Below are 57671 nucleotides of genomic sequence, written 5' to 3'. Positions count from 1 at the left end.
GACCTGCTCAATGCCTTCGCCGCAAAAATCCACACTCCCTACATGGTGATTGCCGGTGTGCTGCTGCTGGTTGCAGTCGGCGTGCTGTTCTCGCCGCTGCCGGAAGTGCAGCCGGACCAGGCCAATGCCGTGGCCAACGACGGCAAGGCCGCCAAGCGCAGCATCTTCCAGTTCCCGCACCTGTGGCTGGGCGTGATGTGTCTGTTCGTCTACGTCGGCGTGGAAGTGATGGCCGGCGACGCCATCGGTACCTACGGCAATGCCTTCGGCCTGCCGCTGGACCAGACCAAGCTGTTCACCTCCTACACCCTGTTCGCGATGCTGGTGGGCTATGTGATCGGCCTGTTGGTGATCCCGCGCTTCATCTCGCAGGAAAAATACCTGGCGGTGTCAGCGGTGCTGGGCGTGGTGTTCACCCTGGGCGCGTACTTCACCCACGGCTATGTGTCGGTCGGCTTCGTTGCCGCGCTGGGCTTTGCCAACGCCATGATGTGGCCGGCGATCTTCCCGCTGGCGATCCGCGGCCTGGGTCGCTTTACCCAGATCGGCTCCGCGCTGCTGGTGATGGGTATTGCCGGCGGCGCGATCATCCCGCAGGCCTTCGCCCTGCTCAAGCATGCGTACCCGGAGCACTTCCAGCTGGTGTTCGCCGCACTGATGATCCCCTGCTACCTGTACATCCTGTACTTCGGCACCGTAGGTCACAACGCGGGCAAGGCACGTGGCGCCTGAATCAAGCATCATGGCGGCAATCGAGCCAACGCGGGAACCGGTAATGCGTAGACCCACCATCAAGGATGTCGCCGAGCGCGCCAAGGTCTCATTGAAGACCGTCTCGCGGGTGATCAACAACGAGCCTTCGGTGATGCAGGCCACCCGCGCGCGCGTATTGCGCGCGGTCGCCGAGCTGGACTATGAGCCCGATCCATCCGCGCGCAACCTGCGCAGCAACACCACCTTCGTGATCGGGCTGGTGTACGACAACCCTAATCCGTACCACATCATCGGGGTACAGAATGGCGTGTTGTCGGCCTGCCGCGAGACCGGCTTTGGCCTGCAGATCCATCCCTGCGATTCAACCTCGCCGATGCTGGCCGAGGAGCTTGCCGACTGGGTGCAGCGTTCGCGCCTGGCTGGACTGGTGTTGACCGCGCCGATGTCCGAGCGGCCGGAACTGGTATCCGCGCTCAATGCGCGCGGCATCAAGACCGTGCGCATCATCGCTGCCACCGAAGACCCGGGCGATGGCCCCTGCGTGTTCGTTGACGACCGCGATGCTGCCTACGAAATCACCGAGCACCTGATCCAGCTTGGCCATCAGCGCATCGGCTTCCTGTGGGGCGGCACCTCGCACCGTAGCAGTGGCGAGCGTTATGCCGGCTACGAAGCGGCGCTGAAGGACTACGGCATTCCGCTGGACAAGCACCTGGTGATTCCCGGCGATTACACCTTTGATGATGGCTTCCGTGGTGCGCGCCGCCTGCTGGCGCTGCGTGAACCGCCTACCGCCATCTTCGGCTCCAACGACGAAATCGCTGCCGGCGTATTGGCTGCGGCCAATTCGGCCGGCTTGAACGTGCCTTATGACCTGTCCATCGCTGGTTTCGAGGACAGCCCGTTCTCGCGGCAGTCGTGGCCGGCACTGACCACCGCCAAGCAGGCCACCGGCGACATCGCTCGCCATGCCGCGCGTTTGTTGATCAGCCAGCTGCGCACCGATGCCTACGAAGACAGCCCGGCACAGCTGCAGAACCAGGGCTTCGTACCGCAGCTGGTGGTACGTGGTTCCACCGCACCGCTGCGCCAGCAGCCGTCGCGACCTCCTTCATCTCCCCCCGACCTATCCGAGTAACGATCCATGGCACTGCCGAGTGAAACCGAAACCCTGATGTTCAACGAGGCTGCGGAAAGCGCCTCTGTCATCGCCGCCCAGTTCGCACGTAACCGCGACGTGGTGCAGGCCCTGGCCGCCGACCTGCGCCAGAACCCGCCACCGTTCGTTGTCACCTGTGCCCGTGGCAGTTCCGATCACGCGGCAACCTATGCCAAGTATCTGTTCGAGACCCAGCTTGGCCTGGTCACCGCCTCGGCGTCGCCGTCGGTGGGTTCGGTGTATGAAGCGCCGCTGCAGCTGCGTGGCGCGCTGTACATCGTGATCTCGCAGTCGGGCAAGAGCCCCGATCTGCTGCGCAATGCCGAGGCCGCCAAGGCCGCCGGCGCGCGCGTGGTGGCGCTGGTCAATGTCGAGGATTCACCACTGGCACTGCTGGCCGAAACCGTCATTCCGCTCGGCGCTGGCGTCGAGCGTAGTGTTGCCGCGACCAAGAGCTATCTCGCCTCGCTGGCGGCGATCCTGCAGCTGGGTGCGTACTGGAAGAACGATCCGGCGCTGATCGCCGCACTGGACGCATTGCCGGCCGCGATGTCCGAGGCTTGGGCTTGCGATTGGACGGCGGTGACCGACGGTCTGGTCGATGCGCACAACCTGTTCGTGCTCGGCCGTGGCCCCGGCCTGGCTGCCGCACAGGAAGCCGCATTGAAATTCAAGGAAACCTGCGGCCTGCACGCAGAAGGCTATAGCTCGGCCGAAGTGAAGCATGGCCCGATGGCGCTGGTGGGTAGCGACTTCCCGGTGCTTGCCTTTGCCCAGCCCGACGAAACCGGTGCCGGCACCCGTGCCGTGGCCGAAGAGTTCGCCGCACGCGGCGCGCAGGTATGGCTGACCGGCGAGGGCGGCAATCTGCCGACCGCCAGCGCGCCGCACCCGCTGTGCGCACCGCTGCTGACCATCCAGAGCTTCTACCGCGCGATCAACGCGCTGGCGCTGCGCCGTGGCAACAACCCGGACCTGCCGCCGCACCTCAACAAGGTGACGGAAACCGTCTGATGAAAACCGCGCTGCGCAATGGCCGGGTACTTGCCGGTGAGAACTTCCGTGACGATGTCGCGGTATTGATCGAAGACGGCCGCATCACTGCGGTTGTCGCCAGCGATGACCCGGCGGTTGCCGCGGCCGATGCGCAGGTGGACCTGGGCGGCGGCTGGCTGCTGCCCGGCTTCATCGACGCCCAGGTCAATGGCGGCGGCGGTGCATTGTTCAACAACCAGACCGACGTCGATGCACTGCGCACGATGGTGGCTGGGCATCGCCGCTACGGCACCACCGGCATGCTGCCGACCCTGATCAGTGACGACGCCGAGGTGATGGCGCGTGCAGTGCAGGCGACCCGCGAGGCAATCGCCAGCAAGGTGCCGGGTGTGCTCGGCATCCATCTGGAAGGCCCGTATATCGCACCGGCACGCAAGGGCACGCACGATGCAGGCAAGTTCCGCGTGCCGGATGCCGATGAAGTACGCATGGCGACGGCGCTGGATAACGGCGTCACCCTGATTACGCTGGCACCCGAGCGCGTGCCGCTGGCGACGATCCAGCAGATGGTTGCCAATGGTGCCATCGTTGCTGCAGGTCACACCGCCGGTAGCTATGACGAGATCCGCGCCGGTCTGGACGCTGGCATCACCGGTTTCACCCATCTGTACAACGCGATGTCACCGCTGCAGGGGCGCGATCCCGGCGCGGTCGGCGCGGCGTTGGAAGATGCTGACAGCTGGTGCGGCGTGATCGTTGATGGCGTGCACGTGCACCCGGCCAGCCTGCGCGTGGCGCTGGCGGCCAAGCCGCGTGGCAAGGTGTTCCTGGTCACCGATGCGATGCCGATGGTGGGCTCGGACAACCCGGCGTTCGAGCTGTATGGCGAAACCATCACCGCCGTTGATGGCGTGGTCCGCAATGCCGCTGGTGCCTTGGCTGGTTCGGCCCTGGACATGATCACTGCCGTGCGCAATACGGTTGGACTGCTGGGTTTGTCGCTGGCCGAAGCTGCGCGCATGGCATCGACGTATCCGGCACAGTTCCTGGGCCTGGATGATCACTACGGGCAGATCGCGGTCGGCTACCAGGCTGATTTCGTATTGCTGGATGCCGACCTGCAGGTGCAGGCCACCTGGATTGCTGGTCAGCGCGACTGAGTTTCAGACCATGAACAAAGCCATCCGTTATGCCTCGGTAGATGCCCTGCGTGGCATCACCGTGGCGGCCATGCTGCTGGTCAACAACCCCGGCAGCTGGAGCTATGTCTACGCGCCATTGCGGCATTCGGAATGGAACGGCTGCACACCGACCGATCTGGTGTTTCCGTTCTTTCTGGTGATCGTCGGCGTGTCCATCGCGCTGGGCGTGGTGCCGCGGGTGGAGCAGGGTGCTGATCGCGGTGCGTTGACGAAGACGGTGCTGATCCGTGCTGCACGCATTCTGGGTTTGGGCCTGGTGCTGCACTTTCTTGCCTGGTGGTGGCTGGATCTGCCGCACTACCGGCCGTGGGGCGTGCTGCAACGCATTGGCCTGTGCTTCGCGCTTGCGGGCATGGCGGCTATCTGGTTGAAACCGCGGCTGCAGTGGCTGTGCATCGGCGTGTTGTTGTCTGGCTACGCTGCGCTATTGGTGGCAGGTGGCTCGTTGGAGCCGTGGCTCAATCTCAGCAGTCGCGTGGATACGGCATTGTTCGGAACGCTGCTGTATCAATACGATCCGGTCACGGCGCATGGTCACGATCCAGAGGGCATGGTGTCCACCTTGGGTGCACTGGCTTCGACCTTGCTGGGTCTGCGTGCCGGTGCGTTGCTGCGACAACGCCCGTGGCGACTGCTGCCTGCTGCCGTGTTGCTGTTGGTTGCCGGTGGCCTGTGGGCGCAGTGGCTGCCCTTGAACAAGAACCTGTGGACCTCGTCGTACGTGTTGTGGACCGGTGGCTGGGCGTTCGCAGGCCTGTGGCTGGCGCACATCCTGATTGATTGCCGACAATGGCCGCCACTGGGCCGCCGCTTCGGCGTCAACGCGATCACTGCCTATGCCGGTTCTTCGGCGATGGTGTTGGCGATGATGGCCACCGGCAGCTGGAACTGGCTGTGGGAACACCTGTTCAATCGCTGGCTGACCCCAATGGGCGGCGCACAGTTTGCCTCGCTGGCGATGGCGTTGAGTTTCGTGGCGATCTGGTGGTTGCCGATGGCGTGGATGGACCGACGCAGGATCTACCTGAAGATCTGAGGTTGCCGTTTGTGGGTTTGTGGGTTTGTGGGAGCGGCGTAAGCCGCGAAGCTGGAAATCCGAAAGCGCGCGGCAGATCGTGCAATTGCATGCTGCGAAGCTGCTGTTGGATTGTCAGCTTCGCGGCTTACGCCGCTCCCACAAGATCCTTCGGCCGAACAGTGGCCGACGTTCAGCGCGCTGCGCCGATCGCCTTGATGCGTGCCTTCTTCAAGGCTTCACCGATAGCTGGACCTTGCAGGCCTTCAGTGGCGATATCACGCGCATTGATCGCCAGCGCGGCCGCGTGCATACGCTGCAGGGTTGCCCGTTGCGGGTATTCGCTGTCTTCGAAACCGAGCCGGCCACGTTTGTCGCATTCGCAGACCAGTGCCATCTGCGCGATACGCTCGGGGCGACGGAAGCCGTCGCAGCGTTGGATCAGCTCCAGCACGGTGGCATCGCGCAGTTCGTCGATGCGGTGCACGTTGAGGTGCTCGCGGCAGACCGCTTCGGCCAGCTGGCGATGATCGAGCGGAATCTTCAGGCGCTCGCAGAGTTGGGCCAGCGGCTTCAGGCCGCGCTGCTCATGCATGATGTGGCGCGGCAGTTCGTCGGCCGGGGTCAAGGCCTTGCCCAGATCATGGGTGAGCGCGGCGAAACCGATCAGGTCATCGCCCGGCGCCAGCTGTGCGGCCATGTCGCTGACCATCTCCTGGTGCACGCCGGTATCCACTTCTGGATGGAATTCGGCACGTTGCGGTACGCCGTACAGCGCGTCTACTTCCGGCAAGATCACCGCCAGTGCGCCGGTATCGTGCAGGCAACGGAGGAAGGAGGAAGGTTGTTTCATGGTGAGGCTGCGCCGCAGTTCCTGCCAGATACGCTCCGGCACCAAGGCATCGAGTTCGCCGCTGGCGGCCATCTCGCGCATCAACGCCGCGGTTTCTGGGGCCAAAGTGAAACCCAAGGGCGCGAAGCGGGCCATGAAGCGCGCCGCACGCAGCACCCGCAGCGGATCCTCGACGAAGGCCGGGCCGACATGGCGCAGCACCCTTTGCTCGATATCGCGCACACCGCCCCAGGGGTCAACCAGCTCGCCGGTTTCTTCGTCACGGGCAATGGCATTGATGGTGAAGTCGCGACGCTGCAGATCCTCTTCCAGCGACACCGAAGGATCGGCATCGACCACGAAGCCGCGGTAGCCGCGGCCGGATTTGCGTTCGGTGCGTGCCAGCGCATGTTCCTCACCAGTAAGCGGATGCAGGAATACAGGGAAGTCCTTGCCCACGGCCTTGAAACCGTCCGCCTCCATCTGCGCTTGAGTGGCGCCGACCACCACCCAGTCACGGTCACCGGCCTGCAGGCCGAGCAGGGAATCGCGGACAGCGCCGCCGACGAGATAAGTCTTCATGCGGTCATGATAAGTCGGATGAGGCGTCACACATGTAGTGCCGAGCCATGCTCGGCAGCAATGCATCGTTTTGTAGGAGCGGCGTAAGCCGCGAAGCTGGCAATGCTGGAAGGCCTCAAAAGCCAACCCCTCCCTAACCCTCCCCTTCGCTGCGCGAAAGGGAGGGGGCTGTAGTGCCGAGCCATGCTCGGCAGGGGCGTTACCAGCAATGCATCGTTTTGTAGGAGCGGCGTAGGCCGCGAAGCCGGCAATGCTGGAAGGCCTCAAAAGCCAACCCCTCCCCAACCATCCGCTTCGCGAAGGGGAGGGGGCTGTAGTGCCGAGCCATGCTCGGCAGGAGGCGTTACCGGTAAAACCCCTGCCGAGCATGGCTCGGCACTACAGATATCGCGGTTGCTACTGGCAGCTGAAGGCTTTGCGCGCGCCCTGGGTCTTGCCGACCATGCGGTCGCTCAGGGTCAGGGCGTCGTTGTTGAGGCGCCAGTCGTAGATCACGCTGAAGGCAAGCACGCGCGCCACATACTCGCGGGTTTCCTTGTAGCTGATGGTCTCGATCCAGAAGTCCGGGTCGTAGTTCGGGCGCTGGCTCTGCCAGCGTGCGGTCGGGGTGGGGCCAGCGTTATAGGCGGCGATGGTGACGTAGGGCAGGCCGTTGTACTTGTCCATCAACTGGCGCAGATACGCGGTGCCGATGGCGATGTTGGTGTCCGAGTCGTACAGGCTGTCCGCACCGCCATAACCGCTCAAACCAATACTCTTGGCCACGCTGGCGCCGGTGGCCGGCAATACCTGCATCAGGCCCATGGCATTGGCAGGCGAGCGTGCATTCGGATTGAAGATGCTCTCGGCGCGGATTTCGGCCGCAATCCAGGCCGGGTCCAGCGCATTGCGGGCAGCTTCACGGCGGATCGTGTCGTCGTGGTGCAGCGGGAAGCGCAGGTTGTACAGGCGCATTTCCTGTGGGCCTTTCAGCGCGAATACCGCGCGATCGAACCAACCGTTGTTGCTGGCCACTTCCACGGCAAGGCGGCGCTGGCTGTCGTCGAAACGCGACAAGGCTTCGGCCCATTCGCGTGCAGCCCAGCTCGGGCGTTCGATCTTGAACAACTCGATTGCGCGCACCAGTGCCGGGTCGCGGGCGACGGCGGTCTTCGCCGCTGCACTGTCGCCAGGATTCCAGGGGCACAGGTTGTAGGGCTGCTTGAGCTTGTCGGCGGCCAGGAAGCCGTGGAAGGTTGGCTCGCTGGCGGCGGCGCGATACAGCGCGGTGGCGTCGGCGGGCTTGCCGGTCTTTTCCAGCAGGCGGCCCTCGAACCAGCGCCAGCGCGAATCGTTGCGCTGGCTGGCCGGCATCTTGCGGATGGCGGTCAGTGCCGCCGGCCAATCACCACGTGCCATCGCCTCGCGGGTGCGCCATTCGTGCAGGCGTTCGTCATAGGCCGATTCCGGCACGGCGGCCAGGCGTCGCGCCGAGTCCGGCAGATAGGAAGCCACCGTCCACAGTGCGATCTCGTACAACACCTGGCCTTGCTGCTCGGCGCTCAGGGCCAGCGCCTGCGCGTATTGCGGCAGCTGCAGCTCGGCGGCGCCGGGGTCGGCCTTGGCCAGCTTCTGCAGGCCATCGACGGCGATGCGGCGGCTGCGTTCGTTCTTCGGCCAGTTCAGGGCGCGCGCGTCGGGTTTGTCGACGAAGGCGGCGTAGTCATTGGCCTGGGCAAGCTCGGTGACGGGCAGGCCGCGTGCGGCGGCGCGCATCACCGCTGGCTGCTGTGCGTCGGCAGCAGCGTCGATGCGTTCCCAGCGCAGCGCTGGGGTCAGGCCGCCGCGGCTGGCGAGGACTGCAAACACCGGATCACAGCCATCGGGCAACGACTTGCCGGCGCTGCGCCACAAAGACTGGGCGTCGCTGGTCCATTGTGCATCGGCCTTGCCGGTGGCTTGCCGTGCATTGAGCTCGGCACAGCGCAGGCCGGGGTCGGTGCTGGTTTTCCAGTTGGCCAGCAAGGTCGGCCAGTCCTGGCGGCGGGCCAGCGCCGGCAACCATGCAGAGCGGAAGCTCTCGGCCACGGCCTGGCCCTGGTAGCGCTTCAGGAAGTCCTGTGCCTGCGTAGTCGGCAGCGTGTCGATGTTGCGGCGCAGGGCGCTGAACTCCAGCCAGCCGTACAGCGGGTGACTGCGCAGCGGCGCGGTCGCGTTGGCATCGAACTGCCCGCGCTCGGCGTTGTCGATGGCGGTGCGCATCGCGGTGCGTTGTGCATCCAGGTTCTGGGCTTGGACGCAGGCGCTGAGCAGCGCGGCGAGGGTAGCCAGAGGCAGCAGGAGGATTTTATTCATGGCAGAAGGATAACGGCCGCAGCGTCAACGGCAGAGCAGCAGCCCGACCCGGACATGAACAAGCGCGTCGCTCACGCGCAAAATGGAAGCTGAACGGAAACCGGCGCATTGCCGGAAACCCTTGGAAGCAGGCGTAGCTTCGGTGACGAGGCAGCCGGCCTCGCCCTGGGGGAACTGGAATGGCATTCAGTGCAGCAGGCAATAGCGGGCGTCCATTGGCCGATATCAACGTGACCCCGCTGGTCGACGTGATGTTGGTGTTGTTGATCATCTTCATCGTGACCGCGCCGATGGTGTCGGTGCCGATCCCTGTCGATCTGCCACAACACAGCAACAAGATCGTGCAACGAGTCGAGCCGCCACCGCCGATCGAGCTGCGGGTGGACGCGGCCGATCAGCTGTACTGGAACGGTGAAGTGCTGGCGATGAATGACTTGCAGGCGCGGCTGCAGGCGCAGGCCGATCTGCATGTCGGCAACCTGCCGGAGCTGCGTATCTATGCCTCGCCGGATGCGCAGTACCAGGTGATGGCAAAAATTCTTGCGGCGGCCAACAATGCCAAGATGCAACGCATCGCCTTCATCCAGTAAGTAACGCGCTGTGACGGGCATCAGCCACCCCACGCGGTGGCTGATGCTTCAGCTGGCGTCGGTTGTCATCGTGTTGCCCCGTGGTGTCGTAGCGTCAGCTGATCAGTCACAGTGTTCCATCCGGTCGCGGCGTTCGTGCCGTGGGCCGAATACACTAGCGCCATGCAAAATTCCCGATTCGCATCGCTGTTGCCGGTGCTGGCGGTACTCGGCTCGGTGACCTCGTTGTCGATCGGCACGTCCTACGCCAAAAACCTGTTTCCCAATATTGGTGCGCAAGGCACCAGCGCGTTGCGCGTGGGCTTTTCGGCGCTGTTCCTGTTGCTGCTGTGGCGGCCGTGGCGCTGGCATACCAGTCGCGCCGATGGCGCGGCGATCCTGCGCTATGGCTTGACGCTGGGGCTGATGAACCTGTTGTTCTACATGGCGCTGCGCACGATCCCGTTCGGGATTGCCGTTGCCATCGAGTTCACCGGTCCGTTGGCGGTGGCGATGTTCTCCTCGCGGCGGCCGATTGATTTTGTCTGGGTCGGCTGTGCGCTGGTCGGGCTGGTGTTGCTGTTGCCACTGGATGGCGGCCAGGCGCTGGACCCGGTCGGGGTCATGTATGCCTTGGGCGCTGCATTCTGCTGGGCGCTATACATCATCTACGGTAAGCGCACCGGCCATCTGCATGCCGGCCACAGCGTGTCATTGGGCTTGCTGGCGGCATCGCTGGTGGTGGTGCCGGTAGGCGTGGCACATGCCGGCATGGCGCTGCTGGAGCCGAAGATCCTGTTGGCCGGTTTCGTGGTGGCGGTGGTGTCCAGTGCCATCCCGATGTCGCTGGAAATGATGGCGCTCAAGCGCCTGCCCAAGGAAACCTTCGGCATCCTGATCAGCATGGAGCCGGCAGTGGCGGCACTGTGGGCGTTGCTGTTGTTGCACGAGCACCTGACCGGCCTGCAATGGCTGGCGATTGGCTGCACGGTGGTGGCGTCGGTAGGTAGTACCTTGACCGCGCGGCGGCGGCCACCGCCTGCAGCGGTTGCAGGCTGAGCCTGAGCTCAGCGCAGGCTGTCGGCGGGTACTTCGACTTCCATTTCAACGGCCAGATGATCCGAGTGCGCGGCGGGAACGGCGCGGGTGTCGAGCATCTTCAGGTTGTCGGAAATCAGAATGTGGTCGATGGCGCGGTCCGGCCCCCAGCTGGGGAAGGTCGGTACCAGGCAGCTCGGCGGCTGCAGCCGGGTCTTGTGGTACAGCACGCGCATTTCCGGGCGGTCGGCCATGCAGTTGAAGTCGCCCATCAGTACCGCGTTGGGATGGTCGGCCAGCAGGTCGGAAATGAAGTCCAGCTGTGACAGGCGCGAGCCGGTGCCCAGTGACAGATGCGCCACCGCCACGGTCAGGCCTTCCTTGCCATCGCCATAACGCGCCAGCAGCACGCCGCGGCCACCGATGCGGCCGGGCAGGGCGTGGTCTTGTACTTCGACTGGTTCCAGCCGGCTCAGCAGGCCATTGGCGCTGGAGGCCACGCCGCCCATGCGGCGGTTGGGCTGGTGTGCCCAATAGTTGAAGCCTGCCCGTTCGGCCAGGTAATGGGTCTGGTTGGTGAAGCCCGAGCGCAGGCTGCCCGGATCGGCTTCCTGCAGGCCGACGATGTCGCGGCCGCTGGCCAGTTTGGCAATCGCGTCCAGGCTGGAGCGCTTCTGCCCTGCGGGCAAGGCGTGCGACCAGCTACGGGTCACGTAGTCGCTGTAGCGGCGGGTGCTGGAGCCGGCCTGGATATTGGCGGTCAGCAATCGCAATGTCTGGGTAGGGGATTTCACGGCGGGTCGAACTCAAGGGCCTCGTTGCCGAGGCCCTTGATACCTCACTTGGCGTTGGCGGCGCGTTCGCGCGCGATCAGGTGGTCGGCAATGCGGAGCATGTCTTCATAGCCCTTGCCCTTGACCAGGTACTTGCCGTTGATGATCAGCGACGGGGTACCGGCGATCTTGCTGCGCTGGGCGAACTGCTTGCCGCGGTTGACCTTGGCGGCAACGCCGAAGCTGCCCATGGTGTCAGCGAAGGTCTTGGGATCAACGCCGTACTTGCCGTAGAAGTTGGCGATGTCCTGGACCGAGTCACTGCCGCGCTCGCCCTTCAGGGTCTGCTCGATGTGGATGGCCGAGTACAGCGCGTCGTGGGTCTTTTCCTGCACGCCCAGGGTTTCGGCGGCGTAGAAGGCGCGCGCGTAGTTGTCCCAGGTACCGCCAAAGGCGGCCGGCACGTAGACGAAGCTCACGTCCGAGGGCAGGCCGGCCTTCCACGAGCTGATCAGCGGCTGGAAGCGGGCGCAGGCCGGGCAGACATAGCCGAAGATCTCAGCCACTTCGACCTTGCCGGTAGCCGGCTGGAACGGCTGGCCACCTTCGATGGCGACATAGTCGGTGCCGGCAACCGGCTCCGGGCCAACCAGGCGCGCCTGTGCCGGGACCGGGGTTGCCGGAGCGGCGTTGGTGGCAGCCGGTGCGGCGGCAGCACCTTCAGCGGCGGCACCTTCAGCGGCCGGGGCCGGGGTGGTAGCCGGAGCGGCTTCGGTAGCAGCCGGGGTTGCCGGAGCAGCGGTGTCAGCAGTGCCATCCTGGGCTTTGCAGGCAACCATCAGCGGCAACAGGGCGGTCAGGGCCAGGGCGAAGCGGATCTTCATCGGGAGGGATCTCCAGCAGGGTGTGTTTGGGGCACCGGGCAGTGGGACTGCAACCGGCGCGCGCAGGGACGCATTATGTGCGTATTCGGCTGAACAGGTGACCCGGCTCAGCCGGGCTTCAGCGGAGGTTTCAGCGACGGCTTGCGCCGCTGCGTTCGCGTGCTACCAGGGCACCGGCAATGCGCAGGGTGTCATCAAAGGTCTTGCCCTTGACCAGGTATTTGCCGTTGACGATCAGCATCGGCGTGCCGGTGACCTTGACCCGCATGGCGAAGGCGCGGGCGTTCTTGACCTTGTCATCCACCTGCTGGCTGCGCAGGGCTTCGACATAACGCTGCGGCTGCACGCCGTACTGGGAATAGAAGGTCGCCAGCTCATCGGGCGAGACGTTCTGCGCCGGCAGGCTGCCCTGCTCATGCAGGGCTTTGAATACGTCGGCATGGCTGCGCTTGAGCACGCCGACCTGTTCGGCGGCATAGAAGGCACGCGCGTAGGAATCCCAGTAGCCGCCAAATGCTGCCGGAACCAAGGTGAAGCGCACATCGGCCGGCTGCTTGGCGACCCAGGCTTCCAGCAATGGTTCAAAGCGAGCGCAGTGCGGGCAGGTGTAACCAAACACCTCGACAACCTCGATCTTGCCGGCCAGCGGCGCGAACGGGCCCGGCTCAGCGACGAGCTCGTAGTCGTCGCCTTCGACCAGTGCGGTAGGGGAGGCGGCACAGGCCGACAGTGGGGCTATTGCCAGCAGCATCAGCAACAGTCGGGGGAACAGCTTCATCGTGGGGAGTCTCCGTTGGAAAAACAGACGCCGACCTTACGGCCGGCGTGTCTGCATGGTGCAGTTGCCGGGTCGCCGGAGCGACCGGCGGGTATCAGGGTTGCGCGGCGGCGGTGGCTACCGTTGCATCGTTGGCTCGATCATGCAGACCTTGGACGTAACTGGCCAGCGCCTGGATCTCCTGCCCGGTCAGCGCGTGGCTGATCTGGGCCATGATCTTGAATTGCGCGGCGTCGGCCTCGCCGGTCTGACCAGATTGGTAGCGCTGCAGACGTTGCGCGACATAGCCGGCATGTTGGCCGCCGATATGTGGATAGGCGGGGCCCGGGTTACCTGCACCGGTCGGGCCATGGCAGGCGATGCAGGCGGGGATGTTGCGGCTGGCGTCGCCACCGCGATAGAGCTTCTGGCCGATTTCGAAGAACTTCATGTCCTTGTACGGGCCTTCGCTGACCACGGCGTCATCGGCCACACCGGCACCCGATTTCTGGGTAGCGAAGAAGGCGCCGATATCGCGCATGTCCTGCGGGGTAAGCCCTTCCAAGAACGGCAGCATCGCGGCGACTGCACCCTCGTTGCGCTGGCCGCTGGCGATCAGGGCCATTTCCTTGGCGATGTAGCGCTCGCTCTGCCCGGCCAGGCGCGGATAGATTTCCACGGCCGAGTTGCCGTCGGCACCGTGGCAGGCCGCACAGGTAGACGCTTTGGCCTCGCCGGCCTTGGCATCACCGGGTTTGGTCTTGCTGAAGTCGATCTCCAGCGAAGCGGTTTGTACAGGCGCATTGTCCGGCACGGGGGTAACCGAGCTTTGGGCAAAGGCGACGGCGGCAATTACGGGGACTACCAGTGCTGCAACGGCAAGAACACGAGCATGGCGCATGCTGAAGCTCCGTGTGGACCGGGCCGGGCGGGGCTTTCCGCCGGCATCGCCCGGATTATCAACGGCGTTTTGCGGCACGGTCAACGCAGCAGTGCAGCAAAATCGGCCGGATCGGTGGTCCCGGGACAGCGGCCAAGCCGACGCGCGGCGTCGCAACATGCGATCCTATGCATATGTCATTGCTCATCGAACGCGCCCGTTACCACCTTTCCGCCCACAATTCCCGGCAATTGCCGCCGGATCTGGGGGCCGAAGTGGCATTTGCCGGTCGCTCCAACGCCGGCAAGTCCAGCGCGCTCAACGCGCTGACCCGCCAAAATTCCCTGGCCCGCGTCTCCAAGACCCCCGGCCGCACCCAGCAGCTGGTGTTCTTCGAGGTAACCCCCGAGGCGCACCTGGTCGATCTGCCCGGTTATGGTTACGCCAAGGTGCCGCTGGACCTGCAGGCCCACTGGCAAGCGTTCATCGACCAGTACTTCCGCACCCGCAATGCCCTCAAGGGCCTGGTGGTGGTGATGGATATCCGTCATCCACTGAAGGACTACGACCGGCAGATGCTCGGTTATGCGGTACAGCGCGGCCTGCCGGCGCATGCGCTGCTGACCAAGGCCGATAAGCTTGGCCGTGGTCAGCAGATGCAGACGCTGAAGAAAGTACGCAGCGACCTGCACTCGATTTTCGGCGAGACGGTCAGCGTGCAGACCTTCTCCGGCGAATCGCGCCAGGGCGTGGACGAAGCCCGCGGCATCATCGGCGGCTGGCTGGGCTTGAATCCGCCGGTAGCGGAAGGCGCAGCGCCTGTAGGAGCGGCGTAAGCCGCGAAGCTGATGGTCTATCAGACCTGAGTGCATGGAAAACGCCGCCTTGATCAGGGCGGCGTTTTTGTTTTTGTGGGTTTTGCTTGTTACTGGATCCGAAGCCAAAGCCAAAGCCGAAGCCAAAGCCAAAGCCGAAGCCAAAGCCGAAGCCAAAGCCAAAGCCAAAGCTGCCCTCACCCCTACCCCTCTCCCGTAAACGGGAGAGGGGACAGCCACAGCCACGGCAACAGCCACAGCAACAGCCACAGCCACAGCCACAGCCACAGCGTTACTTCAACGGCGAAAACTCCGCCGGTACCCACGCAAACGCCTCACCCTCACGGCGCACATGCCCCAGACCCGGGAACGGCAGGTGCGCACCGGCCACCCACCAGCCCTTGTCGGATGCTTCCGCCATCAGCCGGCGACGGCTGGCAATGGCAGCGCTACGGTCGCTGTCGGCTTCAAATGCGGCGTCCGGCTGGGCGAATTGCACTGCATGGAAGTGCACGATGTCGCCCCACACCAACAACTGCTGGCCGTTGCCACCCTCAAGCAGATAGGAGACATGGCCGGGGGTATGGCCGTGACTGTCCACTGCCGTGATGCCTGCCGGCAGGCGCTCGCCGGGAGCGAACTCGTGCAAGGTGCCGGCGGCCACATAAGGCGCCACCGCGGTGCGCGCCAAGCCAAACGCAAACCGCAGCGGTTGCGGGGCGGTGGCCTCGCTGGCCGGGTCCAACCAGTAGGCCGCGTCGGCTTTTGACAGCCACACCGTCGCCTTCGGGAAGGCCGCTTTGCCCTGCGCATCGAGCAGGCCACACATATGATCCGGGTGGGCGTGGGTCAGCAGCACGTCATCCACTTCGGCCGGGTCGTAACCGGCGGCACGCAGGTTGCTCAGCACTTGACCCAGGCCGATACCTGCGCCGAAGCATTGCGCGGTGCCGGTGTCGATCAAGCTCAGATGATCGCCGCGTTGCACCAGATACGCGTTGACCGCGGTCTGCAAGCCTTTGCCATCTTCCGGTACATAGCCATGCTCAAGCAGGCGGGTGACCGCGCCGGGATCAACGCCGACCAGCTGCTGACGGCCCAGTGCCACTGCGCCGTCAAACAAGGCGGTTACCTGCAGTTCGCCGATCTGCTGGTGATAGACACCTGCAACCTGCTGCTGCACGACATGCGTGCTGCGCGCCTGGGCCGTGCAACTGACGGCCAGGATCAACAAGGCGGCAAAACGGTAGTGGGGGCGGATACGCATGGGGGTTCCTGCAAGGACGGCTATGCCGTGGGACCTTCATGCTGCGCCGGGGCGCGGCTGCGTTTCGCTCACAATGGCGCGCGAAACGCTCGCGCCGTGATCAGCTGTTGCCGATTGCCGCAGGCTCCAAGCCATAGCGCGCGGCAAAGCGTTTGTTGAAGCTGCCCAGAGAGCGATAACCGGCGCGCGCTGCCACGGTCTTCAACGGTAGTCGCGTGGTGTAGAGCAGCTGCATGGCATGCGCCAGCCTTGCATCGACCACCAGCTCGCGCACGCTGAGTTGTTCGTTGGCCAAGCGCCGGCGCAGGGTGGCACCACTGAGGCCCAGGTGCGATTCGAAATCACGTGATTGCCAATCACGCTCTGGCTGTGCAGCAACCAGGTCGCGGATACGATCGCCCAGGCCGGGTTCGGGCGCGGCCAGCAGGCTGCCATGGCCGCGCCGGCAGAACGCCACCACCAGCGCGGCCAGGGCCAGTCGTGCTTCGGTGTACTGGCCGTGCTGCAATGCCTGCCGCCATTGCAGCAGGGCGCCGCTATGTTCGGCCAAAGACAAACGTGCCAGCGCGTGGCCTGCATCGGGCAGGGCGTCAGTCCACAAGGCGCGCGCCGCGGCCAGCACTTCCGGGCATAGCGGCACGATGGCACTGAGATACAAACCACTGTGCGGATCGGGAATATTGACCACGTCAATGCGGCTGCGGCGGGTGATCAGGAACAGATCGCCAGGGCCGAATTCCAGCGATTGCTGCGCGGTGCGGGCCTGCTTGCGTCCCTGTAGCAGGATGGCGAACTGTGGTTGCGGGATGTCCACCGAACTGGCGCCGTGTTCGCGGCGCGCGGTGATGCAGGCATAACCTTCGGCACGCTGGCAGTCGACCAGCGAGGCCAGCTGGGCCAACAAGTTGCTGGTTGTATCGGCTTGGGCGTTCATCGCTTACACCGTGATCTGGAACAGATGGCCGATGGCGGCGGCTGCGCCCATCGCCAATGCGCCCCAGAACACTACCCGCAGCGCGCCGCGCAAGGCTGGCGCGCCGCCAGCCCGTGCCGCCAATGCGCCGGTGATGCCCAGCCCGACCAGAGTGGCGGCAGTGGTTACCTCCGCCACCAGTGCGTGTGGAGCCAGCAGCGCGGTCAGTACCGGCAGCGCCGCACCGACGATGAAAGCGCTGGCCGAGGCTGCCGCCGCCTGCAGCGGCCGGGCCCGCAGTTCCTCGGTGATGCCCAGCTCATCGCGCGCATGGGCGGCGAGGGCGTCGTGGGCGGTGAGCTGCTCGGCAACCTGCTGGGCCAGCTCAGGGCTGAGCCCGCGGCGACGATAGATGCCGGCCAGTTCCTGCAGCTCGCTGTGCGGGTCTTCGTGCAGCTCGCGCCGCTCCATGCTCAGGTCGGCATGTTCGGCATCGGCCTGTGACATCACCGAGACATATTCGCCGGCCGCCATCGACATGGCACCGGCCACGGTGCCGGCAATGCCGGTGGCCAGGATGGTCGAGGCGCTGGCGCCGCCAGCTGCCACGCCAACCACCAGGCCGGCGACCGAGACGATGCCGTCGTTCGCACCCAGCACGGCGGCGCGCAGCCAGCCGACGCGGTTTGAACGATGGGTTTCACTATGGTGGGCGCGACTCATGCCTACAGTGTAGGACCAGTGCCCAGTCAGCCGCGGAATGACTCGCAAGTGCAGCTCCGGCAGCGGTCAAGTCTGCTTTTTTAGGACGCTGAAAACCGCTGCCGTGACACGATGGCAATGTGTGCCGATATATAGTGCGCCCTTGCGATGGCGGGGGCTGGCCCCCACCTTCCCGCCCTGACCAGAATTCTGCGAGCCTGCCCTTGTCGAGCCCGAGCCACGTCGCTGATACACCCATCACCCACCGCGACCAGTTGGTCCAGAGCATCGCGTCGGGCGAAAAACCCAAGTCGCAATGGCGGATCGGCACCGAGCACGAGAAGTTCGGGTTCCGCCTGGATGACCTGCGTCCGCCCACCTTTGAAGGCGAACGCGGCATCAATGCGGTGCTCGATGGGCTGACCCGCTTCGGCTGGGAGCCGGTGCTGGAGAACGGCAATACCATCGCGCTGCTGCGTGATGGTGCCTCGGTGAGCTTGGAGCCGGCCGGGCAGCTGGAGCTTTCCGGCGCTGCGTTGGAAACCCTGCACGAAACCTGCGTGGAGACCGGCAGCCATCTCAACGAGGTGGCGCAGGTGGCCGGTGAGTTGCAGCTGGGCTTCCTCGGCATGGGCTTCCAGCCCAAGTGGGCACGTGCGGACATGCCGTGGATGCCCAAGGGCCGCTACCAGATCATGAAAAGTTACATGCCCAAGGTCGGCTCACTGGGCCTGGACATGATGACCCGCACCTGCACCACCCAGGTCAACCTGGATTACGCCAGCGAAGCGGACATGGTGAAGAAGTTCCGCGTGTCCTTGGCCTTGCAGCCGATTGCCACCGCGCTGTTCGCCGACTCGCCGTTCACCGAAGGCAAGCCCAACGGTTATCTGAGCTACCGCTCGCATATCTGGACCGACACCGATCCTGACCGCACTGGCATGCTCGACTTCGTGTTCGAGGATGGCTTCGGTTACGAGCGCTATGTCGACTATCTGTTGGACGTGCCGATGTACTTCTCTTACCGCGACGGTATCTATCACGATGCCAGCGGGCAGAGCTTCCGTGATTTCCTGGAGGGCAAGCTGCCGGTATTGCCGGGCGCGTTGCCGACCCTGCGCGACTGGTCGGACCACACCACGACGGCGTTCCCGGAAGTACGGCTGAAGAAATATCTGGAAATGCGCGGCGCCGACAGCGGCCCGTGGAGCCGCATCTGCGCGCTGCCAGCATTCTGGGTTGGCCTGTTGTATGACGAGACCGCGTTGAATGCAGCGTGGGACCTGGTCAAGGACTTCAGTCTGGCCGAACGCAACGTGTTGCGCGATGGCGTGCCCAGGCATGCGATGAACCTGCCGTTCCGCAACGGCACGGTGCGTGACCTGGCCCGTGAGGCCTTGGCGATTTCGTACGATGGCCTGCGCCGTCGTGCCGCGCTCAACGCCGATGGTCAGGATGAAACGCGCTTCCTGGATGTGCTGCAGGAGATCGTGGATTCGGGCAAGACCGCGGCCGAGCGCAAGCTGGAACTATTCCATGGCCGTTGGAATGGCAGCGTGGATCCGTTGTTCGGCGAGTTTGCGTACTGATTGAGGCGGGCAATCGAGCTGAGGTTGGAAGTTCAGCCTTCTCCTTCGCTCTTTTGCTGTCATTCCCGCCAACGCGGGAATGACAGTACTGGCGCAATTGCTAGACTGCGGCCTCATCCTCCGGAGGCAGGCACATGAGCAGCACGGCAGAAGAAATCGTCTTCTATACCAACCCGATGTCGCGCGGGCGCATCGTGCGCTGGATGCTGGAGGAGTTGGGCCAGCCGTATCGCACGGAAGTGCTGGAGTACGGCCAGAGCATGAAGGGCCCGGCTTTCCTGGCCATCAACCCGATGGGCAAGGTGCCGACCATCGTCCATCGAGGTGTGGTGGTGAGCGAGGCTGCGGCGATCTGCGCCTATCTGGCCGATGCATTTCCGGCAGCTGGGCTGGCCCCTGCGCTGGATGATCCTTTGCGTGGCAGCTACCTGCGTTGGCTGTTCTTTGCCGCAGGACCGGTGGAAGCCGCTGTCAGCGCCAAGGCCCTGGGCTTGCTGGCGCCGCTGGAGAAAGCAGGCACCGTGGGCTACGGCAGCTTCGAGCAGACCATTGATACCCTGGAGCAGGTTGCCGCGTCGGCATCGCCGTGGCTGCTAGGCGAACAATTCACCGCCGCCGATGTCTATGTCGGCAGCCAGATCCTGTGGGGGCAGATGTTCAAGAGCATGCCTGCACGTGATGCGTTTGCTGCTTATGGCGAGCGCCTGCGTGGTCGCGAAGCGTGGCAGCGCGCCTCGGCGCTGGACGATGCCTTGATTGCACCGCGCGGCTGAGCATGCGCTGGATGCGGCTCCCGCTGAGTGGGAAACGTGGGCCGATCTGCAGAATCGCGCGTCCTCTTTTCCTGTCGATGCTGCTGTTGGCCGCGATGCCAACTGCAGCGGAGGTGGAGCAGGGTGCGGACACACCGATAGCGGCGTTTCATTGGTTGCTCGGACAGTGGACGCGGGTTGATCTGCCGGCCGGCCGAAGCGGCGACGAACTGTGGCGGGCGCAGGACGCAGCACTCGTCGGTGTAGGCAGCAGTTATCGTGATGGCGTCCTGCGCTTCCGCGAACAGCTGCGGATCGTCGCCGAGGGCGACGATGTGTTTTACGTGGCCGATGTCCCGGGCAATCCCGCTCCGGTAAAATTCAGGATGGTCACGCGCGACGTTCAGTCTGCCGTGTTCGAGAATCTGCAGCATGACTACCCGCAGCGGATCGCCTATCGCCGTCATGGCTCACGTCTGATCGCAACGACCTCCGGCAACGGGCGTGAAGAAAATTTTTTGTTCGAGCGCGCGGACGCGCCCGCCAGATAGGGGCAGCGTCCATGCAGCTCGTACTCGGGCCGGTGGCTGACCAAGCCCGAGATCAGTGCGATGTGTTCAATAGCGCGCAGCAGTCAATGGAGCATCGGCCCACTGCCATGCAGCGGCTTGCTGGCGTTTGCTCTCGGCAGCGGCATCGGTCTGGCCCAAGGCCTGTTGCGCCTGCGCCAAGCCATACAGCGACCAACCATTGAGCGGATAGGTCTTCAGATCCTGATTGAAGGCTTCGGCGGCTGCCTTGGCATCGCCTGCCTCCAACAGCGCGGCGCCAAGATAGGTGCGCACGGATAGTGGCCAGTCGGCGGGCTCGTTGTAGGCCAAGGCATCTTCGGCGGTCGCGGCTTCTCGCAGGGCGCTGATCGCTTCGCTGTGCTTCCCCTGCGTGCGCAGCAGTTCGCCACGCAACAATGCATCGGCCACATGCAATACGTTGTCGGCATGATTGATGTCGAAGAAACTGACTTCTGCCATCGCCGTATCGGTTGCGATTGCATGCAGCGCTTCGGCTTCGCGGGCTGCTTGGTCCAATGCGCCCTTGCGTGCATGTGCCATGCCGCGGGCGAAGTGGCGGATCGCAGCGGAATAGGGAAGTTCGGCAGCAGTGCTGCTGTCGGCGAGGATGCCATCCCAATCGCCGAAGCGGACCTGGGTGAGTAGCGGCGTCACCACGAACTGCTGCATGAACTGCATCGGCGCCTCGCCCATGGCCGCGCGATCCGCCCGATCCGCGGTCTGCTTGGCAGCCTGCATGGCCAGCGTGCGCGAGCCGGTCAGGCCGGTGGTCATGGTGGCGAAATGCCAGTTGTGCGGCACATAGCCCAACGGATACACGCCATTGCTGCCGCGGCAGACAGCAAGGAAGTCCTTGTCGGCGGTGGTTGCGGCCAGGTTGGTCATGGTTGCATCGTGGTAGCGGCCAGTGCGGATGTAGATATGCGCGGGCATATGCACCAGATGACCGGAACCGGGAGCCAATGCGGCCAATGCATCTGCGTAAGGCTCGGCGCGTTTGGGCTCGGGCGAGGATTCCATTGCGTGGATGTAGTAGTGCATCGCACCTATGTGGCGCGGATTGCGTGCGAGTACCCGCTCCAGTTCGCCCACCAATGTCTGCGTGAACTCAGCGGGCTTGCCGCCCTGCCAGTAGGCCCACGGCGAGAGATCCATCAAGGCCTCTGCGTACATCGTGGCGGCATCATCGTCTTCAGGGAACTTCGCGACCACCGCAGCCATCGCATCGGCGTAGTTGCGGTCCAGCTGCTTGCGGTCTTCCGGTGCCGGATCGGCGTAGCGCTTCTGCAGTGCCTGGATCAAGGCCTGATCCACAGGTCGCGCGCTGGCTGCCAAGCTGGCCGCTCGCGCTGCGAAAGCGGTCGCATCTTTGGCGGCAGCCGGGTCCATCGGCAGGTTGATGTTCGGCCCAAGCACCAATGCCTGGCCCCAGATACACATGGCGCAGCTTGGATCCAGGTGCGCGGCCTCGGCGAACGCACGTCCGGCAGCCTCATGGTTGAAGCCATAGGCCAGACGCAGGCCTTGGTTGAAGTAGCGCTGTGCCAACGGCACCTTGCTGCCGATGTCGCGATGCAGGTCGCCGAAGGTTTCGAACAGCGGTAAGTCGCTGGCATTGGTTGCCGGTGCTTTTTCCGCGACTGTATTTGGCTTGTTGGAGGAATCGCAGGCGGATAGCGTTGCCATGGCAAGCAGGGGCGGAAGCAGCAAGGACAAGGATCGACGGATCATTGTGGCTTCTCGGGGCGGATGGACGCGAAGATACTGCTGGCCGCAAGTTGATGGCGATACGAAGTGGTGAAAACGCCGTAAAAATTGTCGACCGGAAAACTGCAATTACAGTGCGCTACGAACGTTGGCCGTCAATTGCCAGGTTGCTGGGTGCTTGGCACGTTTCGTGCCGAGCCAGGCGCAGTTGGGCGCCAAGACCCAGAAAAAACTCATGCCTCCGCCCAGTTCTACGCGTTTGTCGCATACGCCTGCGCAGCGCACAGTTCCTGCACATATCAGACAAGGTGCGCAGATGATGCAGAAGCAGGGGATTCGTTGGGGATTGCAGGTGGCGGCATTGCTGGTTTCCGGAGTGACGGCGGCGTCCGCGTTGGCAGGCCCGCCGGCGGACTGGTCGGTGCCGATCAAGCCGTTTCATATCGTCGACAACATCTATTACGTAGGCACGGAGGGACTTGCTGCGTACCTGATTGTGTCGGAGCAGGGTGCGATCCTGCTCGATGCGCCGTTCGCTGCCAATGCTGAGCAGATTGAACGCAACATCGAGAGCATCGGCGTTCCTCTTCATGATGTGCGGCTGCTGCTCAGCAGTCACGCCCACGCCGATCATGTTGGAGCGATGGCGGCACTCAAGCGGGACACCGGTGCGCGCTATCTCGCCAGTGCAGGTGATCGCTGGGCACTGGAGAATGGCAGGAACCAGGGTGACAACAACTACGGCGTCCATCCCTTCGATCCGATCAAGGTGGACCAGATCGTCAGTGAGGGGCAGAAGGTCCGCTTGGGTGATATCGAACTGACCGCGCACCTCACACCTGGGCACACCGCCGGTTGCACCAGCTGGAGCATGATGGTGAATGATCGCGGCACGCCGCGCGAGGTATTGTTCCTGTGCAGCATCACGGTTGCTGGCAATACCTTGGTCGGCAATCGCAGCTATCCGGGTATCGTCGAGGACTTCCGCGCGACCTTCGCCAAACTCGGCGCGATGCACGCGGACATCGTCTTGAGCGGCCATCCGGATACCGCTGGCATTCTTGAACGACAAGAACGACGCACGAGTGGTGACCAGGATGCATTTGTTGACCCGGGCCTGCTTGCACGCTTGGTGGACGAGCACAAAGCAGATTTCGAAGAGACGCTGAGCAAGGCTGGCTCACCAACAACGCGCCCTTGAGCGGAGGCTGGAGACTTCAGAGCCGACTTCACTCTGGTCGTAAAATTTCTGCAGGACCATGTAGCCCGGGTAAGCGCAGCGCACCCGGGATTCTCCGTTATCTCTACCGTAGATGCGAGCGCAGGCGCTCCATCGACGATCTGCACTGCCCCGGGTGCGCTGCGCTTGCCCGGGCTACGGAACTCGCTCCCATACCGTTGCGTGGTTCACTCAAGCGCAAGCGCCTGGCGCAAGCCGGCAACATGAGCACGCCCGACCGGCAACTCAGCACCACCGTTGAGCACCAACCAGTAGCGACTGCCACTACCCGAATGCAAGGTGCTGATGTGGCGCAGGTTGACCAGATAGGAACGGTGGCAGCGGATGAAGTCCGGTGGTAGTACCGCACTGAGTCCAGCCAGGGATTTGTCGTGCAGCTCGCTGCGCCCGTCGCGCATGCGTAGCTCGCTGTAGTCGCCATCGGCACGGATCCACTGCACATCGGCGAGTTCAACCAGCGCCGTTCCCTGCGCGCGCCAGATGCCGAGATAGCGTGCGCGGCCCGAGCTGTAGCGGCCTACATCCAGCAGCCGTTCCAGCGATTGGCCCAACCGTTCGCGCGAAAATGGCTTTGGTACAAAGTCGAGTACGCCGTGCTCGAAGGCCTGCAGGGCGCGTTCGCGATGGGCGGATACGACTACGCAGTGATAGCGGCCGGCGACCGCGCTGCGCAGCAGGTCGAATCCATCTTCGCCACCGAGGTTGAGGTCCAGCAGCAGGCCGTCGTAAACGCTGCGCTGCAATCTATCGCCGGCCGCGTCGAGGTCGGCTACCGCATCGAAGCGGGCGCGGGCGCCGGCCAGTTCAGCGCACAGGCGCAACAGGCGCTGGCGCACCAGCGGTTCATCTTCGACGATCAATATGCGCATGTAAGCTCGATCCGGCTGCACCAGTCGGCGCCATCGGCGCCTTGGCTGTAATGCCAGCGGTTGGGATGGGAGGCGGCCAGGCTGGCTTCGATGTAGCGGGTGCCGGTGCCTTGGCCGCGATGTGGTGCAGAGCCGCGCGCACTGCGCAGCTCCAGAATCCAGTGTTGGTTCTCGCGCTGCACGCGCAGGCGGAACGGGCGCTGTGCGCAGGCCACCGCGCCGGCATGGGTCAAGGCATTCTCGACCTGTGCATGCAGCACGCCGGGTGGCAGCGACAGCTGCAGGTCGTTGGCGTCGACTTCCAGGGTCATCGGCTGATCCAAGGCCTGGCCGACGATATCCAGATGGTTGCGACACAGGGCCAATTCTTCGCTGAGCGGAACGCTCTGGCGGCTGCTGCTTTCGCGCAGGCGGTCGAACTGCTCGGCCAGCGATTCGACCAAGCGGCTTGCCTTTGTCGGGGCTTGTTCGATCAATTCCTGCAAGCAGGTGAGGGTGTTCATCAGCCAGTGCGGCTGGATACCTCGTTGCAGCAACTGCAGTGACAGGCTTGCACGTTCTTCGCGCAGGCGTGCGTTGTGCAGGTCCAACGCACGCACCTGGGCAGCGTGGCAGAGCAGCAGGAAGCCCATCAGCACGGCGAGCAGCAGGAAGTAGGGGCCATCGAGGAATGCCCCGGGGGCAAACAGCAGGGCCAGCACGCCGGCCACCAGCAGGGCCAGGATCGGCCAGCGTTCTTCGCGTTCGCCACGGGCGCGCAGTAGCAGCGCAGCCGAGGCTAGCAGGCTCAGCAGCAAGGCCAGCGCCGAGCGGCTATCGAAGCTGGGCAGCAGCACGGCAGTCATCAGCAGTGCGGCTAGGTAAGCGATGCTCAGGCCCTTGGGCACGACAACGCTGTAGCGTCGGGCGAGGTAGGCGGGCAGCAACATCGCGGCGGCCACATGCAATACCAGCAGCGCATACAGGCGTAGGCCGTGCCATGGATAGAGGTAGCCGAGCAACGGGCGCCATCCTTCGACCACCGGCAGTGCAATCCCAACCGCGCACAGAGCGAGCAGCAGTCGCCCGCCAGGCATCTGCGGGCGGCCGCGCTGCAGCGCAAGGAAGTACAGGCAGGCCGCTGCGAGCGCGCCAGTAGCAAAGGCAGCGATCAGCCAGGGCAGGACGACGCGCTGGTACAGCACCGCGGCCGGCGCTATCGCGACCAGGGCGTCCGCGCTGTACAGGCCGAACGGCTGATGATGGCTGGATGCGAGCACCAGCAGTTCGTCGGTGCCAGTGGGTGAGGACGGTGGCAGTACGCGGGTGATGTCGACCTGGCCGGGTTGCTCCAGCGCGGCGGTGGTGCCTACGACGCCATTGCCAGCCAGCGGCTGGCCGTTCCAATAGAGTTGACTGGCACCACGCAAGGACAGGCGAAGTGCGCGGCCGCCGTCGTCCGACTGCGTGCTGGCTGGCGATTGCCAGCGCAGCCAATACGGGCCGCGCCAGCTGGCCAGCGTTTGTTGATCGATCGGTTGCCAGTTGATGTCTGCGGGCGGGGAGGTCGGCAAGCCGCCCGTCGTGCTCACGCTGGCCGGCGCCATCTCTCCGCTCAGCACTTGCACGGAGTTGACGTCACGCAGCAACACGGCCAGCCACGCGGCGACCGCGAAGACCAGCACGGCCAGTACGCTGAAAATTCGTAGGATCGGCATGTGCCTATCGTATCGGCTGCGCGGAGACGCTGGGCGGTGAGTTGGAGCTGTTCGGCGGACGCGCGCCCCGCAGGCGCCGTTGAGCGATGGATGCTGGCTCCGTGGCGAGGGCAACGGGAGGTTTCTCCGGGTTGCCGAGGCCACGGCAACACCCACCTTCCCACCTGGTCGGAGCCCACCATGTCCAGCAACTCTCTGTCTGTTTCCAATGCTAGCCGTCCTTGTCTGCAGTCCTTGGCGGCTCCTTCAAACGCATCGCTTGTCGCCGCGCATCAACACGACCCTGGCGCAGTGCCTGCGGTACATAAGGGGAAGCTGGGACGTGCCGGCCGCTTGTTGGTGCTGTGTATTGCGCTGGCCTGCGCCTCGCCGGTGCTGGCCAAGGACTCGGTTGCACCGCTGGTGTTTGCACCCTATGCAATGCAGACCAAGAACAACGGCACCATCGCCACCGAAGAGGCCTTTCTCGAAGTCCCGCGTCGCCACAGCGAGCCGAACGGACCGCGCATCCGCCTGCGTGTGGTGCGCCTGCCGGCGACCGGTGGCGATGGCCGCAATGCCCCGGTGGTCTATCTGGCCGGTGGCCCGGGTGGCTCTGGCTTTGGCACCGCGCTCGGCCCGCGCTGGCCGGTGTTCGACCGGGTCCGCCGCGAGACCGACGTGCTGCTGCTCGACCAACGTGGCACTGACTTCTCCGAGATGCCACCCGAATGCCCGCACGAGCAGAAGTTCGATGACGCCAAGCCGCTGCAGCGTGACGCGGCCCTGGTCGGAATAAAGGCCGCACTGGCCAGCTGCCTTGCTTTCTGGAAGGACGCCGGGGTTGATATGGGCGCCTACACCACCGCCGAGAGCGCCGACGACATCGAGTACCTGCGCAAGGCGATGGCGCTGCCCAAGTTGAGCTTGTGGGGCATGAGCTACGGCACACACCTGGCGCTGGCCACCGTGCGCCGGCATCCGGACAGTCTTGAGCGCGTTGTGTTGATGGGCAGCGAAGGCCCGGACGACACGCTCAAGCTACCGCTGGCTGGCGACGCCTTGTTGGCCGACTTGGCGGTCATCGCCAAGAAGGATGGCTTCGAGGATCTGCAGGGTTCGGCGCAGCGCGTGCTGGCCAAGCTGCGGCAGCAGCCGGGGCAGGGCAGCAGCCCGATGCATAAGGGCAGGAAGGTGACCATCGGCGAGTTCGATGCACAGATGGCGATCGCGATCGCACTTGGCCGCCGCTCCACCCAGCGCATGCTGCCGCTGGCGCTGCGCGAGGCCGAGGCAGGCAACTACGACCTGCTCGGTGGCATCGCCTTGATGGTGCGTGAAGGCCTGGGCGGCTGGCGCGCCATGCCGACGGCGATGGATGTGGCCTCCGGGCAGAGTCCGCAACGGCGCGCGCTGGCCGCAGCACAGGCACGCCAAAGCCTGCTCGGCGATGCCTTGAACTTCCCGTTCCCGGAGGCTGCTGATGGTCTGGGCATGCTGGATCTGGGTGAGGCCTTCCGTGCACCACTGCGTAGCGACGTGCCGGTGCTGTTCATCAGCGGCACGCTCGACGGCCGCACCCCGCATGCCAATGCCCAGGCGCTGCTGCCTGGCTTCAGCAAGGGCAAGGAACTGCTGGTGCGTAGCGCAAGCCATGACAACGAGATGTGGGTGGGCAACCCCGCCATCGCCGACAACATCGCCGGTTTCCTGGCCGGGCGTGGGCTGAGTGCGGAAGAGCTGGATGTGCCGCTGCCGGTGTTCATCACTGACCGGTCCGCGCTGTAGTTGAAGGGCCAAGCTGGGGTCAGGGTTGGGTTTCAAGGAAACCCGACGCTGGCCCCGGCTTTCGGATCTTTGTGGGAGCGGTGTAAACCGCGAAGCAAGCACATGATCAGATGCCATGGTGCAGATGTTCGAGCGACGTCGGCTTCGCGGCTTACGCCGCTCCCACAAATCCAATAGACCTGCTGCCGCATCTTTGGTTTCGCCAAGTTATTGATCGCGAAAGACTTCATAAATCTTCATACAGGCATCAGGTGTTTCATTCGCGGAAATGTTCGGCTGGGCGCTCTACCCATGGAGCACCCCGATGTCATTGCTGATCCGCTTTCCCTTGTTTGCCGCCCTGCTGCTGAGCACAGGCTCGGTCGTTGCCGCAGCGCCGCCCGTCAGCGATGACTGGATGCTCGCCGAACCTGCCACGCATGGCTTGGATGCCGCCCGCTTCAGCGCGCTGGATGCTGCCATCAACAGCGGCCAGGCGCCGGATACCACCAGCGTGCTGGTGGTGCACCGGGGCGCGCTGGTCCACGAGGCCTACTTCAACGGCGCCGAGCGCAGCACCCTGCACAACACCCGCTCGCTGACCAAAAGCGTGACTGCGATGCTGGTGGGCGCGGCCATCGACCGCGGCCTGATCAGCGGGGTCAACGCGCCAGTGCTGGGTTTCTTCCCGGAGCGGACGCCGGCCCATCCGGGCGCGTTCAAGAGTGCGATCACGGTCGAAGACCTGCTGACGATGAGCGCGCAGTGGGAATGCGACGACAACAATGAGTACTCCGCTGGTCACGAGGAGCGCATGTATGTCAGCGCCGACTGGACCGGCTTCGCCCTGGACCTGCCCGAGCGCGGCTATGCGTCGTGGAACAAGCGGCCGGCAGATAGTCCGTACGGGCGCGCCTTCGCCTACTGCACGGCCAACTCCTTCATGCTCGGTGCCATCGTCGAGCGGGTCAGCGGCATGCCATTGCAGCGCTTCGCCGCCGAGGTGCTGGAGCGGCCCTTGGGAATCGGGAAGTCGGTCTGGAACCGTTCGTCCGAAGGCGTCGGCATGGGCGGTGGCGGTACCGAGTACCGCAGCCGTGACCTGGCCAAGCTGGGCCAGCTGATCATCGATGGTGGGCGTTGGAAAGGTCAACAGGTGCTGCCTGCGGCCTGGACCCGGGCGATGACCGAGGTGCGCGCGCAGACCCCGTTCGATGCCGACTACGGCTACCAGATCTGGCGTTTTCCATTCACTGCGGGCGGCAAGCCGGTGCATGCCTGGGCGATGTCCGGCAATGGCGGCAATGCCGTGTTCGTGGTGCCGGAGAAGCAACTGGTGGTTGTGGTGACGCGCACCCGCTTCAACCAGCGCGGCATGCACCAGGAAACCCAGAAGCTGCTGCAGGACTACATTCTCAGCGCGCTACCGTAACCGCCTGGGCATCGGCTGGCAGCTGACCGGAGGCGATGATTCGTGCCCGGTCGGCGGCCACGGCTGCTTCCATCGACTGCAGCAGCGGGGTGAAACCGGAATCCTTGCGAAGCTCGGCAAACAACGGTGACACCCGCAGATAGCTGGCATTGCGGTAACCGGCGGTTACCGCCGCCTGCAATGCCATCAATGCGGCGTGCCGGTCGCCTGCCAGATCCGCCATCAAGCCGGCCTCGATCCCATCGAAGGGGTCGCTGCCTTGTGCAAGCCCGGCCTGCAAGGCGGCCGAACGCGCCAGCAGTTCCTCTGCAGCCGGCTTGGGCTCGGCGCCGGTGATCCAGGCGAGGGTGGTTGGCAGGCTGGCCTGTGGCCGCAGTGCCCGCGCACCTTGCACCGCAGTTTGCGCGGCAGCGATGTCGCCCCGCTGCAGTGCCAGCTCCGTGGCCAGCAGATGCAACGAGGCATGTTCGGTACGGCGGGCGAAGGCCTCATCCAGCGCTGCCTGCGCTTCGCCGGGGCGGCCGTGCTCGTAAAGGAAGGTAGGCCAGGCGATGTTGGAGAACACGTTGTCCGGATACAGCTGGAAGCTGCGCCGGTAACGCGCCTCCGCTGCTGCGGAATAGCCCAGCAGATCGAGATTGGACGCGACCTGCAGTTCCCAGAAGCGCACGCGCTCGGGTGCGCGTACGGCCAGATTTGCAGCCAATGCATCACTCAAGCGACCTTGGCGCGCGTACAGATAGGCCGCCGAGGCGCGGCTGGCATCAGCGCTCGGGTCCAGTTGCACTGCACGCTCATAGGCGGCCAACGCTGCTTCAACCTCGCCACGGCAATCGTGGGCATAGCCCAGCGCCGCATGCGCAGCCGCCAGCTTCGGCTGGCGCGCGATCACCGCCTGCGCCAAACCCAGTGCCTGCTCGGTGTCCTCGTTGCTGCCGTTGTACAGGCAGGCGCGCGCAGCCTGTGCTCGCGCAATGCCGAGCTGTGCCCGCACATCATCGGGAGCTTCCTGCAGACGTTGGCGATAAAGGGCGAGGGCGCGCTCGTTGTTATCGCGCTGGCCGATGCCTGCATAGTAGTCCGCGCGCTGCAGTAGCGGCGAGGTGGTTGCAGCATCCGGGGCTGGCCATTGCCAGTAGAGAACACCAACTGCGATCAGCAGCAGCGCAGTCGTTGCGAGAATGATCCAGCGGCGGTTGGGGCCTGGCAACGAAGCAACTGCAGCCGCCGCTTCCTCAATAACGGGCTCGCTGCACAGCTGGTAGCCCTTGCCGCGCACCGAGCGCAGATAACGCGCCTGCCGGCCGTCATCACCCAAGGCTTGGCGGAGTAGGCGCACGCGTTGGGTCACGGTTTCTTCATTGACGATTGCCGGTGCCCAGATGTTGGCGATCAATGCATCAAAGCCGACCACCTGGGTGCCCCGGGTCAACAGGTAATGCAGCAGGCGAAAGCTGAGCCCGGTGACATCCAGCACTTGGCCATCGTCACGTACTACACGCTGCCGCGCTACATCAATGCGCAGGTCATCCAGGCGGTAGTGTTGGGGCGCGTTGGCGGGTGAATCAGACATGGGGGAGCGGCAGGCTGTTGCCATGCTTGCCTGGGTGGCGTAGCCCGACAGTGGTACTGATGATCCGTCCTGTGCGGTGGAAACAGCTGGTTGGGCAGGCGATTTCTTTACGCCATAGGGAAAAGCGTACTCCCACAGCTGCCAAGGGTGACGGCAGGTGGGTGTTGAGCGCAGCGGGAAGCGGGGCGGTGGGGGCATCCATGACCGCCAAGGTTAGCAGGCGGAACCAGGCTGGGTTGACTCGCTGCTTGGGTTGAGGATCCGGAAGGAGTGCCTGCCTGTGTCGGCGCAAAGTTTGTGTGCTTGCACGCTGCAGGTTGGGGGCCCTGCGTGCCAGGCAAAGCGTGTTGATCCGAAGTTGCTATCGCCGATGTCGAACGCCAGGGTTTGCGCGAGGAGGACGCAGCTCGCTGCTAAAGCCGGAAACCTGGGGGGGTTTTTAGGACACAGGGCAATCAGCTTCTCAACTGCGTAACGCAGGGTAGATGGAATTCGTGATCTCGTGTTTCTGCTTTCAAGCATGAACTCTCTTGGGCAGAACGGCTCATGATCGTTCGCCTGCCGGTGGTCCCGGACCAAGGCACGCGGTCGATATGTGCGTGTCGTCAGATGACCGGTTCACTCTTTGAAAAGCGCTGTTTTCATGGGAGTGACGTGCAGGTTTTCATTGACGTGTGACATGTGGTGGGGTCGCCCTCAGCAATGAACGTAGTCAATGCATGGCGCCGGAATCGATCGTAGTTTCATTGGTGGAACTATCGAGTCGAGAGAATTTTTGTTACGGATTTATGCTGAATACGTTGCGCTAATCCCGGTGGCGCGATACGCCGCGTATTCACGCAATTGAATGTCAGCAAATTGACGTTGCCATCACTGCGCCCAATGCAACTCTCGCCGGGCATTCAGGCTCATCGATCTTGGGGACGAGGTGTGACTGTCAAATGACGGGCGCTTCGGGCTGTGGTTCGTTCATGACGTGTTGGCGCTGGCGCATCACCGCGATGTGCTGCGAATTCCTTCGTGTGGTGGAAGTTCTGGAGAGATGCGATGTCGCAGTTGCTTGTGGCAGGTGCTGCGCGACAGCCAGATGGCGCTGCTCGCCGTTGGGTCAGGCACTTTCTCGGTCCGATGCTCCTGCTGTTGCTGCTGGGCTGGATGCCGTTGGCGGCTGCTGCAAACCTGGAAATCGTCAGTCTCTCTGAAGCCGTCGATCCGATTCCGGCCGGCGGCGTGATCGACTACAAATTGACCATTCATAACGGCGGCCCGGAAGGCGTGCCGGACGCGATTGCTGCCTTTGATATCCCGGTGGGGACAAGCGCAATCAATCTGCCTGCTTACTGCAGCGTTGATCCTGTCGTCAGTACGCGTGTGGTCTGCTTCATTCCGCAGCCGCTCGACAACGATGATTCTTTTTCCATTGATCTGCAGGTGAGCACCGCAGGCTTGGGGCCCTCCACCATCGACATCACTGCTGCCATCGGTCGTCAGCCGGCGCCAGCTGCCAGCACTCCGCTTGGCAGCCTGCCCGCGAATGATCCGTTCTTTGCCGGTGACTCCAACGTCAACGACAACCGGGCAACGCAGAACACCACCTTGATACAGGCCGGTGATCTGGGCTTGACCAAGACGGCTACACCCGACCCGGTAGTGGCCGGTGCTGAAGTTACCTACACCATCACCGTCACCAACAGCGGGCCCAGCATCTCGACCAATTTCAATGTCGCCGACACCTTGCCGAGCGGCGTCAGCTTTGTGCCCGGTAGCGCACAGAGTGTGACCGGCAACTGGAATTTTGCCAGTCAGAACGGTACCCACGCAGGCGCGCTCGGCGTAGGCCAGAGCGCAAGCTATACATTCAGGGGCAAGGTCGAGGTTGCCAGCGGCAGTGTGGTGAATACCGCGACGGTCAATGCAGTGGGCACGCCTGATCCGAATCCAGGCAACAACAGTGATGATGTTGCCGTAACCATTGCAGCTGGCGCCGATCTGGCAATCGGCAAGACCGCGTCACCCGTTCCGGCGTTGCCGGGGGAGTTGATCACCTTCACCGTTACCGTGACCAACAACGGGCCCAGTCCTGCCGAAGGCGTGACCTGGAGCGACCCGATGCCGGCCGGGTTCCTGATCGAAAGTACAAGCAACGCTGCAGGGTGGAATTGCGCCACTAACGGCGCGGCCACGGCGCACGGTTGTTCCTTGCCGGGGACGCTGGCGGTTGGCGCCAGCGCAACCTTCACGATTGTCGCCCGCGTGCCGCTGACTGGCCCTGGCAGCGGTGGTCAAGTTGTAAATACCGCGACGGTCAACGGCAGCCTGCCTGATCCGAACACCAGCAACAATGAGGGCACCGCCAATTTCACTGTGTTGCCCAATGGCGCAGACCTGAGCCTGAGCAAGAGCAAGGCGCCGCAGCTGGTGCCCACCTGGCCGGGCCCTGGAGCAGCGCCCCCGGCCGATAGCGGCTACATCATCACCTCTACCATCAATGTGAAAAATGAGGGCCCGGCGGAGGCGACCAGCGGTGTGCAGGTGGTCGATGTATTGGCTGCAGGTGAAGAATACTTTCCTTCCAACACCGCGCCTTGGACCTGCACGGCCACAGCCTATGCGCCTCCTCCTGCGCGTCAGACCGTGACCTGTGACTTCGATGGCCCGTATCCGCTGGTGATGGGGCAGAGCGCGGCAACACTGAAGCTGCTGAGCTTCGCCCACCCCGAGGCTGAAGGCTCCACGTTGACCAACAACGCCTGCACCGGGGGAAGCGGCGGCTCGATAGGACCGGGCACTGGCAGTGGTCTGGGCGATCCAAATGGCAGTAACAACTGCAACGATGCCGGCATCATGCCTTCGCCGCTGCGTGCGGACCTGAGTGTGAGCAAGCGCACCAACGGCCCGGGGGATGCCGACAACACCCTGCCGATCGGCTACACCGGCATGAGTTACACCATCACTGTGCGTAATGCCGGCCCGGATGCTACCCGCGGTGTGGTGATCGAGGACACGTTGCCGGGTTTCCTGCAGGGCCGTACGCAGGCTACTGCGGTGGCTCCGCTGGGCTGGAACTGCTCGCCGGTGAGTGCGTCCGGAACCTTGCACTGCGAATCCGGAAACACACAGCTGCTGGCGAATACGCCGGTAGACATCGTAGTGAATCTGACCGGCCCGTTGGCCGACAGCGCGTCCAAACCAGCAGCAAACTGCGGTTCAGTGCTCGCACCGCCAGGTGCGTGGTGCAACACCGCCGGTGCTGGTATCGATCCATCGGTGCCGGGCGCAGCCGGCGAGATCGATCCGGGCAACAACACCGGCTCGGACTTTGTGCGGGTACCGCGCGTATCCAATGTGAAGACCGAGGCCAAGAACATCACCTCCGGTGACCCGGGTGAGGTTGGCATCGATACAACCTACCGTATTGAATACCGCAATGAAGGCCCGTCGCTGGCACCTGGTGTTGTGTTCCGCGACGTGATCAATCTGCGGGCGGATGATCCTGGCTTTACCCTGGTGAACGACACCCGTAGTGGTAGTGGCACGGCGCTCTGCGTTCCCACGACCACTGGCGGGGTGACGCTGTCATCGGGTAGTGGTGGCTTGCAGAACGTCTCCTCCAGAGGGGCCGCGGCAGGCACGCTGGTACTGACCTGCACACCGTTGGATATGCCCGGCGGCCAGCAGGAGGCCCTGACGGTTGTGATCCGGCCCTTGGATGAACCCGTTGCTGGTGGCCCATTGCGTGTGTATACCAACACCGCAGGTTTCTTCTTTGACATCAATCGTGATGGCGTCTCAGACCCAAGCGGTGGATCGGATTCCAATGGCGAGTACGAGTACAACAGCATCGCCACACTCGCAGACGATGAGAAGTCGGCCACGTTGACAGTGGGCGAAGGTGCGATCGACCTGGTGGTGAACAAGGACGACACCGGCTTTGTCGGCGGCGTTGACCCCTTGCCCTACGATCCCAACGACCCGACCGCAAATTTCATCACCTATCGGGTGACCGTGCAGAATCTGGGGCCGTCGGTTGCCAGTAGCGTGAATATCACTGACACCATCACCCCCGAAGCGAACAAGACGCTGTTCTTCGTGGGTAGCTCGCCTTCTACCAGCGGACCATTCGGGGCCGCCCGATGCCCGGTGACAGCAGGCAACAACCCGACTACAGGTAGTCCACTGACGGTGAAGTGCGGCGTACCGGGTGCAGGCTTCCCAGGCAATGAGACTGATGGGGTGATCAACGCTGGCGCTACCTCCACGTTGTATCTGCGCTACCAATACTCCTCGCAGCCAGGTGCCGGCGGCGACACGATAAACAACGTGGCTGTGGCAAGCGGTGCCGAGCCGGAAGTGAACCTGAGCAACAACACCGAGGGCGAAACCACCGCCATCCGAAGCAAGGTAGACCTTGCGATCAGCAAGCGGGCCGTATCCAGGCTCACCCCGCCCAATCCTGTTCCTGGCAGCGCGCTGCCGCCGGTGTTGGCGTCGGTGTCGATCCGCGAGCCGTTCTTCTGGGTGTTCGATGTGGAGAACAACGGCCCCGGCAACAGTTTGTCGCGTGATCGTACCGGTACCAGTCCATTGAATGGCACCGGCACCGTGATTACCGATACGCTGCCGCCGGACATGGTGGTAACCGGGACGCCAATCACCTGGCGGAAAGTCGGCCCGGATATTGCGACCCTGCCTGACGATCAACCCAACGGTACCGGCAACTGCAGCCAGAGCGGGCAGAACGTCATCTGCAATGTGGGCGACGTGACCTCCGAGGGGGCAAATCATGGCCGCGTGCGGGTGATCATCCCGGTGCGCTGGGATGTGCTGCCACCCGGTGGCAATGCGATCAACACGGTGGCAGTGGGCACCGAGCAGGTGGACACCAACGCGGCCAACAACACCGCCACCGCCCCGATCAATGTCACCGCATCCACATTGACCGGCACCGTATTCCAGGACCGCGACCGCAGTGGCAGCAATGGTGGTGTTCCGCAGGCCGCCGGGGTGGAGCCGCGTATCGGCAACGTCGCGCTGGCGCTGACCGGCACCGACGAATATGGCAACGCGGTCAGCCTCAGCACCAGCACCGATGCCAATGGCGACTACAGCTTCGGCAATCTCTCGCCTTCCAATGCAAGCGGCTACAGCATCTTGCAGACACAGCCGCCGGGCTTTGCCAATGGTCCGGTGGACCCGCCAAGCAGCGGGCCGGAGGCGCCTTCATTTGGCGGCGTGTATGCCGCAGGTGCGCCGAATTCCAGCTACAGCGCGATTGTGGTGCCGGCAGACAGCAGTGGTGTGCGCTACAACTTCCCCGAGTTGATCAACGCCCGACTGGCCGGCTTTGTCTATGTGGATGCCGACTTCAACAATCTGCGTACCGTCGGCAGTGACCCGCCGATTGCTGGCGCAACGGTAGAGCTGCTTGATGCTGCTACCTCGGCCGTACTGCAGACCACCACCACCGATGCGACGGGCGCCTATCAGTTCATCGGCCTGGATCCCGGTCGCATCTACACCCTGCGCGAACCACTGCCGACAGGCATGTACCGCAACCGGCCGACGGCAGTAAATCCGGGCACGATCAACGGTGCGGCATGCACCAGCGGCTGCATCCCTGGAACCGCGGTGGCGGGCGATCCCAACACCACCGACCGCATCAGCCAGATCAATCTCAGCCTGGGCATCGGTGCCAGTGAAGGCCTGAATTTCAACTTCGGTGAGGAGCCGATTGGTGCTTCACTGGCAGGCAAGGTGTGGTTGGATGCCAATAACAACGGCCTCATCGACAATGGCGAGACCGGTATTGCTGGGGTGGATATCCAGCTCAACGGAACCGACCTCGACAGCCGGACAGTGGCGTTGAGCCAGCAGACCGACGCCAATGGTGCGTATCGGTTCGCTGGCTTGTTGCCGGGCACCTATACCGTCACCGAGCCCGATCAGCCTGCTGGTACCCGCAATGGCATCACCGTGCCCGGCAGTACCGGTGGCACCGCCACTGCGGTGAGTGTGACTCCCTCGGTCATCAGCGGCATCGTATTGGCCGTGGACCAGACCAGCACCGGTAACAACTTTGGTGAAATAGCCAGTTCGTCGATTGCCGGTCGCGTGTACTACGACAACAACAAGAACGGCATCATCGATGCTGGCGAGTCCGGCATTGCCAACGTGACCTTGCAGCTCACTGGTAACGATGATCTGCCCAACGTGCGGGCGGTAGTGCCGCCACGCAGCGTCGTCACCGATGCCAACGGTGCCTATCTGTTCGACAATCTGCGCCCGGGCACCTATACGGTGACCGAGCCCAACCAACCACCGGATACCACCAACGGCATCACCACGCCGGGTACCGTCAATGGTGCGCCGATGGGCGTTGCTACGCCGGTGAGCACGGTGCCATCGGCGATCAGTGCGATCACCTTGACGCTGGGCCAGATCTCCATCGAGCAGAACTTCGGCGAGGTTGCCGATACCCCGGATCTGGTGGTCAGCAAGAGCGCCGATCCAGTCCGCTTCACCGTCAACAACGCGGCCACGTATACGGTACGGGTACGCAACATCGGGCCGCAGCCAAGCGTTGGCAGCTACCAGGTGGACGATCGCCTGCCCACCGGCGTGACCCTGGCGGCAACGCCCACGGGCAACGCCTGGAGTTGCTCCGGTGCACCCGGTGCCGACCGTTTCAGCTGCACCAGCAATACCGTACTGGCCAGTGGCGCCACTTCGCCCGATGCAATCACGGTGAGTGTGGCGGTGAGCGCTGCAGCTGCAGCGGCGTCGCCAATCCATAACGCGGTGATCGTGCGTGGTGGTGGCGAAGATGCCGACCATGCGCCGTCGGTGGCCGAGCAGGGCGCTTTTGATGGTGATGTGACCAAGCTGCCGGTCTGTGACCCGGCAATCACCCAGAACGCCTGCCAGTTGATGACCCAGGTGCAGGACGCTGCATCGCTGTCCGGCACGGTCTGGTTTGACATTGGCAGTGACGATGCGCTGCTTGATGCCGGTGATATACGCCTGCAGAACTGGACTGTGGAGCTGTTCGACCCGGCCAGCAACAAGGTTATCCGTACCGCCGCCACCGGCGCCGATGGCAGCTACCGATTCAATGACCTGCTGCCGGGCACGCGCTTCGATGTGCGTTTCCGGCACCCGCAGAGCGGCGTGTTGTGGGGCTTCCCGGTGACCGGCGAAACCGCCGCCGGGCCGCCCGCGCCCTGCGACTCGAGTACCGCGATAGCCAATGGCACCAGCAGCACCTGCCGCATCGACAGCGACAGCATCACCCAGTTGGAAGTGGTGCTGCGCGCGGGCCAGAACCTGCCACAGCAGAGCCTACCGGTGGACCCGAGTGGTCTGGTCTATGACGCGGTGACACGCAACCCGGTGCAGGGCGCGATCGTGACCCTGGCGCCGGTAGGCATGTGTGCCAGCTACGACCCGGCCACCGGCGTGCTCAATGGCGGGCAGGGCGGCTACAGCATCAGTGGCGACCAGATCTCGATGACGGTCGGCAGCGATGGCTACTACCAGTTCCTGCTGGGGCCGGCCGCGCCCAGCCGCTGCGAGTTCCAGCTGACGGTGACGCCGCCGGCCGGCTATACCTTCCGCTCGGCGCTGATTCCGGCGCAGACCAGCAGTCTGTCGCCGCCAGGGACCTCGGGCACCACGTTCAAGGTGCAGCCGCAGGCGACCGCGCCGACCGCACCGGTGGGCACCGGTACCCAATATTTCCTGGGCTTGTTTGCTGGCTCGGCTACGGCAAATGTCGTCCACAATCACCTGCCACTGGATCCGGCGGTTGCGCCGGGCTTGGTAATCAGCAAGACCGGTGACAAGCAGGTGGTCGAGGTGGGTGACACGATGATGTACACCATCAGCATCCGCCAGACCGCTGGCGAACCGCTGCAGACGGTGAACGTCATCGACAACCTGCCACCTGGCTTCACCTACATCAACGGCACGGCGCGGGTGGACGGTGGCGGCATTGCCGATCCGTTCGGCAAACCCGGTCCGCGCCTGGTGTTCAACGTCGGCAGCATCCGCCAGGGCCAGCAGAAGCTGCTGACCTACCGCGTGCGGATCGGCGTGGGCGCGATGCAGGGCGACGGCATCAACCGCGCGCAGGCGCATGGCTGCTCCACCGAAGGCGGCTGCGTCGACCCGGGCACCTTGTATCCCTACCCGGGCGGAGTGACCTCCAACCCGGCGCAGTACCGCGTGCGCGTCACCGGTGGCGTGTTCACCGACGAGGCCTGCGTGCTCGGCAAGATCTTCGTGGACAGCAACAACAACCACGTGCAGGACCGCGAGGAGCTGGGCATTCCGGGTGTGCGCTTCTACTTCAACGATGGCACATGGATGGTGTCCGACTCGGAAGGCAAGTACAGCTACTGCGGCTTGCCGCCGAAGAGCCACACCCTGAAGGTGGATGCCAGCACCTTGCCGCGCGGCGCGCGTCTGACCACCAGCAGCAACCGCAACCTCGGTGATGCTGACAGCCTCTTCATCGATCTGAAGAACGGTGAGCTGCACCGTGCCGACTTCATCGAAGGCAGTGGTTCCAACGAAGTGCTGGAGCAGGTCAAGGCACGGCGTACCCAGGGCGAAATCGGTGCGCCGGAAACGGAACTGCCGGGCCTGCCACTGAGCTTCCAGGCGCAGCCCTTGCGTGCACCTATCGGCGCTACCGATTCGGCAAACCAGATGCCGGGCATCGTCGCCCCGCGTGGCACCGTGCGGCCGGAACCGGCGCAGCGTGGTGTGGGTATTGCGGCTGAGCAGTCCGGCGGCATGGCGGTTGCCGCCAGCAGCGATGGCAGCCTGCCGACAGCGCCGGTTGCTGCCAGTGCGCAGGTTGGCCCCAGCGCAGGAGATATCGCGACGCTGGGAGACAGCCATCGTTTCGACGGTGCACTGAGCTCCAGCCCGATTGCCAATCCGCAGTCGCTGGGTTCAACCGATGCGCCGCCGCAGGCGATCAACCTGCAGTCCGGAGCGGTCGACTACAGCGTCAATGCTGATGTGGACACGCTGCGGGTGGATGTAGACCGCGACGGTGTGCCGGCCGATGGCCAGTCGCCGATGCATGTGCGGGTGCAGCTGCTAGGCGCCGATGGCAAGCTGCTGCCGGGCAAGCGCTTCGCCACCATCGAGTACAGCGGTGGCCGGGTACGCTTGATCGGCGGCCGTACCGACGAGCTTGGGCCGGGTCGTCTGGATGCCGACCGTGGCACGCCGGGCATCCAGTTGCCGGTGGAAAACGGCAGCGCCGAGTTCGATCTGTTGGCACCGGACGTGCCACAGGACGTACTGGTGCGCATCACCTCGGGAGGTGTCGCCGCCGAGAACACGGTCAGCTTCCTGCCGGAGATGCGCGAGTTGCTGGCGACCGGTCTGGTCGAAGGCATCGTCAACTTCCGCAACGGCGCCAGCTTGGATACGGCCCGCCGTGATGATGGCTTTGACCGCGATATCCGCCGCTGGGAGCGCAGCTTCAATAGTGGCAAGGCCAATGCCGCCGCACGCACCGCCTTCTTCGTGAAGGGCAAGATCAAGGGCGAGTACCTACTCACCGCCGCCTACGACTCGGACAAGGAAGTACGTGGCCGGCTGCTGCGCGACATCCAGCCGGAAGAGTTCTATCCGGTGTATGGCGACTCCTCGCTGCGTGGCTTCGATGCACGCTCGGCCGAGCGGCTGTACGTGCGCATCGACAAGAACCGCAGCTACATGATGTACGGCGACTTCCAGACCGGCGACACGCTGACCACCCAGACCGGTATCAGTGCCAGCGGCAAGGCGGTGATGCGCAGCTTGGGCACCTACAACCGCACTGCGACTGGCTTCGGCTGGCACTTCGAGGGCAAGCGTGTGCGCGGCAATGTGTTCGCCATGGAAGATTCGCTGCGCCAGGTGATCGATGAGTTCCCCAGCCAGGGCAGCGGCCCGTACGCACTGCGTAACAGCGCGGTGCTGGAAGGCAGTGAGCGGGTGGAAGTGATTACCCGCGACCGCAACCAGCCCAGCCGCATCATCAGTGTGCGTGGTTTGGGGCGGCTGATTGACTACAGCTTCGAGCCGTTCTCCGGGCGCATCCTGCTCAACAGCTTCCTGCCCGCATTCGACAGCGAGTTGAACCCGATCTCGCTGCGGGTGACCTACGAGCTGGACCAGGGCACGGAGAAGTTCTGGGTGTACGGCGTTGACGCGCAGTTCCGCGTCAACAAGTACATCGAGGCCGGCGGTTCCTATGTGAGCGATGAAAATCCGTTCGCACCGTTCAAGATGGGCAGCGCCAACTTGGGCTTCCGTTTCGGCCCCAACACCTGGATGGTGCTGGAAGCAGCGCGTACCGAAAGCGAGATCAACACCAACTCGATCAACCAGTACGCAACGCCTGGGTTGCAGAACCTCAGCGGCGACATCAGCGGCAATGCTTACCGGCTTGAGTTCGCCCACGACGGCAAGGCCTTCGATGCGCGCTTGTTTGCCGGCCGCAGTGACCCCGCGTTCAACAACCCGTCCTCGCCGCTGTACGGCGGGCGTGGCGAATACGATGTGCAGTTGAACTGGAGGGTCAATCCGCGCTTCCAGGTGTACGTAGAGGCAATGCGCAGCGAGGACCGCAATCCAGACGGCGGCGACCGCGATGCGGGCGGTGCAGGCGTACGCATCGACGCCACCAAGCGGCTGACGCTGGACCTGGGCGTGCGCAGCATCCGCGAAACCATTGGTGCCTACTCGCCGTGGTCGACGCTGCCGCCGTTCGGCGGTACCGGCGGGCTCAGTGGCGGCTTTGCCACTGGATCGGCGGGCGGGGCGCTGGGCTACGGCCAGCAACCGCTGGATCCGCTTACCGGCCTGCCGATCATCCGTAGCGGCGGCACCGTGCCCACCAGCAGCCTGCCGATCGGCACCAAGCTGGAATCGGACAGCGTGCATGTCGGCGCCGGCTATAAAGTCACCGACAAGCTGGTGCTGGGCGGCGAGTACGAGCAGGACGTCAATGGCGAGGACCGCAACCGGGTGGCCCTGGGTGCCGACTACCAGCTGCGCGAGCGTAACCGGCTGTACGGCCGCTACGAGAAGCAGACTGGTCTGACCAGCGCGTATGGCATCACTACTACTGATCGCGAAAGTGATGCACTGGTGTTCGGCGTGGACAGCACTTACCTCAAGGACACCCAAGTGTTCAGCGAGTACCGCCTGCGTGACGCCATTGCTGGCCGTGATGTGCAGATGGCATCGGGCATCCGCAACGACTGGAGCGTGCGCGAAGGCCTGCGCCTGAGCACTGCCGCCGAGCACGTCAAGATCTACGACGGCGACACCGGCGATTCCACCGCGTTGGCACTGGGCCTGGACTACAGCGCCAACCCGCTGTGGCGTGGTGCCATGCGCCTGGAGTACCGCATCTCCGGCGATGTAGACAGCACGCCTGCCACCAACGAGGCGTTCAACACCACGCTGTTCCAGCTGATGTGGGCACGCAAGCTCAACCGTGACTGGACGTTGCTTGCGCGCAACTACCTGCTTGCCACCGACTACAAGTCGCGTGGAGACGTGATGCAGGACCGCTTCCAGCTCGGTGTCGCCTACCGCGACACCGACAGGAACCGTGTCAATGCACTGGCCCGTTATGAGTACAAGCTGGAGTCGGACAAGAGTGGCATGAGTATCGACGGCGCCTTGCAGCAGGATGTTGGTCAAGACATCCGAACTGCGGCGCACATCGTCTCCACCCACGCCGACTGGCATCCGTCGCGGCCGTGGTGGCTGACGGGCCGCATAGCTGCCAAATGGCAGAAGGACCGTTTCGCCTACAACGATGGTAGTCGTGTTGAAGACAGCTTCCGCGGCGTGCTGTTGTCGGGCCGTATCGTGTACGACATCACCGAGAACTGGGATGTCGGCGTGCTCGGCACCACCTTCCGCGGCGACTACGGCAGCAACCAGTACGCCTACGGCATGGAAATAGGGCGCCTGCTGCGGCAGAACCTGTGGCTGTCGGCGGGCTACAACTTCGTTGGGTTCGAGGCCGACCGGGATCTGGCCGGTTACGAGTACACCGACGAAGGCGCCTTCATCCGTCTGCGTTTCAAATTCGACGAAGATCTTTTCCGTCGCGACGACAACCGCTATCGCAAGCCGGCGCAGCCTTGAGGACCCCGACATGACACCTCGTCGTACGCGACTGATCATTGCACTACTGCTGGACGCGGCCTGCGTTTCGCCGTTGTGGGCGCAACAAACTGGGGCCGGGCAACGGACTGAATTGTTGCCGCAGAAAGCACGCATCACCGACGAGGCGCTGTACGCAGATCATTCGCGCTACCAGGCCACCCAGGACCGGATCCAGGCGCTCAATGACGGTGGTCGTCCGGTGCGCGATTACCACCTGTCCAAGGCGCAGTGCTGGCTGGACGTGTCCTTCCACGAGTACAGCCGCAACGATCGCAGCGACTTCCCGCAGTTGGCACTGGACGAGTCGGTCAAGCTGATCGACGGCATGGAGCGGGGCGTGTCACCGATGCCGACGGATACCCCGTTGGTGAATGACGCACGCTACCTACGCGAGGACCTATGGAAGCGTTTACGCGTAATCCACGGAACACCCGGGTTTGAATGTGCGCAGCAGGCGGTAGCTTGTGGCGAAGTGGAGCTGGTGCACGCCGGCAACGAGTTCAACCAGCAGCAATGGCGGCATTCAAAGCCATACATCCAGATCGCCGAAGACCTGACCAACGACGCCGAAGCGCTGGCGCGCCAGTGTGGCGTGGAACCGATGGTTATCCCGCCGCAGGAAGCGGTGCTTACCGCCAACGTGCTGTTTGATTTCGACAAGGACACCCAACGGCATATCCGCCCGGAATCGTTGCGTGCGCTGGATGAGGCACTGCGCCGCGCCAGCGAAGAGAAGCGGCAGATTACCGGCGTGCAGTTGATCGGCCACGCCGACCGCCTGCGAGGTCCAACGAATCAATACAACCAAGGCCTGTCCGAACGCCGCGCCCAGACCGTGCGTCAGTACCTGATCGGAAAAGGGATCGCTGCGGACTCGATCAAGTACGAGTGGCGTGGTGACAGCGAACAGGTACAGGCTTGTGACGGCATGAGCGGGGCGAAGTTGCGGGAGTGCCTGCTGCCGAACCGTCGGGTGGAGGTCAAATTCACCGCGAAGCGATGAAATCGGCTTTGCGGCTTCCTCCCACGCAACGGCCAACCGGCAGGCTTTTGCTCACGGTAGTGCCGAGCCATGCTCGGCAGAGGCACTACACGTACAGCACCAGCCATCGCGCGAGCCACCGACAACTACTTCATTGCCGGCAACGTAACCTCACGGCCATAGACAGCATCCACGATGGCTTCCAGAAAAGCATTGGTTGGAATGCGCTCACCATTGGTCGAGTAAGCGATAGATACCCCATCTTTCGGGTTGTAGATGACCCGTGAATGAGATCCAAGCACGTCTCCGCCGTGGCCAAGAAAGCGATCCTCCCCGTACGTAAATTCCGCAAGACCCATGCCCCAGCCCTTGCCCACGATCGGCTGCATCTGCTCCACGGTATCCTTGCGAATAATCCTGTACTGAAGCAGGCTGGTGATCAGTGTGTTCAGATCCCGCGTGGTACTGGCGATATCACCAACACCGATCACATTGGAGTAGTCGACATCCTTGATTTCCCCCCACTGGCCCGTAAACGCATAGGACTTGAAGGTATTGGTGGGATGAGAATTTATCGATGCGAAATTTTTGAGACCCAGCGGGGCTGCAATCTCCTGAGCGACGATCTCGTGATAGTCGCGCCCATGGACTTTCTCAAGGATCATCCTCAGCAGGAAGTATGCGGAGTTGGAGTACGCAACGCGTTCACCGGGCTCAAACGTTGCGCCCTGCCTCTTGATCTCCTGCAGGATCTCGCTCTCGCTAACGGGGTCGACCACCCAGAGCGAACCATTCTTTATCCCGAAATTCCCCAGCCCGCTTGAGTGCTCCAGCAGGTTTCTGATGGTTATTTTCTGCGCAGACGGCATATCAGGATAGAAGTCGGACAAGCTGTCATCCAGACTCAGGCGCCCGTCCTCTATCAGCTTGAACGCCAGAATCGCCGTCACCATCTTGGTTACGGATGCGACCTGGTATTTGCTGTTCTCATCATGTGCAACACCAGCCAGATTCTGCTGGCCGAAGCTCCTGGCATAGACCTCGCGGCCGTCCTTGAAAATGGACACACTGCCGATGCCACCATTGTTGTCTTCGACATGGCTGAAGAGGCCATCAAGCTTTTCCTCATGCACTGCTTGTGACGACACCGGTTCCGAATGCACCACCTGCGCAAGCGCGAAAGCCGGAAGAAACAACAAGGCAGCCAATATCTTCATATCGCTCGCTTTGATTCAGTGATTAAGTTGCGCATGTGCTGGTGAATGAAATACAAGCGCTGGCTTGAGTCAGGGCTGCCACATCTTCCAGTTGCTACATCACGTTGCCGAAGCAGGGCGCACGCGGCGGAGCAGCCATGTCACGGCCGGCCACAACGCCAGCCGGCTGACTGCACCGATCAGCATCGGCACGCAAGCCACCAGCGCCGGTAGTACTGGACCGAAGACGAAGGTCATCCCCATGACGAAGCCGAACAGGTACTCTGCCCGGTAGGCCGGGAACAACACAGCAGCCACCAGCAGCGCCATCATTACCTGCGTTGCCGCCGCTTCGCCGCTGGTTACGAAGGCTACTGACAGCGCGACCCCTCCCAGCAAAGCCCCGAGGAAGCCGACAATGGCTGGAAGGAGCGCACCCGACCGTTTGCGCGTTCGCCGAGTAACGACCCAGCCCGCCAATGCGCCCAACAGCGGCATCACCAGCAGCGCCCACACATTGGAGATTGCCGGCAGGCTCGCATCATTGAGCAGGTGGTGGCGCAGAATGCCGCCGTGAGTGTGTTCCCAGAATAACTGCATGAGTGCGGTGGCCATGCCAAGGGCCACGGCAAAGGGAAGCAGCCATCGGAGCTTCTGTGTCGTCATGATCAAATCCCTATGAAGGGAGTCCGGATTGTGATGACGACAGGATAGGAAGGACGTATGCAGCACGCAATGTGACTGGCGACACCATGACCAACGGCGGTAGTGGTTGCAGCGAGACCTGCCGTTCACTCCTCTGGACTGCCACGGAGGTCGGATGGTTCTGCTGTCTTCTTCCGGCTAGAACACACGGGTAGTTGAGGCCAACGCGCCGACCCGTGTTCGGCACTTGAATGATGCATTCGCCAGCATGGCCATCATGCATAACCGAAGGGTTGTCTCACGCGATAGTTCATGCAGCCATATCCGCCAGCACCACACAGGCAATGCGCCCGGCTTTCACCAGGCGCATCACCACGTAACTCAAGCAAGCAGCAACGCGCCGCTCAGGTTGCCGGCGTCTTGCGCTTCCCACTCCATGACTTGCTGACGATCATCCAGTTGCCATCGATCTTCGCCAACGCCAGATAGTCCGAGCCGTCCCATGTCGGATAGTCGAGCGTGAGCTTGACCACGGCCGCGCTGTCCGTCACATCCAGGATCTGGTATTGGCGATGACGTTGCGCCTCATCTGGGGCAGGCTTGCCGGTAAAGCCCTTGGCCCATTCCTCGGTGGTTTCCGTGACAACGGCGCCGCGGGTCGATGAATACCCTAGTACCATGCCGTCTTTCCTGAGTACTCCGGTGAGCAGGTTGGCGTCGCCGGCCTCGAAGCCGCGCAGCAGAGTTTGCATGGCGCGATCAACTTCGGCACGTTCGTTGCTCTGTGCCATCAGCGAGGTGGGGAGCAGAAGCAGGGCTGCTGCGAGAACAGTGGATCGGATCGATGTGTTCATTGGTGTCCTGGGTTTGGTTGGGTGGTTCATCTAGCGGGAAATGGACGGTGGTTGGGATGCGTTCTCGCTTCTCAATCCCTCCTGACCTGGCTGGTTTGCGGATTGGGGAGCTTGCGCAGCGCTTCGACCACGGCTGCAGCCAGCGGCGCCGCTGACCGATAGTTCTGGCCTGTCATCACCCGGCCGTCGACTTCGATATAGGGGTCGTGACTGTCCACGACATTGAACAGGCCGCCACGCGACTGCACCGCTTGCCGCATCTGGAACGGGAACTCCTTGAAGTAGGCGGCGCTGCGGTCTTCGTGCTCTTCGGGGTAGCCGGTGATGCGCTTGCCGGCGAGCAGGCTTTGGCCGCCAGCGAGTTTGAGGTTCACGATTCCAGCCGTGCCATGGCACACCGCCGAGACCACCCCGCCATTGCGCTCGTAAACATGCATGGCGATGTTCTGCAGGGCGCGGTTTTCCGCCACACCGTACATGGCGTTGCTGCCACCGACGTAATAGACGGCGCGGTACAGGCTGGGGTCGATCTGCGCCGGGGGGGCGGTGTTGCGCAGGCCGCGCATGATGCGGTCATCCTGCAGGCGCGATTCGACTTCCTTGCCCACGTACGGGTCGAGGATTGGCACGTCGCCGCCGTCGGGAGTGACGAAGTCCACTGCATAGCCGGCGGCCTGGAATGTATCCCAGGCATGGACAACCTCGCCGAAGCTGATGCTGGCCGGGATGTTGGAGCTGCCGTGAACCTTGCTGCTGGCGAGGATGAACAGAATGCGCTGCTGTCCGGTCTTGCTGGAGTTGCTGAGGCCGGTGCTGGCGACAAGTTGCTTGCTGCCGGCCTGTTGCGCGGAGGTGTCAGTCGAGGGCCGCTCCATGGCGGGTCCTGCGCTGGCAGCAGCGTCGGAAATGCCGCCCTGCCATGCGCACAACAGCAGGATCAGCAGCGATTTCAGTAGTCGATGTAGGGGCACGGGGGTCGGCTCGTTGGGGTGAGCCTGTAGCCTATATTGCCCCTTTTAAATCAATGTCTTGCTGTGCACTCCCGGAGTGCTGGAATCAATTCCCGGAGTTGGCGGCAGCCGAGCGGAAGGCCCCCGGGGGCAGGCCCTCCAGCTTTTTGAAGGCGGCGTGGAAGGTGGACATCGATTGGAAGCCGGCTTCCTCGGCGACCATCTCAAGTGGCTTTGGCGGCAGCTGCAGCAGCAGCGTTTTTGCCTCGATGACCCGCAGCTGCGCCAGGTACTGTTTGAACGAAGTCTGCTTGTTGTCGTTCAACAGCTGCGACAGCCGGCTCTGCGGGATGCCCAGTCGGCGAGCAAGGCGGGGCAGAGTCAGGCCGGGGTCCAGATGCAGGCGTTCGCATGCCATCAAGTCGGCCAAAGCCTGCAGTTGTGGCGCAGCTTCATCTTCGGAGATCCGCCGGTCCTGGTAAGGCTCGATCGGCGCTTGGCCGGAACGCAGGCGCAGGTAGACCAGCACGCTTGCCGCCAGGATGAAGGTGAAGGACAGCGCGCCGAGAATGTAGGAGGTGTAGCCGGCGGTGAAGTAGGCGGCCCAGATCAGCCAGACGCCCAGCAGCGCCCCCAGCAACAGTGTGGCTGAGGGCGTGCCAGCAAGTTGGGCGCGGTGCCGGTACAGCAACCCGCTGGCCAATAGCAGGTAGCCCAGCCAGACATATTGAATGGCCGGGGTGATGGTATGCAGCCACAGCTCGGGATGACTGGTGTAGGGCAGGAAAACATTCACCCCGATGACAATGGCCAGCAGTCCGGTGACATGCCAACGGTCTGCCCGCCGTGGGCCGGGAGTATCGGCCAAGCTTGAGCGCAGCAGGAAGAACAGGCAGGGGCCGATCATGAAGCAGGCAGTCAAACCCAGTTGCAGAACGACCCGGGGAATGTCCGGCCAGAAGTAGTAGGCGACGGATTTACCCGTCCGCATCCCCACCACCAGAATCAGCAGCGCCAACCAACGCTGGGTAGGCTCGCCCTTGGCCCGCCACCAAAGAAACGATGCGAGGACGGTGCCGATGAAGGCGCCGAGCATGGCGAAGAAGAAAAGGAAATGTTGGCTCAGCATTGGCGAAGTATTGAGAAAACCAATCTTTCGTCAAGGTGCGGAGGTCATGCGCGAGCCAGCGCTTAGCGGTGGATGCGGTCTGTCATAGGGGGCGGGTCGAGATGGCTGGGGAACTGTGCGCCGGGCGCTTCGGTCGTCACAGGCTTCATGACAGCGAGAGCCGCCAAGCCACGACGCAGGCGATGACCGCGGGTACGGCGAAGACCAGCACCAGGATGGGCAACTCTTCGCGGAAGCTGTACCCGGCATGGGCAACGCCCACCCACATGTTGATAGCTGCAACCAGCAGCCAGACCGGAATGAACGCCTTGGCTGCCAACGCCATTCCGGCCGTGGTGGCGGCCCACAGCCAGCCGAACAGGAGGAACAGGCCAAGCAGAACCAGGCCACCGACGATTACCAGAATCACATGCATGTTCATCTCTCCCCGGAACAAAATTCAGGCGTAGCCGGGCATGGTCGCGCCTGGCTGTGCGTCTCCGCTGGGGAGAATACGCTCAGACTTCCTGCGACGTCCTTGCTGCGGTGCGGTGGAAACACATCGCTGAAGGCTTACCGCGTCGTGTAGCCACCGTTGGCGAAGATCGTCTGCCCGGTGATCCACCAGCCGTCCGTTACCAGGAACCTGACGATGGGGGCGATGTCTTCGATATCGGTAAGCCCGGTCTTGCTGTATTTGCTCAGTGCGGCTGCCGACTTGTGATAAGCCACTGCATCGGGCTGTTCCTGACCGTAGAAGAACGGGGTATCCATTGGGCCAGGGCCAATGGCATTGACCGAGATACCCCTGTCGCCGAACTCTTTGGAGGCCGCGCGGGTGTAGTGTTCAACAGCCGCCTTGCTGCCGGGATAGATCGCATAGAACGGCGTGTATGCGGCCAGCAGCGAGCTGACGATGGTGACGATGTTGCCGCCATCAGCCAGTACCCGGCCTGCCTGCTGTATGAAGAAGAACGCGGCTTTGGCATTGGCATCAAAGCTTTTGTCGTAGTCCGCTTCGGTGATTTCGGCGATCGGCTTCTTGATGACCACGCCTGCGGTGTTGATCGCGACGTCGACCTGGCCAAAATGGGCCTTGGTCTGTTCGAACAGTTGCACATTGTTTGCGACTACCGCCAGATCACCCTGGAACAGGATGGCGTCCGCTCCCTTTGCTTTCAGTTCGGCGGCCGTTCTCTCTGCATCTTTTCTCGAGGAGTCGCTGTTGTAGTGGATGGCGATCCCGCGGGCTCCCGCATCGACAAACTGATGGGCCACCAGGGCGCCGAGGTTCTTGCCGCCGCCTGCGACTACCGCGACTTTGTTTTTCAGGGAATGGTCAGTCATGTTGATGGTCCTGTGATCTGGGAACGGGGTTCGGCTTGGGGCTGGAGGATTTCACGCGCTTGGGCGATCCCCAAAAAACGCGAGATGCGCGTGGATTCGTCAACGTTCCGGGCTCCGTTGGTGAATGCCTTCGTTGTTGCTCAATGCAGCGCGCATCCTTAAAAGCTGCGCGCGACTTTCCTTGGATACATCCAGGCGGCTTGCGCCGTTCTCCGTCTCAGGGGCACTCAGCCAACGTCCTGCTGAAGGTCCCAAAGCAGCGATAGCTGCTTCCCGGATGCACGCTTCCCTGAGTGCTTTCAGCACAGGCTGCAGCTCACGCATGGTTCTTACGCGCAACGGCGGATAGGGGCATTGAGCAGGATCCGCGAGCATCGCCCGTTGCAGATGAGCGGCCACATCTGCAAGCAGTGCGGAGGTTGCAGAATCCAGTTGCCGGCCTTCGGAAAGGCATCGCGTGACCCTGTCGACGAGCAGCTTCGTTTCGTTGTCGAGACGCGGATTCGTTGGCATGGCACCTTCGTCTATGTTGGGATACATGGGCACTGGAACAGGCTGGCTGCAATAGGAGCTCGCGCATTTGGCAACCAGCTCCTGGGTGGCGAAAGGGCCAGCTTTACTGGTACATGTGACGCGGACCGCGGGAATCCTGACGCTGCTTGGCCATGCTCAGGATGCTCATCATTTATCACCGGTTTCATGAGAAAGCATGCGTGTTACGCGCGCAATGGCTGGATATATTCCGCAGCGGGGAGTGGATCGGCGTGGGCATGCCCAAGCGATTCCCGTTCGAATGGGAGCAGTGCAACTTCAATTGCTTCCAGCACCATCACGTCGATCTGGTCGCCATGGTCGATAGGGTTGTTGGAACCGTTGAAGTAGAGGCTGGCGGCTGTTTGCCTGATCTTCTCAAGGATTTCAATTCGACCGTTTGCGTTCAGCGAAACATCGTCCAAAGAGTCAATCAGAAGTTTCAGTTGATCGATGCTTGAGTGCTTCATCAGGTTGATCCAGAACACGTATGTGATGCGCAAATTGGCGAGCAGATGTTGGGCGTGCAGCCTTGTCGAATCGGGAATCAAATCCAGTATCCATGGACGTGAGGGGGCATATGCTTATCTATCCAGTAAGGTCGCTTGGAACCCCCTTCAGCTTTCAGCTCCAGCTCGCGGACTGGCCGGAGGTATGCGTAATGGGCCCCAGGTTCTCGGAAGATGAAATAAACGCCGCCCTGAGGGTGGCTGTGCGGGAGCGCACGGCCTCCTCCAGGCCCGTTCCATTGCCGTGTGGCAAGCGGCGTGGTGAGATGGCTGCGCGCTTGTCACTGGGTGAATCCTTGAAGGTAATTGTTCTGAACGAGATGATAAAAAAGGATGTCTCGTATCATTCCCTGTCACGAACGCTGGGCATGCCGCCAGAATTCATCAGGCAGCGCTTGGATATCTTGGGCGCGACGGATCTTGAGTTGCTGGAGAAGGTCGCCGGTGTCCTTGGGAAGCGTTGGTTTGTGTACATTGCGTGAGGCAGTACTCAGCTGTGACATTGCAGCTGTAACAGCGTCCGTTTCCGCGGCATCGCTTGTTCCTCGCATGGGCCACTCCATCGCGACAGGAGGGAGTTCTTGAACGTAAGCTACAAAAGCGGTTCGTGGAATACACGCATCATTCTTCACCGGGCCAGTGAGAAACGATGAGGAATAGCAAAAGGGCGCGGAATCCGCTGGGGGCTGATTCGCACTAACCAGGTGTCGGGAGATTCTTTATCAAACAGCTACTTCTCTTCAGGCCGGTGCAACGCTGGCTTTCCGACATTCCGGTGCAGGATCCGGTTGATCGGCGCAATGCGCCGTTCCTGCAGATACTGCTGATTTTCCTTGGGGTTTTCATTCCACTCAACAAGTCGCTGTATCTTTACGCAGTGCTGAGTGGCCATTGGACGGCTGATTTGCCAGCGCGCAGCGCCATGCTCGCCGACCTGGCGACAGACGTGTTGATGACGTCGGCAGCATGGGCATGTGTCTGGTTGATTCGGACGGGACGCTTCCGTCGCGGCATGCACCTGTTCCTCGGCGTGGTGCTGCTGTCGATGGCGGTCATCTACATTGCAACCGGAATGCTTGGTCTACGCTTCGATCCGATGCCGATGATCCTGCTGGCGCTTGCAGGCCTGGTCTTGGGGCGGCGGACGTTGTGGATCACCTTCTCGACGTGCGTGGCCATTCTGGCTGCGACACTCATTGCCGATTACCTGCGGGCAATGCTCGGCGGGGGCCCTGCGTCGGTCGCGGGTGTCGGCAAGGCGCTATCGCTGGCCGGGATCTGGTTGATCATTGCAATCGCGTTGGATCGGACCGTGGCTGCGTTGCGCAACAGCCTTGAAGAATCGAATGCCCGGGGCCGTGAACTCGAGCTGGCGTATACGCGGCTCCAGGAGGAGGTCGTTGAGCGGGAACGCACACGCGAGCAGCTGATTCATGCACAGAAGATGGAAGCCGTTGGGCGCCTTGCCAGCGGCGTGGCACATGATTTCAATAACGTGCTCGGGATAGTTCTGGGCCAGGCCGCACAGCGGGAACGCTTGGCGGACAAGGGGGCGACAGCGCTCTACGCGGCGTTGGAGGACGTTGAGCTCGCTGCCAAGCGAGGACTGGCGATCAGCAGAAAATTGTTGAACTTCAGCAGACAGGATGTGGCGCGCCCCCAGGTTTTCGATGTGCGTGCCTCGCTCGGTGAGCTTTCGCCGATGCTGAAGCAGCTCTTTGGTGGGCGCGTGCAGTTGCAAGTTGATTGTGGTGATGAGGCCTTGCCAGTTCGCATGGATGCCGACCGCTTTGGGCTGGTCATCCTTAATGTCGCGGCCAATGCCAGGGACGCAATCCCCGGCGCGGGTACTTTCCAGATCAGGGCGGAGCGTGAAGGGAACGCTTGGGTCTCGCTGGCCTTGCAGGATGATGGCCACGGCATGACGGAGGCCATTCGTGCAAGAGCGTTCGATCCGTTCTTCACCACCAAGCCCATTGGCATGGGAACGGGACTGGGATTGTCGGTTGTGTTGGATATGGTTCTTGAAGCGGGTGGGAAAGTTGAACTTGCTGTTCGGCAACCACAGGGAAGCACGGTGAATATACTTCTCCCTCTGGCGCATCTGCCGGCAAGTCCCCGCGGCTCAGTTGGCGAGCAGGTAACCCTTTCCACGGACTGACAGCAGCGGCAATGGAGACGACTCGGGAGCAGCCGTGGCGGCCTTTCTGCGGATTCGGTGCACCAGGGCTTCGAGGCGGTGCGGATCGAAGTCGGAGGCATTGTCTGTCAGTGCCTCGATCAAACGCTCCTTCTCGACCGCCTGACCGCGGTTGGTATTCAGCAGGCTTAGAAGTGATCGTTCTGGAGTAGTCAGGGCGATGATTCGCCCGGACGGAGGCACCAGGCACCAGTCGTCAGATACCAGCGCCCAGCGGTCACCAGCGCTCTCGGTATCGGAGCTGCATGCCTCGTTCCGGGCGCGGCCAAGACGGCGTGACAAGCTGTGCAGCGTGGCTGCAATGATGTCGATGTCGACTGGCTTTGCGAGGTAGGCATCAGCGCCGTGGAGCATTGCCTGAAGGTGGTTGTCCCGGCTCTCCGTGCCCGTGAGCATGATCAGGCCAAGCCCGGGCTGTATCTGGCGAAGGTGCGCCGCAATACTCAAGCCATCCTCACCCGGCAGGGCGATGTCCAGGATCACAACGTCAAACTTCCGGGTCAGCAGGCCGCGGTAGAGGCCTGCGGCGTCATTGAAGCCGTCCACCTTGAAGCCATAGTCACGCAGACCAGGAAGCAGGACGCGTTCAAGCAGCACCGTATCGTCTTCGGTAATTGCCACCCTCACTGGAAGGTCGGGGCTTTTGTCGACTTGGTCGCTCAAGTTGGTGATGTCTGGGTGGTCTTGCCAAGACTACTTGAGTTACGCGGGAATCATCCAGCTTTTCGTAGGCAGTGAAGCTTGGCAGCTGGCAGTGGACAGCCATGCGGGCATTGAGTGGCAGGCACTTCCAGCAGGTTCGGTCTTGCTGGCTCGCTTGCCTGGCCTGAATGGGTGGTTTGAAGCAGGCAAAGGCCGGTAAAGCCGCAGTTGATGGACATGCCTCGCTGTAAGGCGAGGGCGATGCCATTCGCACAAGTGTACGAATAGGCATAGACCGTGTTGTGCTGAGAGGCATAGTTGATTCATCTGTGGCTCATTTTGTGCACACTATTCCTCGCAGGTTGGTGATAGTGCGAGCGGTTCTCTCTTAACGCTGTTGCATTTGATGATGAAGATAGCCGCAACGAGCAGCATTAACTACTCGCTACCGATTGTGAACCCCTGATGCCCAAAGATCGGAGAGCAAGGGTCCAATACACGAATGCCCCACATCCTCCCGGCTTCCAGTTGAGAGGCGAGGGATAGCTGAATGAGCTGGATGTTGCCGAATTAGGACAGGCTCGGCGCCTCCACAGACCCTAGCCGCGAGCGTAGCGCACGCGCTGCGATGACCTTTCTCGTATCGATGAGTAGGATTGCGATCACATAGAGCGAGAATAGGATGATCCAACCAAGTAGCCAGCGTTGCTTGGTTAGATCTTGGTGCAGGTCTTTTGTCTCTTCCGGATTCTGCAGTGCCTTGCAAATTGCCGCGACGTCAGTCTTCGTGAAAGGCGGGCGATTGATGGTGGGTGCCGCGCAGTCCTTTGCAGCCAAGCCTGGTCGGCTCAACCAGAAGTCTGTCATGGGTAGTGCCGAATTCTCTGTAAGAATGAATCGCGTGCCACTTTCTCGCATCTTGTAAACAGGGCCGGGAGCAGTGATGAAGACTAGGCTGGTAGCGATAAGGAAGGCGAAGAGAAGAAACACTATCGCGATCACAAACCGTGCGAACCTTCCGGGAATCTTCTTCTCATTAATCTTGCATGTTGTGACGTCGAAGTACTCCCCTGCGCGCCGTATGAGTTGCGAGGGCAAATTCCGTTGCTTGGAGAACTCTATGAGCCGGCGAGCGTCTTCCAATGTGCCTGCGTTGATGTGTGAATAGTACTGATACGCCTGCAAACTGGTCGTCTCAGATATGTACTGTTGAATTACTGTGTCCTCGACCTCTGTCTTTCCGGACAGTGTTCTCCACATGCGAACGCGTAGAAGATGGCCCGATCCTGTGCGAATGAAAAGGGTGGTCGCAGCGATAAGGAAGACGACTATCGTGATGATGGGGATCAGGTTTGATGCGGATATTAGTTGATTAATCATGCGGTCCTGCTTGAGGTGGACATCGGTGCAGTTTCGCGCATGCCACTCTCACGAGCTGAGACTGGGTTCTTGGGGGCGATGTCCCACGAAGGTCGCTGATAGGGTCCGAATTGGCGTGTTTGACACGCGTCCCGTATTCGGAACTCTCCACAATAACGTCGCTTTCCTTGGTCTAGGATCTGCGAGAGCGGGCCTAGGTGGTACAAACAGCCAGCCAGTTGGGCTTTGCCGCCAAATGAACTGGGCAGAGGCACCAAGTGAATTGGACACCGCCACCAGCTTGTTGGGCACCTGCGGGTACCGATGAGATTGATCACCTGGATCAGCAGAAGATGATCACGCGACCGAGCCTGGTGACCAGCATCGTTGCTCGGTCAGAACCATCGTTCCCATAGGTCGCCGATACCTTTGATCAGATCAACGCCCCCTGACAGCGCCGCCAAACGCTGGGTCCGGCTAACAACTCAGCGTATAACCGGACCCAGCGGTAGGCTCGGTGGCCGCACCAATGGCCGCTCTGGGTCGCATGACGCCCTGCGGCCAGAAGCGGCCGTTCAACGCCTGAGTTAAGCCGCGCCGCGAAGCGGCGTCGGCTTGAATGAATTGTTAGCTTCGTGCTGATTAGTAAGCCGAAAGACCATCGTTTTCCAAGACAAAATTCTCCACCATGTCCATCCCGGTCATGCTTTGTGCAAGCAGCCCGAAATTATGTGCTTCTGGAGGCTGTATGCTGCGACCTTCCTGCGTATCGAGGCCAATGATGTATTGGATGAGTGCATCTACACTCTGCCTATTGATGCAGCATTCATTGCGCGTAAGGAGCACATTAAGCCTTCCGGTGCGATAAGCACGATTTTTGAGGTCTGCTATCACCTCGTTATTGACATCGTGCGTACCAGCGCGAATGGCGTCAATTCTGCTTTCAATATCGCAGTATATTTCGGAAAACTCAGCAAGCTCCTCCAAGTATTTTGGGCGAAATGCAATTCTCTCAATTTTATTTATGCTGCCCGGGAGCTTATTTTCTGGAGGAATGCAAACTGTTATTGAATCTTCCTTGTCCTCACGCCACGTCGGCGTCTCGCGATCCATAACATCCTTGATGTAGCGCTGAATCCATAGAAAATAAATCGTCTGAGGATCGGTGATACTCACGCGAAACAGGAGAAATGGGGTGCTGAATTTCTCCACATAAGAGAGCGACTTCTTGTCGATGCAGTAGTTGATTGTGCCCGCTTGGACCGGCTTAAGCGACTCTTCAGTGCCCTTGATCTGAATATGGAAAACGGATCCAGTTGCGTCGAAAGCATCTTTGCCCTTCGCATCTTTCAGGCCCGGTGCAAAAATTTCCACCATCAGATCGATTCCATAGTCGCGTTCGGTCAGTTCTCGCACGACCCAATGGTGCGGCAACTGCGCTATGACGGCCTTGACGGCCCTGGAATCGACGATGTGCGTTTGAGTTCTCATCTAAGAAGCTACCTACCTAATAGACGGACCCGTGGGTCCGGTTATACGACTTATCCACAAAGCACCATATGGCGGGCTTTCCCTTGATACAGCTCGATCTTAGGGCGGCGGGGTCCGGCTAACAAGCCGGCGTATAACCGGACCCAGCGCTAAGCTCAGCGCGGCACCAATGACCGCTATGGGTCGATTGCAGCCGGCGCAATGGAAGGAGCGGTGTCCAGTTCATTTGATGCCTCTGCCCAGAATGTTTGGCGGGAGTGCCCAGTTTGTTTGGCGATCACTGCCCAACAGGTTGGCGTTTAGCATAGGTGGTGAGCAAGGAGAAGCGGAAATCTGCTGAGTGCAAAGAAAATGAGGGCTGAGCTCGAAATTGATGGCACTGCTTAACAATCGTATGCGTGGGCAATCTGAAGGGGCGAGTGCGCCTTGGCCTGCTCAAAGCATCTGCAGTCCGGATCGTTCTATCTCTACGATTGCGCCGCTGCCAAAAATTAAGCTGGCCTCATCAGGGCTGCATCGGACTAGACGATAAGTTACCAAAGGATCTTTGGTATGCCCTTCCACATACGGCGTACGTGCGTGGACTAATTCGAGAACGCAAGATGTGTCTAGATGTACAGGAAATGCAGATGCCGGCATCTGCTCTAGGGCTGCGCAGGTGAGGTCTATGAGGATCTTTTCCGATCCCATGAGGTAACGGTGGATGCACGCGCCCGGTAGTGATCTTGCAAGTGCTCGGCCCGATATCCACTGCATGTCCGTGTTGCGCACATGCTGAGCGATACGGTACGACATCAGGCATGCTAGGAAGCCTTGAATGTCGCCCCGGCGCACCAATGCGTCTGTGGAGAATGCTGGATAGATCTTGCTACTTCCGTCTTCACTTGGAAATTCGTACCGAATTGCAGTCGGTCTAGCCAGGGAAAGCGGTGCTGGATATCGCTTTGGGAGGGTTCACCCCCGTTATCACGGACACTTACGAGAAGGCCGACCGAGGCCTTGAGGAGTGTTCATGTCGAAGCGAAGGAAGTTCAGTGCAGAGTTCAAGCGTGGCGCAGT

44 protein-coding genes (1 of these 44 running past the window's edge) are annotated in these 57671 nt (G+C 62.5%); 19 read left to right on the top strand and 25 right to left on the bottom strand.

Annotated features, from left to right (window positions below; translation table 11 throughout):
• The 5 genes in view from ACVOMB_RS10400 to ACVOMB_RS10380 are tightly spaced (at most 43 nt apart) and all read left to right on the top strand, a layout consistent with a single transcriptional unit that may run on beyond the window.
• Window positions 1-732, top strand: the 3' portion of a protein-coding gene (locus ACVOMB_RS10400; protein ID WP_481531097.1) for a sugar MFS transporter. Its footprint begins 558 nt before the window's first position; the window shows 732 of its 1290 coding nt (coding positions 559-1290); its start codon lies beyond the left edge, outside the window; the stop codon is at window positions 730-732.
• Window positions 733-775: 43 nt separating this feature from the next.
• A complete protein-coding gene (locus tag ACVOMB_RS10395) occupies window positions 776-1852 on the top strand; it encodes a LacI family DNA-binding transcriptional regulator (RefSeq protein ID WP_481514481.1) in 1077 nt (358 codons plus the stop codon).
• A gap of 6 nt (window positions 1853-1858) precedes the next feature.
• A complete protein-coding gene (locus ACVOMB_RS10390; RefSeq protein WP_481531096.1) occupies window positions 1859-2887 on the top strand; it encodes an SIS domain-containing protein in 1029 nt (342 codons plus the stop codon).
• Entirely contained in the window at window positions 2887-4029 is a 1143-nt protein-coding gene (gene nagA / locus ACVOMB_RS10385) for an N-acetylglucosamine-6-phosphate deacetylase (RefSeq protein ID WP_481531095.1), read from the top strand. The genes ACVOMB_RS10390 and nagA overlap by 1 nt, the downstream gene beginning before the upstream one ends.
• Window positions 4030-4039: 10 nt before the next feature.
• Entirely contained in the window at window positions 4040-5107 is a 1068-nt protein-coding gene (locus tag ACVOMB_RS10380; RefSeq protein ID WP_481531094.1) for an acyltransferase family protein, read from the top strand.
• A 172-nt stretch (window positions 5108-5279) separates the two neighbouring features.
• On the opposite strand, the gene ACVOMB_RS10375 is transcribed toward ACVOMB_RS10380, so the two are convergent.
• Window positions 5280-6500: a multifunctional CCA addition/repair protein gene (locus ACVOMB_RS10375; protein WP_481531093.1), complete on the bottom strand. Its 1221-nt coding sequence runs from the start codon at window positions 6498-6500 to the stop codon at window positions 5280-5282.
• Window positions 6501-6896: 396 nt separating this feature from the next.
• Window positions 6897-8834, bottom strand: coding sequence for a transglycosylase SLT domain-containing protein (locus ACVOMB_RS10370; protein ID WP_481531092.1), 1938 nt, complete (start codon window positions 8832-8834; stop codon window positions 6897-6899).
• A 179-nt stretch (window positions 8835-9013) separates the two neighbouring features.
• Between ACVOMB_RS10370 and ACVOMB_RS10365 the strand changes: the two genes are divergently transcribed.
• Together ACVOMB_RS10365 and ACVOMB_RS10360 are read left to right on the top strand one after the other, a co-directional pair.
• Complete coding sequence (locus ACVOMB_RS10365; RefSeq protein ID WP_481531091.1) at window positions 9014-9424, top strand: ExbD/TolR family protein; 411 nt, start codon at window positions 9014-9016, stop codon at window positions 9422-9424.
• A 162-nt stretch (window positions 9425-9586) separates the two neighbouring features.
• Window positions 9587-10462 (top strand): EamA family transporter, encoded by an 876-nt coding sequence (locus ACVOMB_RS10360; protein ID WP_481531090.1) that lies wholly within the window; start codon window positions 9587-9589, stop codon window positions 10460-10462.
• An 8-nt stretch (window positions 10463-10470) separates the two neighbouring features.
• Here ACVOMB_RS10360 and ACVOMB_RS10355 read toward each other — a convergent pair whose 3' ends face one another.
• The 4 genes from ACVOMB_RS10355 to ACVOMB_RS10340 all read right to left on the bottom strand — a co-directional run bounded on the left by ACVOMB_RS10355 (window position 10471) and on the right by ACVOMB_RS10340 (window position 13756).
• Complete coding sequence (locus ACVOMB_RS10355) at window positions 10471-11208, bottom strand: endonuclease/exonuclease/phosphatase family protein (protein ID WP_481531110.1); 738 nt, start codon at window positions 11206-11208, stop codon at window positions 10471-10473.
• Between the two features lie 71 nt (window positions 11209-11279).
• Complete coding sequence (locus tag ACVOMB_RS10350) at window positions 11280-12098, bottom strand: thiol:disulfide interchange protein DsbA/DsbL (protein ID WP_481531089.1); 819 nt, start codon at window positions 12096-12098, stop codon at window positions 11280-11282.
• Between the two features lie 130 nt (window positions 12099-12228).
• Complete coding sequence (locus tag ACVOMB_RS10345; protein WP_481531088.1) at window positions 12229-12876, bottom strand: thiol:disulfide interchange protein DsbA/DsbL; 648 nt, start codon at window positions 12874-12876, stop codon at window positions 12229-12231.
• Window positions 12877-12970: 94 nt separating this feature from the next.
• Complete coding sequence (locus ACVOMB_RS10340; protein WP_481531087.1) at window positions 12971-13756, bottom strand: c-type cytochrome; 786 nt, start codon at window positions 13754-13756, stop codon at window positions 12971-12973.
• A gap of 173 nt (window positions 13757-13929) precedes the next feature.
• Here ACVOMB_RS10340 and yihA point away from each other — a divergent pair, with 173 nt between their 5' ends.
• Both yihA and ACVOMB_RS10330 read left to right on the top strand, forming a co-directional pair.
• Window positions 13930-14571 carry a ribosome biogenesis GTP-binding protein YihA/YsxC gene (gene yihA, locus ACVOMB_RS10335; protein WP_481531086.1) on the top strand — a complete coding sequence of 214 codons (642 nt, stop codon included), beginning with the start codon at window positions 13930-13932 and terminating at the stop codon, window positions 14569-14571.
• A gap of 34 nt (window positions 14572-14605) precedes the next feature.
• Window positions 14606-14770 (top strand): hypothetical protein, encoded by a 165-nt coding sequence (locus ACVOMB_RS10330; protein WP_481531085.1) that lies wholly within the window; start codon window positions 14606-14608, stop codon window positions 14768-14770.
• Between the two features lie 72 nt (window positions 14771-14842).
• Here ACVOMB_RS10330 and ACVOMB_RS10325 read toward each other — a convergent pair whose 3' ends face one another.
• The 3 genes from ACVOMB_RS10325 to ACVOMB_RS10315 form a co-directional block, all read right to left on the bottom strand.
• On the bottom strand, window positions 14843-15817 hold the full coding sequence (locus ACVOMB_RS10325; RefSeq protein WP_481531084.1) for an MBL fold metallo-hydrolase: 975 nt from the start codon (window positions 15815-15817) through the stop codon (window positions 14843-14845).
• A 100-nt stretch (window positions 15818-15917) separates the two neighbouring features.
• Complete coding sequence (locus ACVOMB_RS10320; RefSeq protein WP_481531083.1) at window positions 15918-16751, bottom strand: helix-turn-helix domain-containing protein; 834 nt, start codon at window positions 16749-16751, stop codon at window positions 15918-15920.
• A gap of 3 nt (window positions 16752-16754) precedes the next feature.
• Entirely contained in the window at window positions 16755-17453 is a 699-nt protein-coding gene (locus ACVOMB_RS10315; protein WP_481531082.1) for a VIT1/CCC1 transporter family protein, read from the bottom strand.
• A 203-nt stretch (window positions 17454-17656) separates the two neighbouring features.
• Between ACVOMB_RS10315 and ACVOMB_RS10310 the strand changes: the two genes are divergently transcribed.
• The 3 genes from ACVOMB_RS10310 to ACVOMB_RS10300 all read left to right on the top strand — a co-directional run bounded on the left by ACVOMB_RS10310 (window position 17657) and on the right by ACVOMB_RS10300 (window position 20324).
• Window positions 17657-19021 carry a glutamate--cysteine ligase gene (locus tag ACVOMB_RS10310; RefSeq protein WP_481531081.1) on the top strand — a complete coding sequence of 455 codons (1365 nt, stop codon included), beginning with the start codon at window positions 17657-17659 and terminating at the stop codon, window positions 19019-19021.
• 134 nt (window positions 19022-19155) lie between these two features.
• Complete coding sequence (locus tag ACVOMB_RS10305) at window positions 19156-19794, top strand: glutathione S-transferase family protein (RefSeq protein WP_481531080.1); 639 nt, start codon at window positions 19156-19158, stop codon at window positions 19792-19794.
• Window positions 19795-19805: 11 nt separating this feature from the next.
• Entirely contained in the window at window positions 19806-20324 is a 519-nt protein-coding gene (locus ACVOMB_RS10300; protein ID WP_481531079.1) for a DUF6265 family protein, read from the top strand.
• 66 nt (window positions 20325-20390) lie between these two features.
• Here ACVOMB_RS10300 and ACVOMB_RS10295 read toward each other — a convergent pair whose 3' ends face one another.
• Entirely contained in the window at window positions 20391-22031 is a 1641-nt protein-coding gene (locus tag ACVOMB_RS10295) for a tetratricopeptide repeat protein (RefSeq protein WP_481531078.1), read from the bottom strand.
• A gap of 337 nt (window positions 22032-22368) precedes the next feature.
• Here ACVOMB_RS10295 and bla point away from each other — a divergent pair, with 337 nt between their 5' ends.
• Window positions 22369-23253: a subclass B3 metallo-beta-lactamase gene (gene bla, locus ACVOMB_RS10290; protein ID WP_481531077.1), complete on the top strand. Its 885-nt coding sequence runs from the start codon at window positions 22369-22371 to the stop codon at window positions 23251-23253.
• 206 nt (window positions 23254-23459) lie between these two features.
• Here the strand turns inward: bla and ACVOMB_RS10285 are convergent, their stop codons facing one another.
• Together ACVOMB_RS10285 and ACVOMB_RS10280 are read right to left on the bottom strand one after the other, a co-directional pair.
• Window positions 23460-24161, bottom strand: coding sequence for a LytR/AlgR family response regulator transcription factor (locus ACVOMB_RS10285; protein ID WP_481531076.1), 702 nt, complete (start codon window positions 24159-24161; stop codon window positions 23460-23462).
• Entirely contained in the window at window positions 24149-25858 is a 1710-nt protein-coding gene (locus ACVOMB_RS10280) for a histidine kinase (RefSeq protein WP_481531075.1), read from the bottom strand. Before ACVOMB_RS10280 ends, ACVOMB_RS10285 begins: the two co-directional genes overlap by 13 nt.
• A gap of 180 nt (window positions 25859-26038) precedes the next feature.
• Here ACVOMB_RS10280 and ACVOMB_RS10275 point away from each other — a divergent pair, with 180 nt between their 5' ends.
• On the top strand, window positions 26039-27625 hold the full coding sequence (locus ACVOMB_RS10275; RefSeq protein ID WP_481531074.1) for an alpha/beta fold hydrolase: 1587 nt from the start codon (window positions 26039-26041) through the stop codon (window positions 27623-27625).
• Between the two features lie 304 nt (window positions 27626-27929).
• Complete coding sequence (locus tag ACVOMB_RS10270; RefSeq protein WP_481531073.1) at window positions 27930-29036, top strand: serine hydrolase domain-containing protein; 1107 nt, start codon at window positions 27930-27932, stop codon at window positions 29034-29036.
• On the opposite strand, the gene ACVOMB_RS10265 is transcribed toward ACVOMB_RS10270, so the two are convergent.
• Entirely contained in the window at window positions 29020-30609 is a 1590-nt protein-coding gene (locus ACVOMB_RS10265) for a winged helix-turn-helix domain-containing protein (RefSeq protein ID WP_481531072.1), read from the bottom strand. The two genes, ACVOMB_RS10270 and ACVOMB_RS10265, sit on opposite strands and share 17 nt — an antisense overlap.
• 1047 nt (window positions 30610-31656) lie before the next feature.
• Here ACVOMB_RS10265 and ACVOMB_RS10260 point away from each other — a divergent pair.
• Together ACVOMB_RS10260 and ACVOMB_RS10255 are read left to right on the top strand one after the other, a co-directional pair.
• Entirely contained in the window at window positions 31657-42777 is an 11121-nt protein-coding gene (locus ACVOMB_RS10260; protein WP_481531071.1) for an SdrD B-like domain-containing protein, read from the top strand.
• Window positions 42778-42787: 10 nt separating this feature from the next.
• Window positions 42788-43801 (top strand): OmpA family protein, encoded by a 1014-nt coding sequence (locus tag ACVOMB_RS10255; RefSeq protein WP_481531070.1) that lies wholly within the window; start codon window positions 42788-42790, stop codon window positions 43799-43801.
• A gap of 125 nt (window positions 43802-43926) precedes the next feature.
• Here the strand turns inward: ACVOMB_RS10255 and ACVOMB_RS10250 are convergent, their stop codons facing one another.
• The 9 genes from ACVOMB_RS10250 to ACVOMB_RS10210 all read right to left on the bottom strand — a co-directional run bounded on the left by ACVOMB_RS10250 (window position 43927) and on the right by ACVOMB_RS10210 (window position 50962).
• Complete coding sequence (locus ACVOMB_RS10250) at window positions 43927-44997, bottom strand: serine hydrolase domain-containing protein (protein WP_481531069.1); 1071 nt, start codon at window positions 44995-44997, stop codon at window positions 43927-43929.
• Window positions 44998-45096: 99 nt separating this feature from the next.
• A complete protein-coding gene (locus ACVOMB_RS10245) occupies window positions 45097-45642 on the bottom strand; it encodes a hypothetical protein (protein WP_481531068.1) in 546 nt (181 codons plus the stop codon).
• A gap of 383 nt (window positions 45643-46025) precedes the next feature.
• Window positions 46026-46475: a nuclear transport factor 2 family protein gene (locus ACVOMB_RS10240; protein ID WP_481531067.1), complete on the bottom strand. Its 450-nt coding sequence runs from the start codon at window positions 46473-46475 to the stop codon at window positions 46026-46028.
• A 71-nt stretch (window positions 46476-46546) separates the two neighbouring features.
• The gene (locus ACVOMB_RS10235; RefSeq protein WP_481531066.1) at window positions 46547-47446 is read right to left on the bottom strand and encodes a type 1 glutamine amidotransferase domain-containing protein; all 900 of its coding nucleotides are present in this window, start codon (window positions 47444-47446) and stop codon (window positions 46547-46549) included.
• Between the two features lie 85 nt (window positions 47447-47531).
• Entirely contained in the window at window positions 47532-48554 is a 1023-nt protein-coding gene (locus ACVOMB_RS10230) for a helix-turn-helix domain-containing protein (RefSeq protein ID WP_481531065.1), read from the bottom strand.
• A gap of 145 nt (window positions 48555-48699) precedes the next feature.
• A complete protein-coding gene (locus ACVOMB_RS10225) occupies window positions 48700-48969 on the bottom strand; it encodes a hypothetical protein (protein WP_481531064.1) in 270 nt (89 codons plus the stop codon).
• Window positions 48970-49106: 137 nt separating this feature from the next.
• Window positions 49107-49880 (bottom strand): SDR family oxidoreductase, encoded by a 774-nt coding sequence (locus ACVOMB_RS10220; protein WP_481531063.1) that lies wholly within the window; start codon window positions 49878-49880, stop codon window positions 49107-49109.
• A 99-nt stretch (window positions 49881-49979) separates the two neighbouring features.
• Window positions 49980-50393, bottom strand: coding sequence for a hypothetical protein (locus tag ACVOMB_RS10215; RefSeq protein WP_481531062.1), 414 nt, complete (start codon window positions 50391-50393; stop codon window positions 49980-49982).
• Between the two features lie 203 nt (window positions 50394-50596).
• On the bottom strand, window positions 50597-50962 hold the full coding sequence (locus ACVOMB_RS10210; RefSeq protein ID WP_481531061.1) for a hypothetical protein: 366 nt from the start codon (window positions 50960-50962) through the stop codon (window positions 50597-50599).
• Window positions 50963-51186: 224 nt separating this feature from the next.
• Between ACVOMB_RS10210 and ACVOMB_RS10205 the strand changes: the two genes are divergently transcribed.
• Both ACVOMB_RS10205 and ACVOMB_RS10200 read left to right on the top strand, forming a co-directional pair.
• The gene (locus ACVOMB_RS10205) at window positions 51187-51402 is read left to right on the top strand and encodes a hypothetical protein (RefSeq protein WP_481531060.1); all 216 of its coding nucleotides are present in this window, start codon (window positions 51187-51189) and stop codon (window positions 51400-51402) included.
• 266 nt (window positions 51403-51668) lie between these two features.
• The gene (locus ACVOMB_RS10200; RefSeq protein WP_481531059.1) at window positions 51669-53081 is read left to right on the top strand and encodes a sensor histidine kinase; all 1413 of its coding nucleotides are present in this window, start codon (window positions 51669-51671) and stop codon (window positions 53079-53081) included.
• Here the strand turns inward: ACVOMB_RS10200 and ACVOMB_RS10195 are convergent.
• The 3 genes from ACVOMB_RS10195 to ACVOMB_RS10185 all read right to left on the bottom strand — a co-directional run bounded on the left by ACVOMB_RS10195 (window position 53046) and on the right by ACVOMB_RS10185 (window position 56612).
• Window positions 53046-53783, bottom strand: a complete 738-nt coding sequence (locus ACVOMB_RS10195; protein ID WP_481531058.1) for a response regulator transcription factor — start codon at window positions 53781-53783, stop codon at window positions 53046-53048. The two genes, ACVOMB_RS10200 and ACVOMB_RS10195, sit on opposite strands and share 36 nt — an antisense overlap.
• A gap of 549 nt (window positions 53784-54332) precedes the next feature.
• The gene (locus ACVOMB_RS10190; RefSeq protein ID WP_481531057.1) at window positions 54333-55142 is read right to left on the bottom strand and encodes a DUF6216 family protein; all 810 of its coding nucleotides are present in this window, start codon (window positions 55140-55142) and stop codon (window positions 54333-54335) included.
• Window positions 55143-55763: 621 nt separating this feature from the next.
• Entirely contained in the window at window positions 55764-56612 is an 849-nt protein-coding gene (locus ACVOMB_RS10185; protein WP_481531056.1) for a DUF4365 domain-containing protein, read from the bottom strand.
• Between the last annotated feature and the right edge of the window lie 1059 nt (window positions 56613-57671).

This window comes from Stenotrophomonas sp. STEN018 (assembly GCF_056760235.1).
The sequence above is the reverse complement of the archived record's forward strand: the minus strand, read 5'-3'. Positions and strand labels throughout refer to the sequence as shown.

What these genes read in the sequence shown, in the direction of transcription:
- ACVOMB_RS10375 (WP_481531093.1), bottom strand. Translation starts at nt 6,500, where the DNA reads ATGAAGACTTATCTCGTCGGCGGCGCTGTCCGCGATTCCCTGCTCGGC.
- ACVOMB_RS10345 (WP_481531088.1), bottom strand. Translation starts at nt 12,876, where the DNA reads ATGAAGCTGTTCCCCCGACTGTTGCTGATGCTGCTGGCAATAGCCCCA.
- ACVOMB_RS10230 (WP_481531065.1), bottom strand. Translation starts at nt 48,554, where the DNA reads ATGCTGAGCCAACATTTCCTTTTCTTCTTCGCCATGCTCGGCGCCTTC.
- ACVOMB_RS10300 (WP_481531079.1), top strand. Translation starts at nt 19,806, where the DNA reads ATGCGGCTCCCGCTGAGTGGGAAACGTGGGCCGATCTGCAGAATCGCG.
- ACVOMB_RS10350 (WP_481531089.1), bottom strand. Translation starts at nt 12,098, where the DNA reads ATGAAGATCCGCTTCGCCCTGGCCCTGACCGCCCTGTTGCCGCTGATG.
- ACVOMB_RS10390 (WP_481531096.1), top strand. Translation starts at nt 1,859, where the DNA reads ATGGCACTGCCGAGTGAAACCGAAACCCTGATGTTCAACGAGGCTGCG.
- ACVOMB_RS10220 (WP_481531063.1), bottom strand. Translation starts at nt 49,880, where the DNA reads ATGACTGACCATTCCCTGAAAAACAAAGTCGCGGTAGTCGCAGGCGGC.
- ACVOMB_RS10250 (WP_481531069.1), bottom strand. Translation starts at nt 44,997, where the DNA reads ATGAAGATATTGGCTGCCTTGTTGTTTCTTCCGGCTTTCGCGCTTGCG.
- ACVOMB_RS10255 (WP_481531070.1), top strand. Translation starts at nt 42,788, where the DNA reads ATGACACCTCGTCGTACGCGACTGATCATTGCACTACTGCTGGACGCG.
- ACVOMB_RS10245 (WP_481531068.1), bottom strand. Translation starts at nt 45,642, where the DNA reads ATGACGACACAGAAGCTCCGATGGCTGCTTCCCTTTGCCGTGGCCCTT.
- ACVOMB_RS10205 (WP_481531060.1), top strand. Translation starts at nt 51,187, where the DNA reads ATGGCTGCGCGCTTGTCACTGGGTGAATCCTTGAAGGTAATTGTTCTG.
- ACVOMB_RS10380 (WP_481531094.1), top strand. Translation starts at nt 4,040, where the DNA reads ATGAACAAAGCCATCCGTTATGCCTCGGTAGATGCCCTGCGTGGCATC.
- ACVOMB_RS10225 (WP_481531064.1), bottom strand. Translation starts at nt 48,969, where the DNA reads ATGCATGTGATTCTGGTAATCGTCGGTGGCCTGGTTCTGCTTGGCCTG.
- ACVOMB_RS10330 (WP_481531085.1), top strand. Translation starts at nt 14,606, where the DNA reads ATGGAAAACGCCGCCTTGATCAGGGCGGCGTTTTTGTTTTTGTGGGTT.
- ACVOMB_RS10240 (WP_481531067.1), bottom strand. Translation starts at nt 46,475, where the DNA reads ATGAACACATCGATCCGATCCACTGTTCTCGCAGCAGCCCTGCTTCTG.
- ACVOMB_RS10360 (WP_481531090.1), top strand. Translation starts at nt 9,587, where the DNA reads ATGCAAAATTCCCGATTCGCATCGCTGTTGCCGGTGCTGGCGGTACTC.
- ACVOMB_RS10305 (WP_481531080.1), top strand. Translation starts at nt 19,156, where the DNA reads ATGAGCAGCACGGCAGAAGAAATCGTCTTCTATACCAACCCGATGTCG.
- ACVOMB_RS10275 (WP_481531074.1), top strand. Translation starts at nt 26,039, where the DNA reads ATGTCCAGCAACTCTCTGTCTGTTTCCAATGCTAGCCGTCCTTGTCTG.
- ACVOMB_RS10260 (WP_481531071.1), top strand. Translation starts at nt 31,657, where the DNA reads ATGTCGCAGTTGCTTGTGGCAGGTGCTGCGCGACAGCCAGATGGCGCT.
- ACVOMB_RS10190 (WP_481531057.1), bottom strand. Translation starts at nt 55,142, where the DNA reads ATGATTAATCAACTAATATCCGCATCAAACCTGATCCCCATCATCACG.
- ACVOMB_RS10215 (WP_481531062.1), bottom strand. Translation starts at nt 50,393, where the DNA reads ATGCCAACGAATCCGCGTCTCGACAACGAAACGAAGCTGCTCGTCGAC.
- ACVOMB_RS10185 (WP_481531056.1), bottom strand. Translation starts at nt 56,612, where the DNA reads ATGAGAACTCAAACGCACATCGTCGATTCCAGGGCCGTCAAGGCCGTC.
- ACVOMB_RS10265 (WP_481531072.1), bottom strand. Translation starts at nt 30,609, where the DNA reads ATGTCTGATTCACCCGCCAACGCGCCCCAACACTACCGCCTGGATGAC.
- ACVOMB_RS10315 (WP_481531082.1), bottom strand. Translation starts at nt 17,453, where the DNA reads ATGAGTCGCGCCCACCATAGTGAAACCCATCGTTCAAACCGCGTCGGC.
- nagA (WP_481531095.1), top strand. Translation starts at nt 2,887, where the DNA reads ATGAAAACCGCGCTGCGCAATGGCCGGGTACTTGCCGGTGAGAACTTC.
- ACVOMB_RS10365 (WP_481531091.1), top strand. Translation starts at nt 9,014, where the DNA reads ATGGCATTCAGTGCAGCAGGCAATAGCGGGCGTCCATTGGCCGATATC.
- yihA (WP_481531086.1), top strand. Translation starts at nt 13,930, where the DNA reads ATGTCATTGCTCATCGAACGCGCCCGTTACCACCTTTCCGCCCACAAT.
- ACVOMB_RS10270 (WP_481531073.1), top strand. Translation starts at nt 27,930, where the DNA reads ATGTCATTGCTGATCCGCTTTCCCTTGTTTGCCGCCCTGCTGCTGAGC.
- ACVOMB_RS10340 (WP_481531087.1), bottom strand. Translation starts at nt 13,756, where the DNA reads ATGCGCCATGCTCGTGTTCTTGCCGTTGCAGCACTGGTAGTCCCCGTA.
- ACVOMB_RS10325 (WP_481531084.1), bottom strand. Translation starts at nt 15,817, where the DNA reads ATGCGTATCCGCCCCCACTACCGTTTTGCCGCCTTGTTGATCCTGGCC.
- ACVOMB_RS10370 (WP_481531092.1), bottom strand. Translation starts at nt 8,834, where the DNA reads ATGAATAAAATCCTCCTGCTGCCTCTGGCTACCCTCGCCGCGCTGCTC.
- ACVOMB_RS10285 (WP_481531076.1), bottom strand. Translation starts at nt 24,161, where the DNA reads ATGCGCATATTGATCGTCGAAGATGAACCGCTGGTGCGCCAGCGCCTG.
- ACVOMB_RS10395 (WP_481514481.1), top strand. Translation starts at nt 776, where the DNA reads ATGCGTAGACCCACCATCAAGGATGTCGCCGAGCGCGCCAAGGTCTCA.
- bla (WP_481531077.1), top strand. Translation starts at nt 22,369, where the DNA reads ATGATGCAGAAGCAGGGGATTCGTTGGGGATTGCAGGTGGCGGCATTG.
- ACVOMB_RS10280 (WP_481531075.1), bottom strand. Translation starts at nt 25,858, where the DNA reads ATGCCGATCCTACGAATTTTCAGCGTACTGGCCGTGCTGGTCTTCGCG.
- ACVOMB_RS10320 (WP_481531083.1), bottom strand. Translation starts at nt 16,751, where the DNA reads ATGAACGCCCAAGCCGATACAACCAGCAACTTGTTGGCCCAGCTGGCC.
- ACVOMB_RS10295 (WP_481531078.1), bottom strand. Translation starts at nt 22,031, where the DNA reads ATGGCAACGCTATCCGCCTGCGATTCCTCCAACAAGCCAAATACAGTC.